We start from the raw sequence: 57,671 nt of genomic DNA on the forward strand, positions 1-57,671 counted from the left end.
ATTTGAACGCGGCAATAAATTTATCACGCTTGGCTAAAGCGTGAAAGCTTACTGAGGGATAACCGCTCCCATGCTCCTGATGAAGTAAGAAGTAAATGTCTAGACTTGTCTAGGATTTATATAGCAGAACCAGACACGACATCACGACCTACAGACAGTTTAGTGGCATCGCGTGAAGAATTGATCCAAAACTGGCTTGAGATTACTGGGGGAACAGCTCGCAAAGCTAATGCAGGTGATTGGCTTCCAGAATCGCGAGATTATGTTTTGTTAGCAGCTTGTCGCCCTTCGGAGTATGCTTATGAGTCTACATTCAATGGTAAGGAGAGTAACGGAGCGCTTACTTACTGGATGCTAGATACTTTAAATAATCCAAGTCCAGACTTGACATATAAGTCACTTTACGATCGCGTTTACGCCAAAGTCCAAAGTCAGTTTCAAAGTCAAACACCGATGCTGTTTGGTGAGGGTGAACGTCAAGTTTTTGGCAGAAGTTATGCAAACGTACATTATACAGTAAATGTTCTCAAGGTAGATACTGCGAGAAATCGGGTGCTATTAGATGCTGGTAGCGCTCAAGGACTGGGTGAAGGGGCAAGATTTGCCATTTATGCACCAGGTACAACAGATTTTAGCGAGAAAAACAAGCCATTAGCGATCGCACAAATTACATCAGATATTACTCCCGCAGACGCTTGGGCTGTGATTGACCCAGATTCCCTGCGTGGAGATATTCAGCAAGCATCTCCAGCAATCATGTTATCAGCCCCCATCGCACTTGTGCGGCGAGTTCGTTTGTTTGAGAAACAAGAGGAAAGCACGAATCAAGTACCGAAAAATCAGGTGCTACCCTCGGCAGCACTGACAGCAGTCAAAACTGCAATTCCGAGAACTGGCAAAGGTTGGGTAGAGTTAGCTTCTGTTGGTGAACACTATCAAGTAGCGATTAATACTTCGGGCGAGTATGAAATATGCGATCGCAACGGCACACCATTTCCCAATTTACGACCAGCGCTGTTAGTAGGCGATGCGGATGCAGCTGAAAGTGTAGTTAAGCGCTTAGTTCATCTTACTAAATACCAAGCTGCCCAAGAACTGGAAAATCTTTCAGTTTTAACTAACAAATTGGTAATTCAGTTAACTGACAAAGACAAAAAGCCATTAGCTGACCCTACTAAGCAAACATTGCAAACTGGAGAAAATACATTTTTATATATCAAGAATGAGTCTAAGCAAGACCTGAATGTTGTCGTCATGGATCTTCAATCAGATTGGGCTATTTCTCAACTTGATATATTAGAAGATGGAGCATCTTTTGTACCTTTTGCTCCCGGACAAGAAGAATTGATTCCCTTAAGTTTCAAACTACCAGAGGGGTATCAAGAAGGTAAAGACATCTTAAAGATATTTGCAACAGTTAAACCTGCTAAATTTCGCTGGCTAGAATTACCATCTCTCGACAAACCGATTCAAGCCAAAAAAGCAGCATCATTCGATGAATATGACGAGAATACACCAAGAAGTGGTGGCGATCCACTTGATAAACTTTTGGAAGCTATTAGTGCCGATCCTGATGAGATACCTCCTACCCGTGAAGCACAAGTTATGAGTTCAAATCGCGGCTGGACGACAAAAACAGTAACAATCACTGTGAAAGCGGTTTAATCGCAAATCACCTGCCCCCAGGCTGGAAGCCCTTGTCATTACCAACATATTTCAAAACCCTCGAAGAATGCCGCTATCTAGCCTGAGAATTTATTCTCAGGCTAATAGCACAAGTCCATTTTAATGGACTGAAATCTTTATTTAGTCCATTTTAATGGACTTTAGCTGTTAGACAACGGTTTATAACCGTTGGCGGGATAAGGGTTTTACCAGATAAATAAATGTTGGTAATGACAAGGGCACCGAAGCCTGGGGCGTTGCGCGTACAAAGCCCACCTTGTCCTAAGGGACATACGCGAACGCAGGCTACAACATATTATATTCAGTCCGCGAAGGCGGACTTCGTTCCTTTAGCCGCGACTTCAGTCGTTGGGTACTGTCAAAGCGATTTAATCCCAAATCACCAGCCGCGACCAACACTTAAGCCGCACAAAAAATAGGGGCAGGCTTGAAACCTACCCCTACTTGTGGTATAATTCGCCCAACTGCGGCGGCTACGGGTCTTAAGCTATCAACCAAATCCACCATGTCTTCTAAAGAGAGCGCTTGACGGGCGTCAGAAACGGATTTTTCTGGTTCTGGGTGACACTCGATAATTAACCCATCTGCACCACAAGCTACCGCAGCTTTCGCCATAGCTGCTACTAATTCACGTTTCCCGACTGCGTGGGAAGGATCGACAATTACGGGTAAGTGAGTAATTTGCTTGAGAGCAGCTACAGCCGCTAAATCCAACACGTTGCGGGTGTAATCATCAAAGCTGCGAATACCTCTTTCGCACATCACCACATTTGGGTTGCCATGACTTAAAATATATTCGGCTGCCATGACGAATTCTTCAATTGTTGCGGCTAAACCACGCTTGAGGAGTATCGGCTTACCGGCTTGTCCTAAAGCTTTGAGTAAGTCGAAATTTTGCATGTTGCGGCTACCAACTTGCAGCATATCAGCATTTTGGGCAACTACTTCAATTTGGGAGATTGACATAACTTCAGTGACAACTGGGATATTGTAATGCGATCGCACTCTTGCTAAGATTTCCAGTCCTTCTTCTCCCATTCCCTGAAAAGCGTAGGGTGACGTTCGCGGCTTGTAAACACCGCCACGTAGAGCTTGTACGGGCGCAGCAGATAGCTTTTCGGCGACTGTTTCCATTTGCTCTAAGCTTTCCACTGTACAAGGTCCACCAATAATCACCAGCTCTTTGCCGCCAAAAGCGACTTTTTCTGAGACTTTAACGATTGTTTGATGATGAGGATGAGATTGTGAGGCAAGTTTGGCATTAATCATCGGTTCGATTCTCCTTACAATAAAAAAAGCCCAGAACTTTTAAGTTCCGGGCGCGATCGATACATCAGCATGACGCTTCACCCGGTGCTTGCCCCGTGCCAAAAGTAAAAGCCATAAAACCAGCTACCAAAATGAGTCATCACGCTGAAAATCTCCTAAAAAAACAAAAACCGCAGAGTTCGCTCTGCGGTTCACCGGGCTGTTTCCATTGGGAAACTTGACTCACCCCCGGTGAACCACCCTATACCAAAAATAAAAGTAGGAATTACTGTTTAACATTTGCGCGGTGCAATGAATAGTGAAATTTAATGTACAACCTTCAACAAGGAACTTAACACAACACTTCTAGCCTTGTCAAGGCTCCCATCAGACCAAAAAAGAGTTAGAAGTTAGGTAGAGACGTTCCGGTGGAACGTCTGTACAAAAGTTAGGTAGAGACGTTCCGGTGGAACGTCTGTACAAAAGTTAGGTAGAGACGTTCCGGTGGAACGCCTGTAGTTAGGTAGAGACGTTCCGATGGAACGCCTGTAGTTAGGTAGAGACGTTCCGGTGGAACGTCTCTACAAAAGTTAGGAGTTATAAATTATGATTGCGACTCCCCACTCCCCCACTCCCCCACTCCCCCACTGTTACTTGAAATTTGATTATGCCTAGCTCCAAAATATTAGCCGTACCTTTAAATTATCAAGGAATTTACCCCTGCCCAGTCTGTCGTGTTGGTAAGATTCGCGACATGCCTTTAATGGAGGCTATGGGTTGTGACTTCTGTCATGAGATTTTTACTGTTAATCTAGAACAAGAGCAACTGAAGATGCTTTCTCGTCAACCACCGCTGATTTGGCGTTGGAATGGCTTTAATTGGACAGAAACTCAATTGGAAGGTGTGGAATTGGGTTGGGGTTATGCCCTAGGAGCCTCTGCTTTTGTGCTTTTTCCGACTATTATCATCGGCATAGTCGCTTACAATTTTCCTTTAGATCCACATGCTCCGATTACTTGGTTGCCTTCTATTTGGACTTGCTTAACGTTTTTGGTGCATTTCTCAATTATTGTTTGGCTGTTGATTGAGATTTATCAGGTTCCTATAAGTGCGTATTGGAGAGGTATCATTCGATGGAGAGAAGTCCGAACCACGGTTACGAGCGCTCGTAACTTTCAAGGAAATGGCGTTATCGGCAACGGGGAATAGGAAATGGGAAATAACCCTTTGTCTGTATCAGTCGCGAGTATTATTTCTTCTGCATTAAATAAAATTATGTCACTGCGTCAGGTAGCATACAAGTATAGGGTAGTTGACGAGTGATTACTGCCGAAGAGTGTGAGATATTAAGAAGCGTCAAGTTGCTAAAAATCTTACGGATGGCAGTAAAAAATTACAGAATACAGCGTCATCTGCCCAACAAAACACAAATTCGCGTTCAAATTAAGCAGATAAACCGTTGCATCACTTCACTATGAACTTGATTTTCCACCAAAACGTCTTATGAGCGAGCTGGAGCGGTACTATAGAGTCTTGGAATTAGAACCTGGAGCAACACTGGAGGAAGTGAACCAAGCTTACAAAGACTTGGTTTTTGTGTGGCATCCCGATCGCATTCCCTTAGATAATCTCCGCTTGCAACAAAAAGCACAAGATAAGCTCAAAGCAATTAATGAAGCTCGTGATAAATTGCGCTCTTTCAAGGCAAAGTATCAAGTTTCACAAACTTCATCACCGACTCAACAAAAAAAGCCTTCCCAAACCCAGCAACCACCAAAGAAAAGCTCAGACTTGAGTGGCAAAGACTACAGTCGGGCAAACTTGAGCAACAAAGATTTATCTGGCAGAAACCTGAGTTACTCTAACTTGAATGGTGCTAATCTCAGCGATACTTTTATGCACAAAGTTAATCTTAGAGGTGCCGATTTGTCGGAAGCAAATTTGTTTAGGGCAAATTTACTTTTAGCCGATCTTCGAGAAGCTAATTTGCGGAATGCGAACTTGATTGGAGCGGATCTCAGTGGAGCAGATTTGCGGGGAGCCGACTTTACAGGAGCAAGAATTCGCTCTGGCGATCGCCTGCTTGTAAAATTAATTGGTGCTAATTTGAGTGGTGCAATTATGCCTGATGGCACAATTCATGCCTAATCAACGTATTGGTTAAGTTAGTATGAAAATATACTAATATGCCTAATGGCAGAAACCCAAAGTTTTCCCTTATATTTTCTCTAGCTCCTAAGGGGTGTTTTCAGGGAAGTATTATCTTTTATGAGCTGCAATATGGGAAACTGGGCAATATTCCCTAAAAATCAGATTTAGCATGAGCAGCACAATTTATGATATTACAGTTAAAACCATCAACGGTGAGGATAAGCAATTAAACGAGTACGCTGGTCAGATACTCCTAATTGTGAATGTCGCTTCTCAGTGCGGTTATACCCCCCAATATGAGGGACTGGAAAAATTGAACCAGATGTATCGAGATGCAGGGTTACGTATTCTGGCGTTTCCGTGTAATGATTTTGGTGAGCAGGAACCAGGAAGCAATGAAGAAATTGTCCAATTCTGCACAAGCAATTATGGCGTTACTTTTGAGTTATTTGACAAAGTTCATGCTAAAGGTTCACAACAGCACCCACTTTATGCACGACTCACTAATGCTGTGGAGCCAACCGGACCGATTTCTTGGAACTTTGAAAAATTTTTAGTCAACAAGCAAGGTGAGGTAGTAGCTCGATTTAAAAGTAGTGTAAAGCCATATTCACCAGATTTAATTGCCACATTAGAAGCAGAATTAGCAAAAGAGTAATTTGTTAGTGGATAGTTGATAGTGGAAAAGAATAAATAAGTCACAACCAACACTCTCACAAAATTTCTACCTAAAGTCTCATGAATATTGCAATCATTGGTTGTGGTTATGTCGGTTATGCGATCGCTCGATATTGGCAACAAAATTCAGGAGTAGTTGTCACTGCCACTACAACTACTCCTGAACGTGTACCAGCGCTGAAATCAGTAGCCCAAAAGGTTGTAGTCGTCTCAGGAAATGACCCAGAAGCTCTACAATCGGTATTGCAAAATCAAAATGTTGTCCTGTTGAGTATTGGTGCTAAAGGTGCCAATCTTTACGAAGAAACTTATCTACACACCGCCAGAAATTTAGTTTCTGTCTTGCGGCAGATTCCTAGTGTACATCATCTGATATATACAGGAAGTTATTCTGTCTACGGTGACAGAAACGCTGCTTGGGTTTCGGAAGAAACACCCCTTGCACCTGCCAATTCCAATGGAGAAATTCTCAAGGTAACTGAGGATGTGCTGCTATCAGCAGAAAGTGAAAATCTCCGGGTTTGCATCTTCCGATTGGGGGGAATTTATGGACTTGGTAGGGAATTGCTAAAATTATTTAGTCACGCTCCTGGTACAACCCGTCCCGGTGATGGTAATGATGTAACTAATTGGATTCACCTTGATGATATCGTTGCTGCCATTGAGTTTGCCCGTCAACACAATTTAACCGGTATTTATAACTTGGTTGATGACGCACATCTGACAAGTCGAGAATTGCTGGAAAATTTGTTTGCAAAACACAATTTACCTCAAGTTAAATGGGATTCTTCCCTGAAAAGTAATCGTCCGTATAATACTACAGTGTCGAATCAAAAGATCAAAGATGCCGGATATCAATTGATTCATCCACAAATGATTTTTTAGTAGATATTAAATTAAGGTTGGGAACTATGCAACAATTATCTTCAACAACAGCATCTCCCACCCAGTTTCACACTTGGGATAATTATCGCTGCGCTTACGAAGTTCATCAGCCAATTAATGCGACCCCAGAAGGTATTGCCCTACTTTTAATTCATCCTATCGGTGTTGGGTTATCGCGCCAGTTTTGGCAGCGATTTTGCCGCGAATGGTATAATGCAGGTCATCGCAATCTAATTTACAATCCTGATTTACTCGGATGCGGTGAGAGCGATAAGCCTCATGTGGCTTACAATCCTACTGATTGGGCAAAGCAGTTGCAACACTTTTTGCAAACAGTGGTACAAAAACCTGTAATTTTAGTGGTGCAAGGTGCTTTATTTCCTGTTGCTATAGAATTAGTTCAAACAGAAGCACTCTTGATTGCTGGACTTGTGCTTTGTGGTCCTCCAGCTTGGGCAGTAATTACGAAACAATCACCAAAATGGCAGCAAAAATTAACTTGGAATTTGTTAGATTCGCCTTTTGGTAATCTATTCTATCGATATGCACGACGTAAAGAGTTTTTACGTTCTTTCTCAAGTCGGCAACTTTTTGCTAACAGCGATACTGTTGATGGAGAATGGTTGAATACTTTAATTGCAGGTGCGTCCAATAGTCAAACTCGTCATGCAGTATTTTCTTTTTTAGCTGGATTTTGGCGACAAAATTATAGTAAGGCAATTTCCTCCATCAAACAACCAACTTTGGTAGTAGTTGGTGAAATCGCTTCTAGCATAAGCCTTGCAGGTAAAAATGAATCACCTGATGAACGCTTGACTGACTATCTCGCTTGTTTACCTCAAGGTCGAGGAATCAAAATGACTGGGCGAAATGTCCTACCATATGAGTCTACTGCTGAATTTGCGTCTGCGATCGCCCCATTTATCGATGAAGTTGATCAAAGCTTAAAAATAGCTTAATTTCATTCAATTTTGCTTTTTAACCTAGTTTTTTGCAAAACCTAGTTTTAGTATGCAAGACATGTCATAATCATTATGAGTACGCTGATTTTGAACTGCTATTCAAGGAGCTAAATTCATGTTGTCTAATCGCGAAGGACAAAAAGTACCAGAAGTTACCTTCCGTACTCGTCAGAACAACGAGTGGGTGAATGTAACCACTACGGAGTTGTTTGCTAATAAGACAGTGGTTGTCTTCTCCTTACCAGGTGCTTTTACACCGACTTGTTCATCTACCCATTTACCTGGCTACAACCAAATGGCAAAAGCCTTTAAGGAAAATGGTGTAGATAGCATCGTTTGTATGTCGGTTAACGACACCTTTGTAATGAACGAATGGGCAAAAGACCAAGAGTCAGATAATGTAACATTAATTCCCGATGGCAACGGTGAATTCACTGAAGGCATGGGAATGCTAGTAGATAAGACACATTTAGGTTTTGGTAAGCGATCGTGGCGCTATTCTATGCTAGTGAAGAATGGCGTGGTTGAAAAGATGTTTATTGAGCCAGATGAGCCAGGAGATCCGTTTAAAGTGTCGGATGCAGACACAATGATTAATTATATCAACCCCCAAGCTGCAAAGCCCAAAGCTGTTTCTCTGTTTACAAAAGTGGGTTGTCCTTTCTGCGCTCGTGCCAAGGATATGCTGAAGCAGAATGGTATTGATTACGAAGAAATCGTTTTAGGTAAAGATGCTTCCACACGCTCTTTAAAGGCAGTTACAGGTGCGACAACAGTTCCCCAAGTATTTATCGATGGTAAATTAATTGGCGGTTCTGAGGCGTTAGAGGCTTATTTAACAGTAAAATAAGTCCCTTCTATGACGATTTTTCGTCATTCCACACGATTGTAGAGACGTTCAAACCGGAACGATTGTAGAGACGTTCGGTCCGAACGTCTCTAGGAGGGTTTTTTGGTAAAATGAGGGATCATATCTACCATTCTGCGGTCGTCAGATCCTCGACTTCGTAAAAGTTGTCGGGGATCTCCCAAATCGGTTGTTTAAAATTTATGCTAGTTGTCACTCCTCATGTAACAATTTATGAAGGAATATTAATTACATAAATGAGGATTGGTGGAAATGGATGTAAGTCTGATAGTGTCTAACATCTTGAATCCACCTGTATTAGCTTTCTTTTTGGGGATGTTGGCAGTTTTGCTCAAGTCGGATCTAGAAATTCCCCCACCTTTGCCGAAGCTGTTTTCACTGTATCTTTTGTTTGCGATCGGGTTTAAGGGAGGTGTGGAATTAGTCAGAAGTGGTATTAATCAACAAGTAATTCTGACGCTTTTAGCAGCAATCTTAATGGCGTCTATTGTCCCGATTTATACATTTTTTATATTAAGGATAAAACTTGACGCTTATAATGCGGGTGCGATCGCTGCTACTTATGGTTCCATCAGTGCTGTGACTTTTATTACTGCTGGTTCCTTCCTGACTCAACTGGGCATTATCTATGATGGCTATATGGTTGCAGCTCTAGCTTTGATGGAATCACCAGCAATTATTGTCGGTATAGTTTTAGTGAATTTATTCGCAGCAGAACCAGGTAAAAGTGAATTTAGTTGGTCTGAAGTGCTACGAGAAGCTTGTTTAAATAGTTCAGTATTTCTACTAGTTGGCAGCCTCGTCATGGGTATATTGACAGGTGAACATGGTTGGGAAAAGTTGAAACCTTTTACCCAAGATATGTTTTACGGTGTCCTCACCTTCTTTTTACTGGATATGGGATTGCTTGCTGCTAAAAGAATAAAAGATTTACAAAAAACAGGTATTTTTCTGATTTTATTTGCGATACTTATCCCAATTGTAAATGCTGGAATTGCTTTAGTAGTTGCCAAACTGATTGGTATGTCGCAAGGAGATGCACTGTTGTTTTCCGTGCTGTGTGCAAGCGCTTCTTACATTGCAGTTCCCGCAGCGATGCGGTTAACTGTTCCTGAGGCAAATCCTAGTTTGTATGTTTCAACTGCCCTGGCAGTAACGTTTCCATTCAATATCATTGTCGGCATTCCTCTATATTTATATGGCATTAATATGTTTTGGAGATGAAATTATGCAGTCAGTTAAACGGATAGAAATCGTTGTCAATTACGTTGAACTTGCAAAGATTTTAGAAGCTTTAGAAAAAGCAGGTGTACCCGGTCATACAGTTATTCGCAACGTTGCGGGTAAAAGTAGGAGAGGAAGCTTCAGTGATGATTTGGCAATGACTATGTTAGATAATGTTTATGTTATTGCTTTCTTTCCCCCCGAAAAAATGTCTTCAGTGGCAGATTATATTAGACCTATTCTTAATAAGTTAGGGGGGACGTGTTTTATTTCCGATGCGGTAGAATTGCTAACAACTAGATGCGTTGGTAGTGAATCTTAATTTTTGTAGTCAGTGCTTCAGCGCTGAAGCGCCGACTACGAAAATAAGTGCTTGATTTTCTGAAGATTTTTGTGGTAAGATGAAACAGACTGAACGGTCGGATAAGTTTTTATGTCTAAAGGTGAAGAAACCAAAGAAAAAATTCTCTCGTCAGCAGCGGAACTGTTTAATCAACAGGGGTATGCTGGGTCGTCGATTTCTGACATCATGCGAGTGACAGGATTGCAGAAAGGGGGAATTTACAATCACTTCAAAAGCAAAGATGAGCTTGCGTTGTTGGCTTTTGATTATGCGATCGCTCAAATCAGAGAGCATTATCGAGTTGCATTGCGAAACAAACGCCATGCGATCGAACGGTTGCAAGCAATTATTGATGTATTTCGCAGCTTTGTAGATAATCCTATCATCAAAGGAGGATGTCCGCTGTTGAATACGGCAATTGAGAGTGATGATACTCATCCTCAGTTGCGCGATCGCACTCAAATTGCGATGAATTCTTGGCAGGATATGATTTGCCTAATTATCCAAAAAGGCATAATCAAGGGTGAAATTCGCGCAGATGTTGATGCTGATGAAGTTGCAACTATCGTAATTGCAACTTTAGAAGGTGCTGTGATGATGAGTAAGCTATACGGAGATTCGATTCACATGGAAATAGTCATCAAGCATTTGAATAATTATATTGAAACCTACTTGCAGATATAAATAACCGACGATTTGATTGTACCTAAATTTTGTTCAATATTTGTAGAGACGTTCCACCGGAACGTCATTTGTAGAGACGTTCCGGTGGAACGTCTCCACGAAGAATTATAAATTTCACAAAATATATTTTTGAAGACTGATTGTCCTCAAAACCTAACCCGCAAAATTAAAATGCAACAAAAACCTTTCCGTCTGATTACAATTCCCGTCAGTCATTATTGCGAAAAAGCACGTTGGGCATTGACAAAACTAAAGCTTTCTTACGTGGAAGAAGCCCACATGCCGCCATTTTATCGACTTGCAACTAATCGTGTTGGTGGAAAATCTACTCCAGTTTTGGTAACGGAAGACGGCGTTTTTACCGATTCAACGGATATCTTACAATACCTAAATAAACTAGTCCCTGAAAACGCCAAACTTTATCCCAGTAACCCTGAATTGCGCCGACAAGTAGAAGAACTTGAAGATTTATTTGATGAGCAACTAGGACCAGCTATACGCTGTTGGGGTTACTTTTACACGATAAATGATTCCAAGTTGATCCAAAGTAAATGGACTCAGGGTGTTCCTTTTTTTGAAGAGGCATTATTTCCTGTAATTTATCCTTTGATGCGTCCGGTTGTTCGCAAAGCTTTTAATATCAATTCCGAGTCTGCTACACAAGCTTATGAACAAATTAACAGCATTTTTAATCAAGTAAATGAGTTGTTAGCAGATGGACGCACCTACTTAGTTGGAGATAGCTTTTCCGCCGCAGATATCACTTTTGCTGCCCTTGCTGCACCCGTTATATCGCCACCAGAACACCCGATAAAGCAGCGTCCATTGCAAGAGTTACCCGATTCGTTTGCATCAAAAATTAGTGCCTTTAGAGAAACTCCAGCGGGTGCTTATGTGTTGCGTTTGTATCGCGATAGAAACAGTTAATTTTCGTTCCTTGAAATTGGAGGAATTCATGATGTTGAAGTTTTACTACAATCCGCGATCGCCTAGAAATACAGCAGATTTCACTCCTTAGGAAGTACACAGATAAAACCCCTCTCCTTGTAGAGACTATTCTCAGAATAGTCTCTAGGTGTATTCTCTATTGGTGCAATCTGCTGTATATATAGGGCGTTGCTGAATATTAATATGAAATTCCTAATTATTGCTAGAGACGTTCCGCCGGAACGTCTCTACAAAGGCGGGTTTTAATGTTAGAATCATGCGTCAAAATTTCTTTCTTCATATTTCAAATCAGCAACGCCATATATAGAGTTATTAGCGATCGCTTGTACATTAAGCGGTTAATCTCCGATTATTTTCTCCTCAGTATCCCACTAAAGTTATCATCATGGCGACAAGTCACTACGCGCCTACGCCAACAATTTTTGGTAGAACTCTAATTTAGTACAAATGTTCTGATAAAAGCGTGTTTTAGGTGTATTTGTGAGAAATTTCCGTCATTTTTGCGGCAATAGTTCAAAATATTGTTAACCTTAAGGGTTAACAATATTTTTAGAAGCATGATAAAATGGATATTGTATTTAAAGATGACAAATTTGAAAAAGAGTGCAATAACCAAAGGCTTCTAGAGAAAAACCAGGGTGCAGTTAGAGCCAAACGCATTCGACGACGGCTCGATGATTTACGTGCTGCTGATGTGCTTGAGGATATGCGAAATCTTCCAGGACGTTGCCACGAATTACTTTATGACCGTGCAGGTCAGTTATCGCTGGATCTGGATCACCCATATCGGCTTATATTTGAGCCAGCAAATGAATCAATACCCACCAAACCAGATGGTGGACTTGACTGGAAAAACGTGACTGCCGTTAAAATACTCGGCGTGGAGGATACCCATGAGTCATGAGATCCAAAATCAGTACACCCCAGACTACGTTTCTCCTCCAGGGGAGACTCTTCAAGAAATCCTTGAAGAGCGCGAAATGTCGCAGACAGAACTGGCGGAACGGACGGGTAGACCAAAAAAAACGATTAACGAAATCATCAATGCTAAAGCAGCAATTACTCCAGAAACAGCATTACAACTAGAGAGAGTATTAGGTATCCCAGCTACTTTTTGGAACAACCGCGAACGACAATACCAGGAAGCTTTAGCAAGAAAAGAAGAAGAAGAACGGTTGCGTCTTGAAGTAACATGGCTCGATGATATTCCCGTCAAAGCCATGATTAAGTATGGATGGATTCAGTACTATCAAGACAAAGTTGAGCAACTGCGGGAAGTGCTGAATTTTTTCGCCGTCGCTTCCCCTGAACAATGGAACGGAATATGGCACAGCAGCCACGTATACTTTCGGAAATCTCAAGCATTTGAAAGTGACTTTGGTGATGTTGCCGCTTGGCTGCGTCGGGGAGAAATCGAAGCAGCTAAGATTCCTTGTGCAACCTATGATGCAAACAAATTTAGGGAGGTACTGCAACATATCCGTACTTTGAGTGTGGAATTACCAGAGATTTTCCAGCCGGAAGTGGTGCGGTTGTGTGCTGAAGTTGGTGTGGCTGTAGTTTTTGTACCGCAACTGCCTAAAACAAGAACTTGTGGAGCCACTCATTGGTTGAATCCTGACAAAGCGTTGATTCAAATCAGCTTGCGCTACAAAACTAACGACCATCTGTGGTTTGCCTTTTTCCACGAAGCTGGTCATATTTTGCTGCATGGTAAGCGTGATTTCTTTCTTGAGGGGAAAGACGTTGCATCTGTGGAGGATCGGGACAAGGAGCAAGAGGCAAACAAATTCGCTGAGGACATTCTTGTTCCTCCTGCTGAGTTCAAGCGATTTCTGGCATCAGGTAAACAACGGAGCAAAGCAGGTATTTTGGAGTTTGCAGCCCAAATCAGCATCGCTCCTGGAATTGTAGTTGGTAGACTTCAACACGATGGAGTTTTACAAAAGAGTCATTGTAATGACCTGAAGCAACGATTTGAGTGGGCATTTGATGAATAACTAATTTAATTATTCGGCGTTGCATATTGTCGCTTGGGATTTGACAATACACGTCGATAAATTTGACATATTGTAGAGACGTTCCAACGGAACGTCTTTACGATTCATCCTAAAATTATGCAACGCCAATTATTCAATAGCTAAAAAGTATAAACATTGATCTGATTGGGAACTGAAAACAAAAAAATCTTTAGTTTAAAGGTGAGTTATACTAAAGCTTAAGCGAACTTATCTCTACTATCCTTTTCAGCCAAAATGCTTGCCCTATAAAAAATAATTTATTATTCATATACATACACTTCTAGCAATTTATCTTTAACTATGGAACCGATACAAGTGATTGGAGGTGGATTAGCGGGAACAGAGGCAGCGTGGCAAATAGCGTCTGCGGGAGTACCAGTGATTTTTTGGGAAATGCGACCAAAACGCTTTAGTCCGGCACATCATACAGAACATTTAGCAGAGTTGGTGTGTAGTAATTCCTTTGGGGCAATGGCAAGCGATCGCGCTGCCGGTCTTTTGCATGAAGAATTGCGTCAACTGAATTCTATCGTCATTTCCAAAGCTGATGAACACGCCGTTCCCGCAGGTGGAGCGTTAGCTGTAGATAGAGGGCAATTTAGCCAAGATTTAACCGAAACTTTAGCTAAACATCCCTTAATTGATTTCCGTCGTGGTGAAGTACCGGCGATTCCTGAGGGAATTGTCGTCTTAGCAACAGGTCCATTAACCAGTCCCGACTTAGCGGAAGATTTGCGACGTTTTAGTGGGATGGAATATCTCAGCTTTTTTGATGCCGCTAGCCCCATTGTTGTGGGAGAATCGATTAATCGCGATATTGCTTTTATGGCATCCCGCTACGACAAAGGTGAAGCTGCTTATCTAAATTGCCCAATGAATAAAGAGCAGTATTTGCGGTTTTGGGAAGAACTCCGCAAAGCTGAACAAACCGAATTAAAAGACTTTGACCGGGAAACTGCGAAGTTTTTCGAGGCTTGTTTGCCCATTGAAGAACAGGCAAAGCGCGGAGAAGATACCATGCGTTACGGTCCGGTGAAGCCTGTAGGATTGTCAGATAGTCGCACTGGGGAACGTCCTTACGGTGTGGTGCAGTTGCGGCAAGAAGATAAAGCCGGTCAACTTTGGAATATGGTAGGATTTCAAACAAATCTGCGTTGGGGCGAACAAAAGCGAGTATTTCAGCTAATTCCGGGTTTGGAAAATGCCGAGTTTGTGCGTTTGGGTGTGATGCACCGCAACACCTTTATCAATGCACCCCAGTTGATGTTTGCTAACTTACAATTTAAGCAGCGTCCGACATTATTTGCCGCTGGGCAGTTGATTGGTACTGAAGGCTATACGGCAGCATCTGCGGGTGGTTGGCTAGCGGGAACGAATGCAGCGCGGTTAGCTTTGGGTAAGGAACCGTTGACGCTACCCAATACAACGATGATGGGTGCGTTGTTTGAGTTTATTAGTTCCGCTTCCCCGAAACATTTTCAACCAATGCCGCCTAATTTTGGTATTTTACCAGTATTGGGTGAAAAAATCAAGAGTAAGCCGGAGCGTTATGGACGTTATCGCGATCGCTCTTTAGCTGATTTGGCTGATTGGAAAGCTAATCAGTTATCGGGCATTGGGGATAGTCTTTAATGGCGTTGCTCCCTTTGCGGTTGGCGATCGCATGAACAACACTAGTTACATGTCTCTTGACCAAAAAACGAGACGCAAGCCCCTGACTTCAGGCATGGGGATAAGTCGGAGGCGACTTTAGTCGCTGTCCAAATTCTTCTATTAATTCACTAATGCTAATACCTCTACTGTTTGCTTCGCTTTTCATGTTTTCCCAAGTGGTAGGAGTTACCACTATTTGATGTCTTTGTTTTACCTCCATGTGTAAAACTGGGACATTTTTTAATCTTTTTTTAGTTGCCATAATTAGATATTGTGTATATACTAAAGATAGTATAGCAAAAGAAAAGGAGGTGGTGCAAGAGTGATGGTGCTGGAATACAAAGCTGTTGTTAAGAAAAGTCAAGCAACAGCGATAGATGAAGCTATTCGGACAAGTCAATTCGTTAGAAATAAGGTGTTGCGTTACTGGATGGATAATCGCGGTGTAGGCAAGAAAGAACTGTACCAGTACAACACTCAATTAAGGTCAGAATTCAAGTTTGTCAATGATTTAAACAGCCACGCTTGTCAAGCATCCGTTGAAAATGTAGAGCGAGCTATTAACCGTTTTTTTGATAACTGCAAGAAAAATAAGCCAGGTAAGAAAGGTTATCCACAGTTCAAAAAACATAGCCGTTCTGTCGAGTACAAGGTATCAGGCTGGAAGCTACACCCGTCAAAGCGCCGTATCACTTTCACGGACAAGAAAGGCATCGGCGAACTTAAGCTATTAGGCAAATGGGACATTCATCAATATCCAGTTGAGCTAATTAAGCGGGTTCGGATTGTGCGTAGAGCCGATGGCTGCTATATCCAATTTTGTGTCAAAGTTGATAATCAGCAAGACGCATCCAGCACTGCCTCTGAAGTTGGCATTGATATGGGATTGGAACACTTTTATTCCGACAGCAACGGCAACCATGAAGAAAACCCGCGATATCTACGCAAAGCCGAAAAAGATATCAAGCGGGTGCAACGTAAGATTTACAAGAAAAAGAAGGGATCATCTGGCAGAAGAAAAATGCGCATAGGTTATGCCCGTAAACATTTGAGAATAACAAGACAGAGGGATGAACATGCAAAGAGACTTGCACGTAACTTATGCCTAGCTAACGTAATGGTAGTCTTGGAAGATTTAAATGTAAAAGGCATGGTGAAAAACCATAAGCTAGCCAAGAGCATAACGGACGCTTCTTGGTATAACTTCCGTCGATGGCTCGAATACTTTGGGGAGAAGTTTGGACGGAAAATAATTGCGGTTCCCCCACACTTCACCAGTCAGGAATGCAGTAATTGCGGAGCTAAGGTACAGAAATCTCTAAGTACCCGCACTCACTCCTGTCCACACTGCGGACATGTTGAGCAACGAGACATTAACGCCGCCAAAGTAATTTTAAGTCGTGCAAACGCTAGGGATGGGCAATCCCAAAGTAACGCTAGTGGAGATGTTCTCCCTACTTCTGTTGGTCGAAAGACACAGCATAGCAAAGAACGTCAGTGATACTAGAATCCCCGCCATTTATGGCTGGGGAGTGTCAATCAATGCCTCATACCCAACTTCTGAACTTCAACTGAAGACTCAAGTTGCTCCATAGCACGGACGCGAGGGAGGACGTTTTGACAAAAGCCCTGCATCTCAGCAAGCGTTGGCCAACCCGACAAGATAAATTCGTTAACACCTGCAAATTTGTAACGCATGAGCTCGTTTGCTACCTCGTCGAAACTTCCTACCAGTGCCAATGCTGGTCCTCCACGGTAAGGCACTGCCCCACTCCAGAGATTGGGTCCGAGCCACTCTGAGTCTGCTTTTTGGGCTAATTCATAAGTGGACTTAATCGCAACCGAATCTGACTTCTCAACCACAGTTCTAATAAAGTCCTTCCACTTGAGATCCGGATTTTCTACAACCCGGAAAGCTGCTTCAATGGACTCCTCACGTGTTTTACGCGCGATGACCGACATCCGAAGTCCTGTACGAATCCTTCCTACGTGGTCAGTTTGAGCGATCGAACTGTGACTTGCTGCAATTTTTTCAGGCGTATCGCCGTACCTCAGCCAACACTGTGCATGCTCAGATGCCGTATGATTGGCGATCTTTGAATTACCGCTCAGATAAATCTTGGGCTGGCGAACCCCCAGACGAAGCGAAGTAAACTTGGTGTTTAACTGAGCGTCTTTGAGTTGATAATGCTTACCTGCATAATTCAATGGGCTTGTCCCATTCCAAAGAGCCGAGCAAATATCAAGATACTCCCCTGCTCGCTCGAACCGCTCATCATGCGAAAGGAAGTCCCCGTAATACGCTTGCTCAACTGGAGAAAATCCACAGATCATGTTGAGACTGATCCGACCATTCAAAAGATGCGAAAGCGTATTAACTTGCTGCACAAAAAGCGTTGGCGACATCAGACCTGATCGGTAAGCCAGCATGAATGCGACTCGCTCGGTATGCGCTGATAGCCTTCCTAAAAGCCCTATAGGATCAGGCATATGAAAACCAAACGGTGTTAACAAAGACTCAATCTGGAGTTTGTCAGCGCAACTGACAAACTCCAGAAGAGCCTCAAGGTTAATTCCACCGGAACTATCTGCCTGGGCTTCGTTTTTCTTTGCTGCTTCAAGGGGTAATGCCCAATGAAATTCCAATTGATTAAACATAATTATGACACCTTGGGTAATTGGTTTACGATTGTGGATTGTTGACATCTCCCCCGGCTAGAAAGACCTATGAGCACTCATTCCCACTCCCCCCCTCCCGGCAAGCGGAGAGGGGAGCGTTTGCTTTACTCAAATGCGGGGTGGGGTTCTTAATTTTTGATTTATGCTCACAGGTCTATTAGTTTTCGATTGAGCTTTCAAACGTTTGTAGATCCAGGCAATATACGCTGCGGCTACTAGGCTACTCAAAATAAACAAGGATTTGGTTCCCAGACGACCAGAACCTAAGGCTACCAAGATACCTGCTAATGGCAGGCTTAGTTGGTTTAACAGCACAATTAATCCTATGGTTTTGCCTAGATGATGGCTAGGAATCCATTGAACCCGCTCGGTGCGGATATATACATTAAATAAACCAGTAGAACCGGAGGCTAATGCGTAGCCCAGCACAAATAGATAGAAATTATTAGCAAGACCCATTAACATACCTCCACACAAGACGGCAAGGTAAGCAGTAATACCCAAGCTGAACACGCTAAAGTGCTTAGTTAATTTAGGCATGAGCAAAAAGGAGACTACCCCTAGCACACCCGCAGTGGTATTTAAAATGGCAAAGTAACTGTCAGGCTTATTAAAAGTACCAGTGATTAATGGCGCACCAGTTGCTAGCGCTATGCCAATAATCAGGTTAACTAGAATGCTGAGTGCCGTTAAGGTCAGCAGGTTGGGATAGTCTAGCAGTACCTTAGCCCCTTGGACAATATCACGCCAAATCTGCTTTTGACTTGGCTTAACAATCTGTACTTTTAAGGCTGAACCTAACAATAAGACTCCTAGAAAACCTAAAGCGAATACACCTGCGGCAACCAATAAAAATTCTTGGTTTTTTAGATACAGTGCCAACATCGCAGCTAGCGCAGGACCAAGAATGGCAGAAGTTTGATCAATCCCTTGAAGGATACTTTGTGCTTTGGGTAAATCTGCCTTACTTACCAGTTTTGGAACGGTGGATTCCATTGCAATAAAGGCTTGTGCATAAAAAAACGCACAAATACTCATCACCAGACTGACGATGACGAATATGTTGTCGGGAAATAGCTTTATCAACAAGAAACCCAACAAACAAATTGTCATCCGCACAAAATCGGCGAGTAAATAAACTTTTTTGCCACCCAAGCGATCGCTAAAAGCTCCAGCAATGGGGAGAGAAAGCACTCGCGGAGTCCATTCAATAAAAAAAGCCAACCCAACCAGAGAAACATTTTGAGTGCTTTTATAAATGATTAATGGAACCGCGAACAATAAAAACTGGTCACCCAAAGCGGAACAAAAACGTGACACTAGAAACTGGATAATTTTGAGATTAGTCACAATTTGCCTGTCTGTCGTAATTACTGATCAATAAAAGCTGTTAACAAGAGCGGTGAAGCCTTGCAAGCATTCACCTCCAAGGCTTACACTCAACTCTTGATTGGTTCAATATTGACTTGAGCAAACAGTTCTTCTAGAAAAGCCTGTAACGACTCGCTGCTGTTACTACCTACAACACCAGCCAGTGGAATTTCAATTGCTTGGTAGCTAATGTGCTTGGGCAACTTTTGCTCTGTAGACAGTTGTTGCCAGCGTATTACATAGGGATGATTGTGAAAGCTCTCATGTCCAAAGATGCGACAGTAATCTGCTTGATAATGATGCCCAGGAAAAACATACCAACCAAATTTTTTCCCTGTATTAGACGTTTCTGGCAACTGAAACTGCTCACCCAAACATATTTTTAGTTCTGCTGAAGGCAGATGAATGCCTGTAGCTAAATTAAAAGTATCAACTACATCAGCACCACCCACTCGGTTAGCAACCTCTAAAAACACCAAACCGCTGTCAGTAGCGATCGCTTCTAAGTGGAAGCTGCCGTGGGTGAGTTCAACTGCACTCAAAACTCGACTGACCCATGCTTTGTCTTCGGTGCTGATATCAATTTGGACAGACCCCAAAGGCTTACCATTAGCATATCCCAGACAGTCACCTACATATTGACTGGCAAGTACAACTTTAACTTTCCCATCCTGCACCAAACCATCGAAATGGATGATAGGTCCTTGGATAAATTCTTCCACTTCAAACTGTGCCAAATTGGGGTTTTCCCGATCCAACAAATCAATTCCGGTATTTCGCACATGTAAAGCTAAAAGCAATGAGTTAACAGAAGGAAATACTTTCACATTTTCGCTGGATGCACCATCAATTGGTTTGAGTACTACCTGGTCGTGCCACTTTGGAAGTTGTTCCAATTGTGATAGACACAAAAATTTCGGCACGCGAATTCCTTCTGCTGCTACCATCGCTTTCATGATGACTTTGTTGCGGACTTTTTCTACTTGCGCTAGGGTAGCTCCTGGGATACCAAAATGTTCTCGGATTTGAGCAGCATCGAGTAATTCGTATTCAGATAATGATATAACTCGCTCAAACTGCAACTGCTGTTGTTCCATCAACGCAATCACTTCATCTCCGGTTTTAGCAACCCCAGGACGTATCAACTTTCTACAGTTCAAAAAATCAGGAATATTAGTCAGCGCTGTTTCAGTACCAACATAAGTAACTTTGTGACGGTTATGATCTATGCCATGATGGTAATCAATTTTGTGATAGGGAATGCGGTGTAAAATCAAAATTTTCATTCTTTTTCCTCGGTTTTACTTACAACATAAGCAGGAAATAACGAAAGCATGAAAAGTACAAGTACTTATGCTTTTAGTGATAAGTCAGTACTCAGTAAATTATGCTAGATCATTAAGATCTCAGGATTTTCAAGATAGAATTACGCACAATTTGGTTTACCTGTCAATGCGTTAGTCCTACTTGCTTAAACAGCTAAAAACATCTTGTTTTTTTTCTTGATACAAGTAGGGAGCTATAACCTGCTTCCAACAATCACTAATGGCAGTCTTCAGGGCTAAAATATCTAGCTCGGCGTTAGGACTGTAAACACAAACCATTGCGATAAAATCACCATTATCCTTGGGAATGGCTCTCACCCAGTTTCCTAGACTCGGCAGAAGCGTGAAACCAAACCACTCCAGCTCGTGGTTAATTCCAGCTTTGTTGTATAAATCTAAAGCCTTTTTAAACAGACGTTCTGGTTCATATTCATCTGCTGCTAAGTCGAGATAACCGTCATGGGCAGAGCCAAGCATGATTGTAGCTGCAATTCCTTGGGGAGCAGGTAATTGCTTCGGCAAGGGTTGACCTAATGCTCTATCAACCCAAAGATGATAAAAATTCAAACCGTACACCCGTTCGGCAAGCGACCAAATTTTCATACCAGCAGGACGACGGTTGGGTTCCACAACAGCAGCTTGAGTAGCATCTGTGTCAATCTTGATTTCATTATGGAAAGGTCCATGACACTGCCCTACCAGCAGATTAGCTAGCTTCCCAACTCGAGTCAGTAAATGCTCTTGAGTTTGGCTCAGTCTAGCTGGTAAAATCTGACCAGTTTCTACCGGGTAACGACCACTAGCAGTGCATTTTTCTGTAGTAAAGCACAAGTGTCCCAGCCCATCAAAGGAATACTCCTGCTGCAATGGAATTACCTGTTCGCAGATAATGCCATCAGAGAAATAAGGCTCAACTTCTTGCAAAGCTTGCCGCAAGTCTGCGTTGGCATTTAGAAATACTACTCCCCGGTTATTTCCTTCACAGGCTGGTTTTAATACAACACCACCAGGGTAGCGACGCACAAATTCTATTAACTCGTCAGCGTTATGGATAGTGGTATGGGCAGGAATAAACATGTCTTGAGGTTCTAATATTGACCGATATTCAGCTTCGATCTGACGATAAAGAATTTTGGAAAAAGCCCCCCCTGCCAAAGTGGCATCATCTACAGGCAAGTTCAACTGTTCTAATAACTGGGCACCACTTTGAACTGCATTGTCGGAGAATACCAAACCACCCCGCAACTGTTTAAGAAAGGGAGCCAGTGCCTTAAGACCAGTAGTAACAAAGTCTGAGCTACGGGGATCTAGCGCTAATACAAGGTCAGCGATCGCATAATCATGCGGTTCTGGATTGGCACGCAGCAGAAGTGTTTTGATACCATAACGCTCATAAGCATACCGTCGCATAGCAACCACATCATCAATGCGGCTGAGGTTGTAATCAATAATCAGCAAAAAAGAATCGGAACTTTGTGTCATAGTCACTATATTGTTTTTGCGGTAATTTCATCCCGGCAATCTCAAATAGACAAACATCGTAGAAAAGACGTAGAGACGTAGCGGTTATTGCGTCTCTACAAGGGTTTCGGGCAATGCATAATAAGCGGTCGATGTCTAATGGTAAGTTGCCAATTGTGGTATTACTCGTAATCCACTTGAATGGCATTTCGAGATTCGATGATTAATTTTGGGAGCAGTTCATTTGTTTTGTTTTGGGGGATAGCCCATAAAACCTGTCCGAGAAACACTTCTCGTGCCATCTCTACCACCTCTGTACCTGTCTTTAAAGACACCTGGACTAAATCCGGTTCGAGGCAGCAGTTCACTTGTTTAATCGCACTAATCCGACCTGGTTTGGCAAAATAAACCCGAAAATAACTGCTCATTGCACTTGGTTGATAAGTTTCAGTACCCAGGTCAAAGTTTGCCAGTCGAGCTTTTTGCTGTAGCTTTTCCTCTGGTTTCTGATACAGCAGATTATCCAGCCATAATTGGGTCATGCTGACCCCCTGGGTCAATATACTGACACTGGGTGAGATTAACGCACCTCCAACTCGAGGATTGATTTCAATTACTTCCCAGCGATCGTTGTAACATCGTGCCTCCAGATGATAGCAACCCCATTGCAACTGCAACTCTTGGAAAATTTGGGCAGTCCAAGCTCTGGCTTTCTGTAGCTGCACCTCATCCAAGTGAATGGGTGGTGTAACACAGGCATTTTCCAAAACCGCACTCCCAGATTCGTCTATCTCCACTTTTTCATGAATGGCAACGACGAACATCTCCCCATCAACAGCAATAATCTCAAAGCTAAACTCCTGTCCAGCAATGTAATCTTCTGCCATAAAACCGCGATTGGCAGAAAATATGGAACGGTATGTCAAGTCGGTTGCTATCTCGCTTTGAATCTTTTCGATATCTTGCCAGCTTTTATCTGCGGTTAAGGGAAAAGTGCCGTAGGAAGCAATACCTGTCACTGGTTTAACAAAAGCAGGTTTAGATGAAGCTTGCAAGTTTGCCCATGTATGTTCGTCAAGTAATACACAATCAACTTGACTGAGACCTACTTGATGTAACTGCTGCCGTAATTCATATTTATTCAACAGCAGTTCGACTTGAGCTGGTTCCATATCAGCAATACCTAAAATTTGATTGGCTTTTGCCATGAGGGTGCGATACCCTTCCCAAACACTTAGGCAACAGACTATGTGGTAACCCTGTACTGCTAATTCTTGCATTACTTGCTCCACATCTTGCCATGTTAGTGCATGGGTTTGCGAAAGCGCAAACCACGCACTTTTTTCCTGCAATTCTTGAATCCGGTGGTTATTAGCCGACAGAGGAAGGGAAGAGAGTACAAAACTCTCTAACCCGCGTGTCGCAGCATTGCTAATCACCTCTTCGATAAAGGAGTAACCGCAGTGACTTAGCAATAAGACACCTGTTTTGCTCATAATTTCCTTATGCTACTAATTCTTTGGGAGCCGACTCAACGATATCTGCATAAATTTCACGGAAGTACATAGCCAGGATTTCCTGTTGTTCTTCCAGGTATTTCTTCAGGTTGGCAATGTCTTGCTCGTTCTTGATGATGTAACGAATGGCATTCCATACCTCACCTGGATGGTCATCATTAGTATCGGTATAAGAATGAGCAATTTGACCGCCAATTTGGTTCTCACCAATGGATTTTTTCATGGCATCAATTTTTTTCGGCTCCATTTTGACGTTGACATATTCCACGAGATAGGAATAAGCCAAAACACCAAGGGAACCTTCGTGATCCAATAGATAAGAGAAGAAACCAACTAATAATTTGGTAGATAGGTAGGGTTCAGTATTCAGCAAATCTTCACGGGATACACCAGCTTTCTCCAAGTCCTGGATAAACAGCTCATCATGCAACATTTCTTCCATTTCGTAGTTTGCCCAAATCTGCGCGGCTTCTGGACTTTGTTTGGCGATTTCCGCTATGGCTTTGGATTCAACTACCCGTAAAAGGCGAATACGCCAGACAGTTTCAATCAAGTGGCGTTGATAATACCGTTGATTTACTTGTTCGTCTTCAAAGTGGTTAGCAAAAGGAATTGTTTGTTGCCATTTCTCAATTTGCCGATCGAGGAAAGCATCAATTTCCTGACGCAGATTAATAGATCCGACTGGATTTAAGAAAGGTTTTTTACGAACTAAGCCAGTATTTTGACAACGATTCATGTTTAGTCTCCTGTTAGTGGTTGACGTTAGTGAGAATGGGAAAAAATTAGTCAAAAGTCTAAAATTTAGACACGAAATAGCATTCCCAGGGCTAATTGATACCAAATCCAGTTTTTAATCCCCTTTATTTTTTAGCCCCACTCAACGCAGACTTTGTTTGTCTAGCTCCAATCTTATAGACTGAGGAAAAAGAGGGTGTTAAAAGATTAGTTGGGATAAAATCTAGGTTTTGGTAATTGTTTATCTAGTTAGAGAGACACGATAAATCGCCGTCTAAATCAGAAAATTTATCCGTCAATTAGTCCTTGACGCACTACTAGTCCCTGATAAAAAATTTGCTTGACTGTCAAATCAGCGTGACTAGGCTCTTTCATTGTAAGTAGCTGTTCGAGCCAATATGGCAGAGCAGTAACCGTTCTAGGGTCACTAAATATCGGCACTTGCGTGTTTTTGTTCCAGATGATAACACCACTCATTGGCTTGTTCGCCTTCAAAGGGTATTGCATCAGAAACATTGTGGCTACTTCTATCAATGTTTGGTTCGATGAAGGCATCGATTTGCTCACGCAAATTTGCAGATTCTATTGTTTCTAAAAAAGGTCTGCTACTGTCTAATTCTGTGTTGGAACAAAGGTTCATGTTTGATTTAGTGTTAGTGATTGACGGTATTAGAGGTGAATCAAACAGTCTAGCTGCCAATTTGTCGAATCGTGACATCGCCTTGTAAACGACATTGACAGGCAAGTCGATAGCGCTCTTCGGGATAACCTAAGGTGGTCAAGAATCCCCGTTCTATATAATTGGCATCAGTAAGATTTGGTATGCCTTCCAGTACTTCAATAACGCATACGCCACAGGCTCCAGCGCGACAGCCAAAAGGAATAATAGTTTCATTGACTTCTTCCAAAATAGTCAGGACTGAGTTCCGAGGTAGCTCGATTAATTCACCAGAAGGCTTAATTAATACATTTGGCATACATCTTTTTGTTGCTTGTTGTTCAGATGAGGGCAAAACCGATTTGGTTGCACATTAGTTGGAGTTTGATAATACCAACTATGGTTTTCATAACCAATAAATATAGTTTGTCTTGCCCTGGTGCTCATTTCGCAGGTGTAAAAATATTCCGTTTTACCTCCACGTTTATATATAGTTTCATTGAAATCAACTTGTGCATTCTCTGTGTTTGAATTATTTGTAGCACTTGATTACATCTATATCCTGGAATACAGTTTCAGGTTTTGGCATCACCCCAGAGGGTACTCTGTGGTGAAATAAGTAAGTCGGCATATTTTCTTGGTGCAAGATGTGAGTTAAACTTTTAGCACCCAAGCATCGCGAGTTTCCATACTGACAAAAGATGCGGGCACGATTTCCAAATCTACGCCCAGTGCTTTGAAAGTCGCACGAATAGCCGCAGCGTGTGCAGACTCAGTTGCGCCAATACTTGCCCCAACAGTAATCAATTTTGGGGTTTTCAGCTTGGCGATTTCTTGAGTGTAGGCGATCGCTGCATCTGTTTCCAAAGCGAGTGCTAATTTGGCGATATTCACATCACTATCGACGTTTCCCTCACCCTTTTTGATGTAGGATGAAACATCATATTTCGATTCTGCTTTTACCGGAGTTCCGCCCATACTACTGATAGCGGCTGCTAAAGCATCCCGATGTTTTTTATGATCGGCTTGGTTGCGTAAAGCAAGAGCTAAAACGGCTTTGCCAACATCGGTATTAGTTAACTTACCAGCGGCAAAACTATAAGCCCAAATTGCCTGGTGTTCGTAGTAAAGAGCATTGTTAAGAATTTTTACATCATCCCGCATATTTTTTGCTGGTTGAGCATCTGCTTTCTCAGCAATCAGCGGTAAACCCAATGCACTCGCTACACCAATAACTCCCCCGCTGATTATAATATCACGGCGCGAGAATATGTTTCGGCGAGAAGATTTTTTAGTTAAAGCGCGATCGTCCATGAGTTAGTCTCTCCTACGTGATGTTATGGTTGTTTTTTGTACTCACACCTTGCACCACGCTTAACTTGCGATGCCCCGCAAGTTAAATATCAAAGAAATACACTATGATAAAATCCTTATACAGTAAGGATTATGAGATGTGTTTCTTATAATTCGTGTACATTCGGAGTAGCTTGTTCACAACCAATAGTCGTAGTTTGTCTCAACTAACTATTCACTTTCCAGGTCAATCACCGCTCACTTTGTGTTTATTTTTTGCTAGGTTGATAGTCTTTTTGAGGCGTTGCATAATTTTAGGATGAATCGTAAAGATGTTCCACATGCTTCGTCTCTACAATATGTCAAATTTATCGACGTGTATTGTCAAATCCCAAGCGACAATATGCAACGCCGTAATAGGCTATTTAAGAATCTCAGTCGCTTCAGCGCTGAGAATGTCAAATAGTTGTCATCCTTATGTTACAAGGCAGACAAAATTGATAAATACGGCTTTTGAGTGAGTGAATCCGATTTTGGGAATAATCTTCATGGTGTTTGTGATTATCAAAACAACATGACAGCGCGATCGCTTCCAAAAATTCTGGTATTTTGCGGCATTTTGTCTGTATTCTTGACATTAATGCCAGTATATGCAACGCGAACTGCAAACACAATTAACACTTTGCGTATTCAGCAGCAACAAGTTAAACAACAGCGTCAAAATGTTGTCAAAGAACGCGATCGCTTAACAAATCTTCAGCAAGAAGCCCAACATCGCTTAACTGGTTTAGAAAAAAATCTGCAAACTACTGACAGTCACATTACTGACAGCGAATTCCGGTTAAAAGTTGCAACTGAAGGTCTTCAACAATTACAAGCTGATTTAGGTATAGCTCAACAGAACTACCAAGATAGACAAATAGCGACAATTGGGAGATTGCGCTTTCTCCAACGTTCCCCAGCATCTGTTGGATGGGCAGTTTTACTACAAAGTCAAAATCTCAGCGATTTTCTTGACCGTCGTCGGCAATTAAGGTTAGTTTATCAAGCTGACCAGAAAATTTTAGCAAAACTCACTCAACAAGCAAACCAGATAAAGAAGCAGAAAACCGATGTAGAAGAGCAAAAAAATGAGATTGCTTTGATTCGTCAGCAGCTGTTAGCGCAAAAAGCCGATTATCAAGGACAAGCAGAGTTACAGTCAGATTTAATTCTACGCTTAAATAGCGATCGCCTAGCTTTAGAAGCAGCGCAAAACCAGCTTGACAAAGATTCTGAAGCAATAAGTGTTTTAATTCAACAAAAAGTCGCCGAAGCGCAAAATAAAACTAATAGCCGTAACAGCATCATTCTGCGCGGAACTGGTATAATGGCATATCCTAGCGATGCTTCTACTAGCAGTTCTTTTGGTTGGCGAATGCATCCTGTTTTAGGATATCGGCGCTTTCATGCAGGTTTAGACTTTGCCGCTAGCTATGGCAGTACAATTCGCGCCGCAGATTCGGGAACGGTGATTATGGCTGGGTGGTATGGTGGTTATGGCAACGCACTCATTATCGACCACGGCAAAGGCATTACTACATTGTACGGTCATACCAGCCAATTGTTCGTTTCCGAAGGGCAAACAGTGCAGCGAGGACAAGCGATCGCCGCAGTTGGTTCCACCGGTTTATCTACCGGTCCTCACCTCCACTTTGAAGTCCGTTCATCCGGTACACCCGTAGATCCCGCAAATTTTCTTTCTTAGTGCGAGTTTTTGTTGATGTAAATCGCGCCTGTGTGTTATTCTAGAGAAGAATATGGGCGCGTAGCTCAGTGGATAGAGCAACAGATTCCGGTTCTGTGGGTCGGGGGTTCAAATCCCTCCGCGCTCGTTTTTGGATTAATATATTGTAAATGATAGTCTTGACAAACGCTCATGAGACCAAATGGAGCGGGATAATTTCAAGATGACCAGGGTTTATCTAGACACAAGTATTTATAACCGCCCTTTTGATGACCAAACACAGCCAAAAATATTTTTGGAAACACAAGCAGTCATCTTAATTTTACAATTGGTCGAAGCAAAATTAATTGAATTAGTTAGTTCCTCGGTTTTAGAATATGAAAATAGCCGCAACTCTTTTTTTGTCAATCAGCAGACAATGGAAAGATACCTACAAATGGCTACAATGAAACAAGAGGTCAACGAAGGCATAAGGGAAAGAGGCGAACAACTAGAGCAACAAAAAGTAAAAGCAATTGATGCTCTCCACGTAGCCTGTGCAGAAGCATCTAACAGTGATTATTTCATAACTTGCGATCAAAGACTAATTAATCGCTGTCGTGGATTAGCACTTAAAGTTATCAATCCCACAGAATTTATTTTAGAGATGGAAGATGACAATTAAAGTTATTAACGAACAACAAGTTTTACAAGAAGCAATGCAAGTTTTGATGACGCACTTAGAGCCATCTAAAGTATTGAAATTTTGGGCAGCTTGTCAACTAGGTGACGGTGATTATCTCAAATTGAAAGAGCAAATGTTTGAGAAAGAGACCGTTGCTAGTCTTTATGGCAAAATAAAAGCTTTTCAAGATTATAAATAAAATTTTATCGCCAAATATAGATAATAAACCTTCTACTGTTTTTGGCTCTAGCTTACAGGTAAAACAATTTTTCAATAATTGGATAGTGTTTTATTCAAAAATTTTGTAAACCCTAACTTTCTCAGCTTAGAGTCTATCTCACCTTGAATTTGAGAAATTTCCTTCTTGATATCATCAAGGTTATTAATCTGCCGTTTTATAGAATCAACATTATAAAATTTAATTTGAATCTCTCCGGCAATAATTTTTTCTAGTTTTACCTTCCAATTATTATTTACTCTCATAAATTTAAATTTTGTTACTTATTAGCTATTTGAATCGGCATAACTATAGCATTTAAAATTAGGTAGTTTCTTGAGTAAAATAACTTAGTTAAACAATATATTTAGATTTTTATAATCCACAATAATGATTAAATTTTCTTCTTAGCAAAAATTGCTGGAACAAAAACTTTTGTTTTTTAGTTTATTTTTTACGTATTTTAAAGAATGGGTGTGGAACCTTCAATAAAACCCTTACGAAGTGTTAAAATTACAACTTCCGATCAATTTGTGCATGGACTAGAAAACAGGAGAATCTGATGACACAAAAACGGGTGGTAGTTGTAGGTGCAGGTTGGGCTGGTTTAGGTGCAACTTACCACTTAGCCAAACAAGGTTACGATGTGACGCTTCTTGAAGCAGGTGCTAATCCTGGGGGACTGGTGGCAGGTTGGAAAACAACAAAAGGACAATCTGTAGAAGCGGGTGTTCACGGCTTTTGGTATCCTTACAGAAATATATTTTCTCTTATTAATGAACTGGCAATAAATCCCTTTACAACTTGGACTCGTTCATCTCAATATTCGCCTTTTGGTTTAGAAGTTGAATCGCCGATTTTTCAGGATTTACCGCGACTTCCTACACCTCTAGGAACATTTTTATATACACAATTTAAACGTTTACCGTTAATAGACCGAATCAGCGCTTTACCTTTACTTTATGCTTTAATTGATTTTGATAATTCCGATGAAGCTTGGCGACGTTATGACTTTGTGACAGCGCGGGAATTATTTAAAGATTTTGGTGTTTCAGCGCGGCTTTATCGTGATTCTTTTGAACCGATGTTGTTGGTAGGTTTATTCGCTCCTGGGGAACAATGTTCTGCCGCTGCAACTTTGGGAATGTTGTACTTTTTTATTCTCGCCCATCAAGCAGATTTTGATGTAGTTTGGTGTCGCGGAACTGTGGGAGAAAAAATATTTCGTCCTTGGGTAGAAAAAATTGAAAAAGCTGGTGCCAAGGGGTTAGCAAATCGCCGAGTTACTGACATAAGAGTTGATAATAATCGGGCAACAGGTGTTGTCTGCGGTGATGAAGTGTTTGATGCTGATGCGGTAATTTTTGCCGTTGGGATCACGGGGATGAAGAAAATCGTATCAAATAGCCCTAGCTTACAAAGCCGTCAAGAATTTAGAAATTTGAGCAATTTAGGGGCAATTGATGTTTTAGCAACTCGGTTATGGTTTGACCGGAAAATTGAGATTCCGCGTCCTTCTAATGCTTGTTTTGGATTTGATGCAACTACTGGATGGACATTTTTTAATTTGAATGAATTACATGACGAATATAAAAATGAACCTGGGACAGTTATTGAAGCAGATTTTTATCATGCGAATCAATTTTTGAATTTAAGTGATGAAGAGATTGTGCAGAGAGTTAAGCGTGATTTAGCAACTTGCATTCCGGAATTTAGGCAAGCGAAAGTGATTGATAGTAGTGTGATTCGTTTAGCAAATGCTGTATCTCACTTTGCACCTGGTAGCTATCGCTATATGTTGCCAGCTTCGACAAGTTTTGATAATGTATTTATGAGCGGTGATTGGATTGTTAACCGTCACGGTTCATGGTCGCAAGAAAAGGCTTATGTGACTGGTTTAGAAGCGGCGAATTTGGTAGTTGATTATTTAAAACAGGGTAAACCTGCGGAAATTTTACCTGTAGAAGCGGATGAAGCACATATTCAAGTTGCTAGAGGTGTTAATAAGATTGTGCGTGATTTGGGTAAGTCTATTTTGCCTGATTTTTGGTTGCCGTGATGGGAATTAAAAGATTATCTCACGCACTCGTAGCAGAGGCGCACTCGCAGTAGGAATGAACGCAAAAACTCTCTTTTCCTCTTGCTCCTTGGCTTCCTTGGTGTACGAGTGCGGTTCGTTTCTCTAATTGTGCAACGAAAGAAAATTACATCGGATTATTTTTGTAACTTTCAGGTACACCGATCGCAGACAAACCAGCGATCGCTCGTAAGTTTTGGCAGCGAATTAACTCGCTAAAATTTAAACCGGAACGTCCTTCTATTTTGGCAACCGTCTCAATTGCAGTTAACAGATGTTCTGCGGCTTCAGTTTCTGAGTAACCCCGACTCAGTGCGATTCTAATTGCGGCTGTATCAGCATTTAATTCTAATTCTTGGGAAGTATTAGTGCGCCAAATGCGAATTAAGGCGATCGCACTTAATCCCCCAGCGACAACTACACCTACCGCATCTTGTTGGGCTGATTCGATAAATCCGCCGAAAATACCCGCTAATACCACACCTTGATAAATATCGGCTTTAAACCACTTTACCCCGGTCAACCAGCTTATTGTCCGCAACAACAGTAAATCGCGTTGCGGTGGCTTTAGGCGACGCCACAAATCAAAGTTAATATATGTTGGTCGCTCCTGACTCCAGGGTAAGGGAAAAGAAGCATCAATCACTTTTGACTGTTCTGGTTTGCTGACGAGTTTCACCGTCATTCGACCAGAAGCAGGCATCACATCTAACAAACGACGAATTTCAACATTAGGCTCCATGATTAATATTATTAGGCATAATGAGCAATGAAATTAGAATTTTTGCTACATGGAAGCTTTTATTCCTATCCCACCTGAATGGACAAATCAGGCAATTCATGCTCATAAGTTTTGCTGTCCTAACTGCAAGGCAAGTAGTAATGATGCCGAAAAAGTTTGGCTTAATCGGCGATCGCCTGTAATTACAGAAGAACGTCGTCGCAAATGGCAAGAATTTTATAATTGTAACTGCGGTTGTGTCTGGTGGGCTTGGAGTAGCGATCGCCCTCCAACTGATTTATCCAAACAAGATAATCATCCCACATAACCAATTTTTCAACAAACAAAAGCCCGCCTACAAGCGGGCTAATATAAATTTACCTTACTATGAAAGCCCGCCTACGCGGGCTTTGTTTGTATAGCCCCAGACTTACAGTCTGAGGGCGATTTACACATGTGCGATCGCTCTTTCGCTAATACCAAATTTAAAAACTGAAAGTGGTACGCATTGTACCTACATAAATGGTGTCATTCCTATCATTATGCTCAGGAGTGAAAATCACCAATAAACCGGGAGTAATCGAAATATTGTCATTAAGTTGCAACTTGTAAAGACCTTCTAAATGGTAAGAGGTATTTGTATCTCTTAGCCCTCTACCATTAGAAATCACATTGGCATCATTGCTGGCAGTTTTGGGTGGTTGACCAAAGATCAAACCAAGGACGCTACCCTTTGAACCAAAATCTTGCAAACCGAAGCTAGCACCCCAGTAGTTTAATGTTGCACTATCACCGCTTCTAACGTTTATAGGAACACCGCTGACGGTTGAGTTAGCACTGCTCTGCGCTTCAGCATCAGTGTAACCATACCAACCATTAAGTAGCAACTTCGGGGTCAGTTTAAAAGCTGCTTCTACACCGTAATGATTAGCTGTGGTGGCAACATTACCAAAGGGTTGGTTCGCAATGCTGCTGCCTGTAAATTCAAACAAGCTGATGCCACTACCACTAGTCACACCATTAACAGTAGTAGTAGCATTTTGATAAGTACGTGCGTAAGTTAAACCGATATTGAACCTTGGAGTCGGTTGGAAAGCTACCTGAGCTAGAGCCGCATAGTTACCATCAAAAAAACCATTTCTATCCAAAGGACTGCTAGCTGTATTAGTACGTCCACCAGCTAGATAACCAACAGAGGCACTTATAGCTCCCTTGGGGTTAAGAGTTATAGTTGCACCTGCACCACCCTGACCTTGACGGTAGATGGGGCTGAAGCGACCATAGCGGGAGATAGCACCCTTACTAGTGCTGGAAAAGTAGGGGCTGAAGTTATTGATGTTTTCCCAAAATTCACCATTGTTTGCATCAACCTTGACACGTACTGCGTCAGTTAGGTTGAAAGCATAGTTGATTTTCTCTGCCTGGAGATTGTTACCAGTGTCGTTCTCAAATATTAAACGGGACATAGCAGTACCCGTTGAAGCGTTACCAAGACTACCATTGTTGTTGGCAATGATATTTCCTGCTTGCAAACGAATTTGTAACTGGTCTTTTCCAGTGAAACTGGAAAGCAAGTTCAAACGAATCCGCTCAGAGAAAGTCGTGTTGGCATCTAAGTTCCGGCTTGGTGCGTTCGGATTCGCTCTGAGTGTAGCAGCGCTGATTGCTGGGTTATTACCGAAAGGCTCAGACAAAACGAAAATCGCTTCTCCAACTAATTTAGTGGTAGTTGAGAATTGATTTGCCTCTAACTCAGCGGTTCTCGCTTCTAGTCCATCTACACGACCACGCAGAGTTGCCAATTCAGCGGAAAACTCTTCTTGCAAGCGCTGTAAGGTCGCTAAGTCTTCTTTTGTCACCAAGTCAGCGGTAGCTGTGGCAATCAATTCGTTAACGCGGTCTAAACAAGCATTCAAACCAGCCGCAAATTCATAACGAGTTAATGCACGGTTGCCGCGATAAGTGCCGTTTGGGTATCCAGCGATACAGCCATAGCGCTCAACCAGAGATTGTAATGCTTGGAATGCCCAATCTGTAGGCTGCACATCAGAAAACTGAGATACTGATGTTACCTGACCGATGTTGTTAGACTCTTGGGACAATTGGGAAACAGAAGTTGTCTCTTCTTTAACTTCTGCTTTGACTTCTGCTGCTAGGACGCTGTTTGCCGCTAAAAATGAGGCAGCCGCAACTAATGGACTTAGTTTAAAAACGTTCCACAGAGGTTTTTTCATTTTTTTTACTTTCACTCACACCTATTTGATTTAATCGAATAAATTTCGATAATCATATTACAGTAATTATACCAGATAATATGATTAATATTCACTTTGATATAGGTAATTTCTGAGTAATATTGTTGACGGCTTCACTCAACAAGTTGAAAGTCTCCTTTTAACTAAGCTAATCGCCGATAATTGTTCTGAGGTTAAGTTTAGGTCAAATTAATATTTAACAACAATGCCAACAAGCGTCTCGATCTGAAAATTTTTGAATGATAGCGCAATTGCTCTACACCGATTTTGCTCATTCACTGAAATTGAAGCATTTTCAATAGTCTTTTTCTAGTTCCCGTCAATAGTTCCCGTCAGAGGATATTTATGGGAGCGATAACTTCCTATATTCAGGTTGTCTGTATTGTCAAGTATAGTAACTAGATTAATCAACAAAATATTTCACAACTTGCTCTCAAGTAAGCGATCGCTAATATGGTCTTCAGATTCGGTGACTTACCATAAGTTGTCAGCGAATCTAACTTTTCACGCTCCTATTTCAGACTTTTTTTCATAAATTAGGACTTACGTCAAATCATCATCAAACTAACTCCTCCAGACCACAGATAATTCCGAGATACTTTCGGCACTTCAAACTTCCGTGAAACACAGAGTAATTATTTCATCTAGTCTTGCGTAAGCCCTCACCTAGAAACTTTCATTATTTATTAAACCAGAGTGTCGATACCACACACAAGTCAGCTACGACACATAATTACACTATTTTTTTGCCCCTTGATTGGGAAAACATAGAACAATCCTGCGTTTGTAGCGTAACATTTTTCCTTGTTCCTCAAACTGCTGTAGCAGCCGTGTTACTGTCACCCGTGTTGTATTTAAAACTTCGGCAATTTCTTGGTGGGTAACATTCAAGTCAATTAGTTTGCCTTGTTCGACCTCACGACCAAATTTTTCACTCAACCATACCAAAAATTGCCACAAACGTAGATAAATTGGCTTACGATGTACTATACTTAGTAATTCCTCTGCTTGTTGAATGTGGGATAATAAAGCATTCAAATCTTGATGCCAAAGGTGAGGTGGAATAACGCTTACCTCTACACTTGTCAAACATTCAATTTGGTAAGGTTTGACTGTGGATAAAGGATAACCAACTAAATCCCCTGGTCCCCAATAACCCAGAGTGATAAATGTTCCATCTTCACTCCATGTTAAGGTACGAATTGTTCCCCGCTGAATGCGCCAAAGTACATCATTCCGTTGGGGAATTATTTCTCGACGGTTAAATAACCTCTGGGGCAGTTGCTCATTTGCAATATTTAAGGGATTGTTAGATATAGGATTTGGTGTATTAATTGACGAATATGTCATGGAAGTTATCTCGCTTAATAGAAGTTGTTTAGAAGATTAAAAAATTATCAGAGGATGAACAAAACCCAATCTATACAAGGCATTTGGTGGCTAGAACACTCATCACCCAAAATTTCAGTCAAAGGATAGATGTTTTCTGAGAAAAACCGCTTTAAGGTAGATTCAAATTATTTGAATCATAGGCTAGTCTAAAATTAGATTGCCAAATAGTGTGTGAAAATTATTCAACTAATAATTTGAGCTGGTAAAACCGCCTGAGGAAGCGTTATTAGGATCGCATGGTAGCTTTTAGAAGTTATTACATGGGATTAGCATATATTGTCATGGGAATTTTATATATAGATGCCGCTTAAAATTTGATAATGGTTTGGATAAGAATTCTTTGATGAAATTATGATTAGCCTACTGCTATTAAAAATTATTGTCAAGTAGGCGAAGATTTAGTAATAGCAACAACTGCTGGTTTCGGTGGAGAATTGGGAGTTTTGCTGGGCCAATTAGAACCAATGGGAACTTGGCGAGTTTGCATAAATTCCTCACCTGTGGTAGTGGTAATTAAAATTTCTCTGCTTAGTAAAGCTTGGTTTTTACGGGTGCCGTTGGTTTCACCTGGATGCTGGACTGAGAGGAACATTGTTTGCTCGTCTTGAGTGAAGCAGGGACCTGTGGTTTCGCATTCCATAGGTCCTATACCAAATAGAAAAGCTTTACCTGCTTCTTTACCACTGGTGGGAATAAACCAGATAGCGTTATTACCAAACAAACCGGATATGTTAGCAGGTTTACCTTGGTCATTAATGCGACTTGTGATGGCGCTATTCATACTACCACTCGATACATCTGTTACCATCCAGACATTTCCGCTACGATCTAAAAGCAAATTATCTGGATTGGCAAAACCCATACCACCTGCTGCGGGTTCCCCTCCTGTTGCTAACATTTCCCATTTAAATTTATCGGCTGCGGGTTCGTTGTTATCTTCAGTTAAACGCATCACCCAGCCATATTCATAGGGTGCTTCACCTTTAGGACTTTTGAAAATTCTGATATCTGAACCACCCTCTTTATCGGAAGAACCAGAGGTAAAGCTAATATATAAATCGCCGTTAGGAGCAATTTCCGTATCTTCTGGACGTGCTGTACAGGTCGCACCGGCTGCATTTGCGGCATAATGTGCGTCAATTAAAATTGCACCTTGCTGTTCTTCAGTATTACCTGTGTAAAGGTCGCCTAATTTTTTGTAGTTTTGTTTAAACTGGGTAATCTCTTCGTCTTTGGTGATTTTTAGATTAAATCCTTCAATTGGTTCTGGTAAAGGTTGAAAACCGGCTTTGCTTTTTGTCGCACCTTTTGGTAAGCGGATGAGGTTTCCACCGATTAGCTTAGGAACATCTGGATCTACGGGTGTGTCTGCTTTTAGGGGAATCCAGCGACCGGTACCATCAGGGTTAAATTTGGCAGCATAAAGCATTCCTTTTTGCAACAGTTGGGAATTAGCTTTATCTTTGGGGTTGGTGACGCGATCGCTACTCACAAATTTATATATATGTCCTCCCCTGCGATCGCATCCAGAATAAAATGCTAGTTGTTTGCCGATTTCAACCCGCACACCAACCGCTTCGTGATGATATCGTCCTAACCAAGTGTGTTTTGTCCCGTAATCATTCTCTTTTGCTGGATCGACTTCTACAATCCAACCATATTTATTTCCCGCTAATCCGAAAACGTTACCTTGTCCTTCAAGTCCTTCATCACTCAAAGCAAAAGGTCTTTTACTTGGGTCTAAGGACGTTCCATCAGCATATACTGGTTCTGGTACTTGTGATTGAAAGTTTTCTTCTGCACTCAATACTGTACCCCAAGGTGTTGTTCCACCAGCGCAGTTAGCGAAAGAACCGATGATGCGATCGCCTAATTTATCAATATATCCCTGTCCTTGCTTTTTGCGAAACACCGCTACCCCAGGACCGGTTGCTTTTAAATAACGCTTGTCTTCTAACCCAGAAATTCCACTAATTCGGCGATCGCTTGCAGAATTAGTTCTTTCCCATTTACCTTTCTCTGTTTTCCGAATTGAGATAATCCCCAATCCTTGATCTAAAAGCGCTTCTGAACAGATTTCCTTGATTTTCGCTTTGATTGGGTCATTATCTGCCAAAGCATAGGCATTAATTTCATTTTTACTATTCTTTTTCAGTGCTGTTTTTACCTCTGCAAATGGTAATGATTTCCCTATTACTTGCTGATATGTCTGCATCCACGGGATCGCACTGATATATTCAAAGTTAACTGAAAGATATCCTTCGTTTTCAGATGTCGGGACAAAAGATAAATAATCGTTGTTGTAACCAAACCGCGAATCACCTACTTTATCACCCCAAGCTGCAATAACTTGGTATTGAAAACCTTGTGGTAGTACTAAATCATCTACTACTTCATAGGTGCTGTAAATTTCTTTTTGCTGTTCTGGTTTTAACCCAGCCGTTTCTAAGGGTATAGCACCTTTTACCGGTTGAAATAAAAATGAACTTACCGTGGTAGCTGCTTGCTGTAATGTATTTTTTTCACATCCACCCACGGAGCCAAGTGCTACTGCACCTGCACTTCCTCCCAATAACAGCAAGAATTCCCGACGTTTGATACTCATCAGTTTTATCAATTACAGCATAAACTTCAGTGAGATATGAGATAACATTCAGCACTTTGGTCTTTGGTTACTTTAAACGTCAAAGATTAAGAACAGGTAAGCTTTTCGTGAAATGTATGTTATTTAACAAATATTTGATTTACTTCAGCCAAAATATCTGCGTAATATGTCCTTTTCTATACCTGTGCCTCCGGAATCTAAAAATCAATTTTCTTTCTTAGCTGATTATTACTTTAATTTTTACAGTTAAACGTCATGTATGTTTTTCTAACTAAACATTAATTTCTCGTCACACATTACCAAAAAAATTCTGGAAAACCGGTATCCAATACTACAAAATTTCTCAAAATTCTGAGTAGTGGGTAATAGACATCTCCACAAATTAATTATGCGTTGTCCTAAACCCTTGATTAGACGTAGCAGTGCTACGTCTAATCAACAGACGTAAAGCGTGGAACGTCTAATAGACATCTGTTGGAAATTAATTATGCGTTAACCAGAATCCTTGTAGAGACGCGAAATTTCGCGTCTCTACATTGTTTTCTGGAGATGTCTAATCAACAGACGTAAAGCGTGGAACGTCTAATCAACAGACGTAAAGAGTGCTACGTCTAATCAACAGACGTAAAGAGTGCTACGTCTCTACATCCTAATGTTTAATTCACCGTTACCCGTTCTGAATTAACCGCGTTGACCGGTAACGATGTATGCTACTCGTTGACCGATGTTAGTGGCATGATCTGCCATACGTTCGAGACAACGAATTGCTAAAGCTAGCAAAACAATTGGTTCAACGACACCGGGGACATCTCGTTGGTAAGCTAAAGTTTGATAAACGCGATCGTAGGCATTATCTACAGCATCATCTAAACGTTTGATGTTGCGTCCACTGACTTCATCCAAATCTGCCAAAGCCACCAAACTAGTAGCTAGCATTGCCTGGGCGTGGTGAAACATGAGGGCAATTTCTGGTAAAGTATGATGAGGCGGATAAGGAAAGATTTTGATCGCAATTTCAGCTAGATCCTCAGCATAATCGCCGATGCGTTCTAGGTCGCGCACCAGTTGCATAATAGCACTCAAAGAGCGCAAATCTTTAGCAGTAGGTGCTTGCAGCGTCATAATCGCCGTACAATCTGATTCTATTTGTTTATAAAAGCGGTCAATTTTTTTTTCTAATCGGGGGAGTTCCGCAGCTGCGGTTAAATTCCGGGCAATTAAAGCTTGGTGACTGAGCCGAAATGATTGTTCGACCAAAGCACCCATACATAATACATCCCGTTCTAAACGTCTCATAGCGCGTGCTAGCTGCGGTCTTTCAGGATTGGGACTATCAAGGACTGCTTTGGTCATTTTTGGTCTCAAACATGAAGATATTGTTTAACTATAGTTTTGGCAATGTGAGTTTGCCACTATTTCTGGAAATACGACTTGCAGCCATGCACCTTTTGTTTGGGGATGATTCATGGCTTTAATTGAACCTCCGTGTGCCTGGATGATTTGTTTCACGATCGCCAAACCTAAACCAGTTCCAACAATTCCCGTTTTTGAATTTGTAGATGATTGTGATTCACGACTTCTAGCTGTATCTCCCCGATAAAATCGCTCAAAAACATAAGGCAAATCGCTTGCCGAAAAACCAAATCCAGAATCTATTATATTGATTTCCAGACATTGGGGAGAAGAATTGTCACTATAGTTATTGTTTTTCGGGATGATTTTCGCCTCAATGTGAATTTTTGTCCCAGGGGGACTGTATTTGATGCTGTTATCGAGCAAATTGAGAAATACTTGGTAAATCCGCGATTTATCTGCTTTAATCCACAGCTTTTCGTGTCCGGAAGAGTCAATAGTAAGTTCCTGTTGCTGTGCTATGGGTTCTAGTGTTGCCCAGACAGAGGCAATTAGCGATCGCACTTCTACTACTTCTGGATGTAGTTGAATTGCAGGGTTCGTTTCCATTTGGGTCAGTTCTAACCAGCTATGCACTAAGTTGATTAGTCGATCAACTTCTTGCATTAAGCGGTCAACCCAACGATTTAAAGGTGATTCTAAGCGGTTTTGTAATGTTTCTACAACCAGACGAATGGAAGTCAGGGGAGTTCTCAGTTCGTGTGCCAGATCGGAAAATGCGCGATCGCGTGCTGCGTTCATATCTAGCAGTGGTTGGCGATTTTCCAGAAATACCCCCACTTGTCCATTGGGTAAGGGCAAGCTGGATGCTCGCAAAGCGAGTGATTTTAATTCTAATATGGCTGCGGCGCTCTCATAAGAGGGGTGAAACACCCATTCTTTGATTTGGCAAGAAGAGCGATCGCGCGTTTGCTCAATTAACTGATCCAGTTCATAGGATCTTACCAGCTCTAGCAATAAGCGCACCTGTCCTGGTTGCCACCTTTGCAAATACAATATCTCCCTTGCCTGATGATTGCACCACAGCAGTTGATTTTCTTCATCAACTTGCAAATATCCCACTGGTGCAAAATCCAGCACTTTTTCATAAGTTTGCAGCGACTGCTGTAAATTTTGCTGATGCTGCTCAACCAAGGCAATTTCAGCCCGTAAACGAGGAATCAGCGGTAGCATTACCTTGGTTGAGTGGGTGGCAAAAGGTCGCAGGACTCGTCCCAAATAGCGATTTAGTTGAATTTGTTGCCAAATCCAAAACCCAATGCCTATGGCTAAACCCAGAAAAAAAACCAATACCAGCATCGCGAGTTTTTAGTTACTTGATGACAACTAAAAACTAACAACTATCCGAATCAATTATCCAAATCGATAGCCAAAACCTCTCACAGTCACGATATATTCTGGACGACTAGGGTCTTGCTCTAATTTTTCGCGTAACCAGCGGATATGAACGTCTACAGTTTTACTATCCCCGACAAAATCTGGTCCCCAAACTTGATCTAGCAATTGTTCTCGTGACCATACCCGACGAGCATAACTCATGAACAATTCTAAAAGGCGGAACTCTTTAGGCGATAGATTCACTTCTTGACCCCGAACCATGACGCGACACTCTTGGGGATTTAATGTTACTTCTTTATAATGTAAAACCGGCACTACCGGCAAACTGCTTAAGCGTTGACGTCGAAGTAAAGCTCGACAACGAGCGACTAACTCCCGCATACTAAACGGTTTAGTCAGATAGTCATCTGCCCCGACTTCTAAACCTAAAACCCTGTCAGTTTCGCTACCTTTAGCACTCACCATCAAAATTGGTACTGGATTTCCTTGATGACGCAGCAAGCGGCAAATATCCAGTCCATTGATTTGAGGTAGCATCAAATCAAGAATAACTAAGTCAAAAACAATATCTGTTGAGTTGGGTTCAAAATTTTTGAGATATTCTAAAGCCGTTCGTCCATCAGAGGCAGTTACCACCCCGTAACCCTCCTCCTCCAAAGCGACAACCAACATTTCCCGAATTAATTCTTCATCTTCTACCACGAGAATGCGGCTGGTGTTTGCAATCTCTGCTCTAGGAGAATACTTAGTCAACTCACTTGTATACATCGGGATCACAAAGTTTGGGGCTTGTGGCTGTATCAATACAATTATCTTATATCAGTGTCAGCACTAAAGTTAAAGAATTTTTGGAAAAAATTGTGACCGAAATCACATGCTTATTTAAGATTTTGACGCACTCCCCCGCATGAATGACGGGGGATTCTGGGTTGAAGCAGCAATTGCAGGTATACCCGTCTTACATTGCCTCGCCCACTGGGCAACGCCCTGCCCAGAATATATATCTTACCATTAACGGCTGAATAAATGAGCCATTGCGAAGAACGCGGTTAGAAGCGACAGTCACGCAAGTGGCGTTCAGCCATCCGCTTATATCCCCCGCATAAATGACGGGGGCTTTACGCATCAAGATTCGTAAGATTTTCTTCTTGCATCAAAATTTTTAATAAAGCAGCGGCACCGATTTGCTCAGAAACTGCATTCGCATCCCATTTTTTGTCAGAGATGAACTTACCTTTGGTATAGAGGTTGGTACCCGACCACAGATAAGGGGTGAGAACATCTGGATGGTTTAGCCTATAACCAAAACCGTTGTATTGCTCAATTTGCCAAAGCTGTGCTGGTAAACTCCAATCTTTTACTTTGTCTAAATCTTTGCCTCCTTTTGTTAAAGCATCTATAGCACTTTCTTCCCATGTGTAGCCTACATCCCAACCGTGAATGGGGTCGGGGACTGGTCTACCTTCTGGGACATTTACGGTACGTTTTTTTAGTGAATCACCGTTGTGCAGATGTTTGCTAAAGCTAAGAGAGGATTCCATATTGTGGATGACCGCAATAAAGTACCAAGGTACATTAATTTTTTGGGCGATCGCAAGGTAGCGATCGCGATTGAGAGCGATTTTCGCAACTATCTGCTTAGTAGTATCTAATTGGTCAGATTTGATTTGACACATGAGCCAAAGCTTCTGATATTCCGGTTTGAGATCGCGAAGACGAATTGATACTTCTGTCATTTTTCTTCCCTCAAATGAGAACACAGACTTTCCTCCGTGTTTTGAAGTTAGCTCATTTCTAAACAAATTGATTTTTTTATCCAAAAAATTAACCTTTTCTGATTTTTTGGCTGATTGCGTAGACGCTAGTACAAAAAAAATAAAGTATAAAATAAATCAATTTATCTAGTCATATTTTCAAACATTTGTCAATTTTTTAATCAGTAGCTGGCTTGAATTTAAATGTTTGTAGTCAAAAAAATTACTTTGTTTGACTCGAAATTGGCGCTTAATAAAAATTAATAATTTCGCTCAAATTATCTACCCAAGGGTATATTTTCAAAGAGAACCTATTTACAGACAATAGAAAATCTGGTTTTTGGATCACAACCAGTCATCGTCACTTAAAAATTTTCACGCATACAAACTAATAGATATCTCCAGAGTCATACGTAGAGACGTTGCATGTGCTACGTCTAATCAAGGGTTTCGGGCAACGCATAATAAGCATAGCCGTCGATGTCTAATAGACATCTCCAGAAAACAATTATTGTGACGTAGCACAGAATAGTCTCTTGGGGTTTGGACAACGCATAGTTCATTTATGGAGATGTCTATTAGACATCTCCGAAAAAGAATGTAGAGACGCGAAATTTCGCGTCTCTACAAGGGTTTTGGTTAACGCATAGTTCATTTATGGAGATGTCTATTGTTTTCTAACAGATGTCTAATAGGTGCATAACTTATTGAGCTTTGCACCTATTAGTTAGCAGATGTGATCAATAAGAGTTGAAGGGACAATATGAAATTACAAGAGTTTTTGGGAACAGATGAGAAGTATGGCAATGATGCGATCGCTCAAGATTCAGACTTGGCTCATCAAGTTCAGATACAATTAATTGGCTTAGGTCTGTTGGAACCTCCTGCTGACGGGAAGTTTGGACCGATTTCCGCAGCAGCACTGAAAAAATTTCAAAATTTAACCAAGACAGGAGAAACTGAATTTTTAGGAAAAGTCACAGCTAAAGCACTGATTGAAATCAAACCCGGATCGCTTCCTAAAACTCCTTTAAAATTAGGTAATGATCTTCCAAGCCGGATTGTTAAATATATGCAATCTAAAGATTATACCATATTCACCGAACCGAAAGAATATAATATTGTTTACGTTGAGGGCATGAATGAAGACGGCAGCCTCAATGATGATGCACCGAATGAATTTAACGATCGACGGATAGTCATTGAAGTCGTCGATGGTGTTCCTCAAATCGTCAACCACTGGCAAGCTACCACCGAACCAGGCAATAAGTTTACCTTGACGCCAATTAATGATTTAGGAGCAGCGAGAATTCAGTTTGGGCAATATAAAGCTTGGCGTGTTGGAACCCACAACATCGGCAGATTCGATCCTCACGAAGCATTAGTGCAAGCTGGCACGATCACTGTTTGCCGAGACTTAAATAAAGATTTTAAACGAACTGGCGACAAATTAGACAAAGGTGATGATTTTGCGATTAATCAACACTGGGGTTTTGATGCTGATAAGAATAATGTTGGCAATACCAGTGCAGGTTGTTTGGTGGGACGCAGACGCGAGGGACACCGCGAGTTTATGGAGATAATAAAAGGCGATCGCCGTTATGTGAGTAATTCTAACTATGTATTCTACACCACAGTTATTCCTGGGGATGAATTAGTCAAGGCATTCCCAGCATAAGTCATTCATGAGGGGGAAAGGGGCAAGAAATATTTCTCCCCTTGCTCCCCCTGTTCAAATCCCCATTAGACATCTCCAGAATTTAATTATGCGTTGCCCGAACCCAAGAGACTATTCTGTGCTACGTCTCTACATTCTTTGTCTATTGGACATCTCCATAAATTAATTATGCGTTGCCCGAACCCAAGAGACTATTCTGTGCTACGTCTCTACATTTTTTGTCTATTGCCCAATTGCCGCTTTCATCCTTAAGAATTCTCCTTTTGAAGTAAGTGTCCTGGCGGCAGGAATGCTATTTTAAGGATGAATTCACTCACATGCAAAGTATCCATGACCGCTGCTGTCTACCTAGAAAACGTTTACAAGCTATATAACAATGTGCCTGTGGTGAATGACCTTTCATTCTCAATTGAAGTCGGCGAGATATTTGGTCTACTCGGTCCTAATGGTGCAGGTAAATCTACGACAATTCGGATGCTAACCACCTTAACGAAACCATCCCAAGGGCGGATTTCAGTATCTGGATATGACGTGGTAAAACAACCCATATTGGCAAAGCAAAGCATTGGTGTAGTTTTGCAACAAGTTAGTGTAGATGCAGATTTAACAGTATGGGAAAATATGGAGTTGCACGGAAGGCTACATCACATTGCCAATCCACAGCGACAGCGAGTAATTAATCAATGGCTAGATTATCTAGAGCTAGCAGATAGACGCGATAGTTTAGTAAAAACTTTGTCTGGGGGGATGAAGCGACGCTTACAGATAGCGAGAGCTTTGTTACATCAACCGCAAATTCTCTTTTTAGATGAACCGACGGTAGGACTAGACCCGCAAACAAGACGACGCCTTTGGGAAATTATTCGAGATTTGAATAAGCAAGGAATGACGATGCTACTAACGACTCATTATATGGATGAGGTCGAATATTTGTGCGATGCTTTTGGTGGTGATAAGCCAGGACGCATTGGTATTATGGATGGGGGAAAGCTGATATATGTGGGAACTTTACAACAGTTGCGCTCCGCTCATGGTCAAGGTTTGGTGATGAAGCAAGTAGGCGATCGCACCAATAGTCTGTTTTTCCCCACTCTGGAAGAAGCTAATGTTTATCTAGATCAACAAAAAGATAAAACCGGGATGATGGTGCGTGCTTCTAATTTAGAAGATATTTTCGTCGAACTCACAGGACATCAGTTAGATTAAAAGAAAATTTCTGTAAATGGAAAAAGCAGAATTACGCCGATCGCTTCTCAAAACACGTCAATCAATGTCGGTGGCACAATGGAAACAAAGTAGCGATCGCATCTGCACTTACATAACGAATTCACCGCTGTTTACCCAAGCAAAAACAATCCTGGCTTATTTCAGTTTCAAGAAAGAACCTGATCTGGGTTCACTGTTTGCAAATATTTCTTTTGACGGTGGTCAAGATACCCAAACTAGAAAAACATGGGGATTTCCACGCTGCGTCGGTGACTCGCTTTGCTGGCACCTCTACACCAAAGATTCTCTACAAAAAAGCGCTTATGGTATTATCGAACCTCATGCCGACGCACCAACTATAAAGCCTGAGGAAGTGGATTTGATTATCATTCCCAGTGTGGGTTGCGATCGTCAAGGATATCGCTTGGGTTATGGGGGTGGATATTACGATCGCCTGCTGAGTTCTCCTGAGTGGGCAACTAAGCCGACTATCGGAATTGTATTTGATTTTGCCTACCTACCACAGCTACCAATTGAGCCTTGGGATCAGCCGTTACAAAATGTTTGTACTGAAATGGGATTGACAAAAGTTAGGAGTTAGGTAGAGACGTTCCGATGGAACGTCTTTACGCGGAACGTCTTTACGCGGAACGTCTTTACGCGGAACGTCTTTACGCGGAACGTCTCTACGCGGAACGTCTTTACGGGAATTACAAGGAATTTTCTCAAATAAATTCTATATGCCCTCAGGCTGGAAGCCTGGGGCTACAGGAACAAAGCCCACCTGCGTGGGCACTCTTAGGCGCATCTTGATATACAGCAGATTGCGTTATTATTAAATACACGTAGAGACGTAGGGCGCGGAACGTCTTTACAGGGTTTTGGGTTTTACGCATGTACCTCAACCAGGAGTGAAATCTGCTGTAAAAACGGTATTAGGTATAAATAAATTATCATTTTATAACTTTCTAAATTCCGCGCCAAGGACTATTGTCCTTGACGCACCAACAACAACGCTATGTAGTTAGTAAAATACACTTACTATATTACTATGTTCGTTTAACAAACACAAGCAATTAAAAAGATTTTTGGATAGATATTTGCCGGATAAAACGTTATAAAAGCAGCAAATCATTTATGGTAGTTAAAATGACAGTGGATAAAGAGAAATGACTTTAATTAAAAGTAAAAATTGGTTATGGATGTATGTGTTGCTGGGAGCGATCGCCTTAATCACGCTGTTTCCTTTGCTGTGGCTTTTGAGTACTGCGTTGAAATCGCCAACAGAAAATATCTTTGCGACGCCGCTACAATTATTGCCTAATCAACCTACTTTGAATAACTTTGTCTCTGTTTGGCAATCTCTACCTTTTGGGCAGTACTTATTCAACAGTACATTGGTTGCGGTGTTGACTGTGGGCTTAAATCTACTATTTTGCGCGGCTTCAGCTTACCCGATAGCTCGATTGTCTTTTCCCGGACGAGACTGGATTTTTGTGGCGATCGTCTCGACGATTATGATTCCCTTCCAAATCGTGATGATTCCCCTGTACATTTTGACAGTGCAGATGGGTTTAAGAAACACTTATTTGGGAATGATTTTTCCTAACTTGGCTTCTGCATTTGGGATTTTTCTGTTGCGGCAAGCTTTTATTAGTGTTCCTAAAGAAATGGAAGAAGCTGGGAGAATGGATGGCTGCTCAGAGTTAGGTTTGTGGTGGCATATTATGTTGCCAGCGATTCGTCCTGCTCTGGTAACTTTGGCTATTTTCGTATTTATTGGTTCTTGGAGTGACTTTATTTGGCCCCTAATTGTCATCCAAGATGAACAGTTATACACTCTACCTTTGGGAGTCGCAAAACTAGCGGGTACATTTTCCCTAGATTGGCGGTTGGTAGCTGCTGGTTCGGTAATTTCGATCGCGCCGGTGCTGATATTATTTCTGTTTTTACAACGCTATATTGTCCCGACGGAAACTGATGCGGGTGTGAAGGGTTGAATAATTCTTAATGCGTGAATTGGAAGATAGCATAATGAAAAACGAACCGCAGAGGACACAGAGGACGCAGAGAAATAAGAGTTTGAGAGAGTTTTTCTGTAAGTGCTATTAATAAGCACCGCTTTTTTTTAATACGACCCAAACAGTTTTGACTAGAAGACTTAAATCGTAGATAACAGACCACTTCCGCTGATAGTCAATATCCATGTTGACGATAGTTTCAAAGTCGTTAATGAAGGAACGACCATTTGCTTGCCATTCGCCTGTAATGCCTGGTTTAACTCGCAATCTTTGCCAGTGGTGTGGTTCGTATTCTGTTACTTCGTCAGGAGTGGGTGGACGAGTACCAACTAAACTCATGTCTCCGATTAAGACGTTCCAAAATTGAGGAAATTCGTCTAAGCTGGTGTGCCGCAAAAATTTACCGACGCGAGTAATGCGAGGATCGTGAATAGATTTAAAAATGTGACCTTTTGCCTCGTTTGTTACTAGATGCTTGAGTTTATCGGCACCAACGATCATTGAGCGAAATTTCCACATGCGGAAGGGTTTTCCGTTAAGACCGCAGCGAATTTGAGAATAAAATATTGAACCTGGGCTGTCAATAATGTTTGCGATCGCTACTGGAATTGCCAGCACTGCTGTAACCATCAACCCGATAATGGCTCCAAAAATGTCAATTAATCGTTTGACAATACTTACTGTTGATGGGTGTATAGAATAATTTGTAGCTACGAAATTATCCCCAGCATTTATATCTGACTCAGAAGTACAAGTGGACACGGGTATAATTCGGTTTTTACTGATTTAGATGTTGATAAATACCAATATAACCAAGAAGTTTTCTTGAGTAAGTGTCGAAACGCCAAATTTTATCTAATCTTTCAATTACGCAGGGTTTTGTTAAATTTCAGTATTTTCTCGTAAGCAAATACATCCAAACACGCAGACTATATAAGTAAAATAAGTATTTGGATTTATGTAATCTGCGTGTTGTGTACAACTATTGGTAGTGAGAAGAGTACTCAATTACAACAGCTGAAGCCGTGATTACGAACTTTCAAAATCAATCTAGTTGCTGACAAGTACGAAATTAACTGTGTAAGGTTCCTCAAAGGATTGCTGAGTACTGGCTTTGATGGCATCAAGATAGCGACGCAGAGCCTTTATTGATTGGGAATTGGGACGATAGGTAAGGCTACCTTGTTTGTCAAAAAGCGGTTCGGCAGCGATCGCTTTATAGTCAGGATTTTCTTTTGAAGTCTGAGTCAGCCAGTTGGAGTCTTGCCCAGAGGGAATCAAACCAGGGGGTAACTCACCTTCCAAAAAAGCCAGCAAGCGTTGCTGACAAATACGGGTATTAATGCCTTGATTCTCGAATAACTGAATAACTTCGTTAAAAGATAGCGATCGCACGGGCATTAGTCGCAGCAATTCAGTAAACAAGAAATAATCTGTATACTGAAGCTTTGCTACCTCTACAACTTGGGGATGCAAAGGCAACATAGCCAAACCATAAGCAACCCGGCTACAAGCGGCAGCACCGTCAGTGGGAGATAAATCTTGAATAATCTTAGCGTTGGGGAGTTTTTGCCGTAGCCAACTCCTCACCGCACCGCAAGCTGCCACTCCACCTGTGAGGATAGCTTGATTAATTGCTTCTGTAGGAATTCCCTTTGCGACTAACAATCTGTTAAGTTCTCGGTTGAGGCGCCGCACAAAGGGAACAAATACCTGAGCCTCTAAATCTCGTCGCTGCAACACCCATCGCTGATCTGCCAATTCCAAAGTAAAAGATTCTTGGTGCTGTAAAATCAACTTTAAAGCAAGTGCTGCATCTAACACCGCCTGTCCCAAAAGAGAACTTTCGAGCCGTTGCTGAAGACGAATGCGAGTTGTGATATCGGGTTCCCCAGGTCGAGGAAGTTCTAATTCTTCTAAATTCAAACTTGACAGGTGCATCTGGTCTAAACCAGGAATCGCTGGTTGCCAATGCCAAGAATTACTGCTAGTAGTTTTGCTATCGTCTTCTGTTTGTTTATGTGGTTGTCGCCATTTTTGGGGAAACAGTAACTGACAGATAATATCTTGCTCAATTCCTTTGCCAGCATAAGCAAAACCGTGGAGCATAAAATTACTGTGTGTCAATTCTTGCAGATTTTCTGGCAAATCGACTAGCGCCATTTCTGTGGAAGTTGCGCCAATATTAATTGTGAGAGTGCTACCAATGGGACGGCGATCGCTTTGAATTGGGGGAGGAGAACCTTCTCTAACGCTAAATTGTACTGTTTCACCGTTAGCACCGTCAAGTTCACTGAGCAAACTAGCGATCGCTTCTTCCACAAAAAATACTTGCTGTGGATGCTGGACTATTTTGCTGATGAGTAAAGCTTCGCGTACATTAAAGCGATATTGTTCTGACCAGTTAGATGGACAAGTACAAATTACACCAGCAATATTATTGATAATTGTCTGAAAACTTTGTTCATCTATACCAACAGCTGCCGCTGTTAAACCTGGTGTAGTGCTTGTGCGATCGCATTTGAGAGTTAAGAACAATTTTGAGAGCGATCGCACAACCCAAATCAAAGGACCTGCGGAAAATTCATTTAATTGCAACACAGGTTCCCATTTATCTAGCTCGTTTTTGTAGGGGATTGCTACTTGTAAATAAGGCTTCAACTGCGCTGAATAAACACTGTTTGTTTGCGCTTCTGGAGAATTGCTAGTCAGATCCGATGCCTTCTCAGAAGCCACAGCTACTGGCACCAAGGAGTGGAGTGCTTCTGTGGACATCTCGCTACCAGATACAGAAGCCGCAGGTAAATAAACTTCTGCTGGTAAACGAAACGATGGTTTTAATGAAGTTGTTGCTGGTTGGTTTTGTGCTGACCAATAAAGAGGATAAACTACATTTGTGGAGCGATTCAACAGTGCCGCAGAAATTCCAGTTGTACCCAAATCGATTCCCAGATACCAAACTGAAGCATCAAGATTGAATGATTCTGGTTGATTTATCGAGCCGGAACTTGCTTCATCTGTCGGTTCAGTCTTTTGAGTTGACGCGGGGAAAATCTCTAACACCTCGACAACAGACTCAGCCGCAGTTAAAGTATTTTCTGCTATAAATTGATTTTCTAAGTTGATTTCTGGTTGCAATTCCGAATTTAACTGCCGATCAAAATCAGCTAAATCTTGATTTAATTGCTCTAATTGGTCTTCGTCTAAGGAAATATCAAAAACAGAGTCAGCGATCGCTGACTCTTGAGAGAGTAAATTTTCCTGGGGAGAAGCGCTAATATAGTTTGGTCGCTGTGCTTCTTCATTTTTCTGCACTAGTTGCGAACTTGCAACTTCTGAAGTCTCTGGCGCTACATCAATTAACAGCTCGCCCAAGACAGCAATTGTATCAGCAATTGCAGGTTCTTCAACAGGTACAACTGTTAAATCTTCTGCTTGGGGCAAACTAACATCAGTATTATAGGGATAAACCCCGTCTTTAAAGACGGGGTATTCTTTGTTGTTGTCAAATATTAATCTTTCCGAAGTATCTGATATTGCTGATGTTGGGTTGTTTGCACCCACAAGATCCGCGTTTAATTCTTGCAGCCAAGGTACTTGTACAACAACGGGAGAATCGAGTTGTTCGACTTCGTTTGTGGTGCTTTCTGCCGGGGATGTGGTGAAAGCAGATGCATCATCGATAACATTAGTTTCCTGATTAATAGGGATAAACCCCGTCTTTAAAGACGGGGTATTCTTTGTTATTATTTCCGGGGTGACATCATTCTGAACAACCGATTGTTGCAATTTTGTAGCGCTTTCTGGTGGCTGGACGATATTCGACATTGATAAAGCAGTTGAAGCACTAACAGATAAATTATCTGTAATATCCGATTCTGTGGTTGTGTTAATTTGTTGGCTTTGTTCGGTGACATTCTCAGTACCAAACAAACTAGCGTAAAGCTGATCTACTTCATCAACTAACTGAGTATTCGGCTGAGATGCTGGTGGAGTAATATTAGCAGTAGCGAGTGCGTTTGGCTCATTCACACCAAGTTGCAAAAATACTGTATCTAGATTTGTTGTCGCGGCGGTATCTTGTTGAATAATTGTTGGTGATGAAGAGGTTTCGTTTTCTCTCCTTAAAGAAGATTGCTGCAAAGAAGTTGGTGGTTGCTGCAACTGAGAAGTCAAATTGTTAATAAAGCTACTCATCAAGTGTTCTGTTTGCACTCCTTGGCTGTGCATTCTAGCTAATGCTTGAGATAACGACTCCTGATAAGTGTGAATGTTACGCTGTAGTGCTTCAAAGACGACATTTACAGTTCCATCTAGCGATAAAAGACGGCGATCCAACTCCGCAGCAAAGCGTGTTAACTGCTCTACGTGTGTTGATTCTAAAAATGGTGGAGTCGAGGCAGATTCTAGTTCTGTTGAGTAATTAGTATTGAGATGCTGGCTGGTGCCTGATGCTAAATTATCTGTTATTTGTGGCGTTATTGGCACTATGCGATTCATCAACACCTGCAAAAATTCCGAAATCATCTGCTCCTGATTAGCCATCTGCTGGGTTAAGGAGTAGTTGTGCAATCGTCGTTGTTCTAATTGTCTGATTTCCTGCACTAAAGTGGCTCGCTCTTGCAACAAAGCTTGTAATTCTCCTTGCAATGGCTGAAGCAATGCGGAAAAATCAATTTTTTGCTCTTGGGGGAGCTGGACACTCTGTTGTTGGTTTTGATCTGGTTGTGGTGAAGACTCACTATTACCTCGATCGGCAAATTTCGCGAATATTGGCGATAATTGTGGCTGTTCGGCAAGCTTGTTTTCTGATTCGCTTTCCCTTAATTTGATGAGAAAGTCGCGAATTCGTTCTAAAACCTCTCTAGGCTCTTGTGCTGCCTGACCGGATAGAACTCTGGGTAAGCGTTTGCCGCTTTTAGCGAATAAGTCCTCAATATCTGCGATTAGTCTTTGTATTTCTTCTCTTCGGGAAGTCACTGTGATTTACCTATAGTGTGAATTGTACGTTATCTTTTATGGAAGTTACTTTACCTGAAATAGTATTCGTGGCTCCCACTCTTGCGCTGTACACAGAAGTGGTGGTGAGACGCACTTAACTTTTTAAGTGCGATCCACACCGCATTTTCGCTCATGAATAATGATGTCACTTTGAGGGTAACGCAGTCGAGTAAGGTTGACAGCATGAAGAAAACACGCTTTGCTGCTTATCATATACAAAGATAAAAGAGCCAAAAATAATTATCTTTACTTTCAGAAGTTAAAATTTATAGGTAAAGATTTTTGAGATAAAGCGCAATTTCGCGCTTTATTGTGTAAAATAGTTAAGTTTTATGTTTGTGTGGCGCTGTGCCGCGATCGCGCTACTGCTGAAAATACCACTCTTGAAAGTTGTGTAATATGCAGCTTTAATAAATCTGTTGTCATCGAGGACTGATATACTTTGCACGCACCTCCCAATCCCTGGATTACAAGTGCGCCCTTTTTTCAAGGGTTGCCAGAAGACGTTGTGGAACCAGCCTTAACTCATCTTGTCACCCGCACTCACCCGGCAAATCAAGTCATTCTGCTGGAAAATGACTGGGGAGGTTCTGTATATTTTATTATCGATGGATGGGTAAAAATTCGTACCTACAATCTAGAAGGCAAAGAAGTAACGCTGAATATTATCGGCAAGGGGGAATTGTTTGGGGAAATGGCAGCGCTAGATGAAGTACCTCGTTCAACTGATGTGATTACTCTGACTCTGACGATGATAGGCAGTATGCCGGCACAGGATTTTGTGAAGTTACTACACACAGAACCTTTGGCAGGAGTTAGATTATCGCAACTAATGGCACGACGCTTGCGACAAGTAAATCGAAGATTGCGATTGCGTGAATCTGATAGTCAGTCACGGGTGGCTGACACTTTATTGTTTTTGGCAGAGGGACAGGGAAAAAAAGGGCAGACAGGAACGGAAATTCCCAATTTACCTCACCGGGAATTAAGTAGTTTGAGTGGACTTGCGCGGGAAACAGTTACACGAGTATTGACAAGGCTGGAAAAAAAAGGCTTGATTAAACGAGATCAAGACATTCTTTGTGTTCCCGATTTATTAGCCCTAGAAAAAATGATAGTTTAAAAATTTATTTAAGTAATCGGTCAGAAACTGCACTCCCCTAAAACAGATAAAAATCCAAGCGTCCCCTATGACTATTTCAGATTCTCTGCCAGATGAGCCAGAGGAACCCCACTCCCTTAAATCCCAAATCGAGGCTGATGAATTGTTAGACAAACAAGAGAATTTTAGCCGACAACAGTTAAAAGCTGATGCGCCTTTGCGAATGGTGGAAACGGCATTTTTAGCAAGTGCCTCTAGTTTGATTTGGTTTATTAACAACTACTTTCCCTTGGGACCAGTTTTGCGGATATTTTTTCCAGTGCCGATCGCTTTAGTTTATCTTCGTTGGGGCAACCGGGCAGCATGGATGGCAGCGGTAGTTTCCGGGTTACTGCTTTCGGTGTTGATGGGACCGGTTCGCAGTCTGCTGTTTGTCATGCCTTTTGCCTTTATGGGGGTGCTTTTAGGGGCAACTTGGCATCGCCGCGTTCCCTGGATTGTTTCTATCACCTTGGGTACGCTGTTAGGTACTTTGGGGGTGTTTTTTCGGGTGTGGTTGTTGTCTGTGTTGTCGGGTGAAGACTTGTGGATTTATTTGATTAATCAGACGGCAGATTTTCTGGAGTGGTTATTTTTGAATCTGGGAATCTTGGCGACTCCTAGTGTATTTTTCATTCAAGTGGGAGCGATCGCCTTAATTATAATTAACAATTTTATTTATCTGTTCGTCGTTCACCTAGCAGCATGGCTGTTATTAGATCGCCTCGGCAATCCAATCCCCCGTCCCCCACGCTGGGTGCAAGTTCTGATAGATTATGAAGGATAGTCACGAGTTATGAGTGATCAGGAGCTTTCGTTATGAGTTGAAAATTCCTAACTCCTAATTCCTAACTCCTAATTCCTAACTCCTAATTCCTAACTCCTAATTCCTAACTCCTAATTCCTAACTCCTAATTCCTAACTCCTAACTTTCCAAGTGATTCGCATTTATACCCAAATAGAACAAGGTGAAGCATGGATCGCACGTTATCGCGGTACTTCAGCGATTTTTGCCTGTGTATTAGGATTTACGGAAACTTGTTTAATTCCGGGAATTTCCGCAGCCGGTCTGACTCCAGAGGATCGGAAATACACAGCAGTCGCTGATGCTGAGTTTTTATACTACGGTGCAGGACGAAAGCCCCAATATCCCCTACCACCTTTGGAGGCTGGGGCGTCACCTGTGCTGATTTCTCGCGCTGTAGTTGAAGCACTCCAGATTCCAGTTTATTTGTTTAATGCAGGCTTACCCCAGCCGCCTGCTGTACCAGTAATTGATTTGGGTGGTTCTCCGGCTAAGTGTTTAAGTCAAGGTGCAGCGATGGATTTAGCAACGGTAAATCATTTGTTAAAGCAAGGGCTGCTTTGGGGTGAACGGCTAAGTCAGAAAATTAAAGATGGCTATTTAATTGTCGGTGAGTGCGTAGTCGGCGGAACCACAACCGCTCTAGCGATTTTAACTGGCTTGGGTATTGAAGCACTGGGCAAAGTCAACAGCAGCCATCCTGTTTGTAACCACACGCAAAAGTGGGCAGTGGTGCAGCAGGGGTTGGAGAGCACCAGGAGAGGGGAGGAGGGGAGGAGTGGGGGAAGCGTGGTGTGGGGGAAGATAGATCCGCTACAACTTGTCGCAGGGGTGGGAGATCCGATGCAGGTGGTGGTAGCGGGTATGGCTATTGCAGCGAGTCGGCATTGTGGTGTAATGCTAGCTGGGGGGACGCAAATGCTGGCGGTTTATGCTTTGATGAGTGCGATCGCTCAAGCTTATACTTTACCTTGGCGAAGTTCTTCAGTTGTCGTCGGTACAACTCGCTGGGTAGCAGAAGACCCCTCTGGCGCTACAGTTGAATTAGCTCAACTAATTAATAGAGGTGGGAAAACTCAAAATGATGTTTCCCCACCTCTACTTGCAACTCAATTAAGTTTTGCTGATTCTCGTTATTTCCAACTCCAAGCTTATGAGCAAGGTTTTGTCAAAGAAGGTATGGGTGCTGGTGGTGCTTGCATTGCTGCCCATATAAGCCAAGATTGGCGACAAAACCAATTTTTGGCAGCTATTGAAGCCCAACTCGAACGCTTGATCGTTAGTCGTTAGTTAAGAGTTATTGAACCAATAGGCATTTTCTTAAGGGGAAAAGCCCCATACTCAATGTCCCATGCCCAAACCATAGGAGTGATGTTTAATTTAACGACCTACTTAATGAATTCTTTTGAGCAATAATTGTTCTTCCAAGGCAGCTATGCGATTATATGCGGCTGTTAATTGTGCCGTCAGGCGTTGGATTTGAATTTCTGGTGTTAAAAGCTTATCTCCGGCTTGCAGATTCATTTCTGGATAAATGCAGTCTGTCAATACATCCTTGTGTTCAAAATCTGAATTTAAACGAATTTGTCCTTTTAACTGGTAGCTCCCAGCCTTGTTATTTTCTAAATAATTATCTTTTGCCTCTATTCTTGCTAAAGAACACTCTGATACAGCTTGACAGACTTTACTATCAAGCTGCTCAATCACCTCATAGAGAGCATCGACTTTATTACCCAAACTTAGGATCTGCTTTTGTAATTGCTCCATTTGATACCCTTGTCCATATATTTTCTCTATATATACTATTCAATTTATTAAAAATTTTAACTATACTTATGAATTATTTAAGTATTCATATTTTCTGTTGAAAGGTGACATTTCAAACATTAAACAGAAATAAGATTGAAATATTTATGCCGCCATCGCTAAACAGCTTTTGAGCTAATTGAAAACTCCACTCTCACTTCAAGGAAAAGATGAGTGGAAAAACCTACAGTTATTACATCGACATTGCCATGATGAAAAAACTGCCAGTGATGGAAGTTTGAAGTCCGTTAATGACAAAAGGTAAACACATAGGACTTACGCACGCTCTCAAATAGGACATCATGTGTATGAACCGAATTTAGTCGTTCCAGGATGGATGACAATCACCAAAATATGGGTAGCGATCGCCAAAATCTCGTCAATAAATCAGGTTTTAATGCCGGAAATTCATACTTCATATTTGGTATTTTCTGTCAATGCGTAAGTCCTATGAGCTTCAACACCCACGGTACAAAATCAAAAAAACCGTTTCTTCTTAAGCCGCATTGGAAACAGAGAAGGCTACGAAAATCAAGCTCACAACCAAAACTGTCGCGGCAATTCCCAGAAAAATATAGTTGCGCTTTTGTCCGTTGTTGGGAGGTTCCGCTTGATATACCTTTGGTTCACGGGCAAAATTATTGAGACGACCGCCTTCTTCTGTTGTATATGGCATGAATCGATTCCTTACTTCTGTTTATTTATCTAATTTTTGCATAAATTTCAGATTTTATTTTACATTTCAATACAAGTTTTTACATTTGTTAATAATTATTGAGATTGGACTTATGAGTTTTGCATTTTTGTGGGGCAAGGGAAATTAATTTATCTCTCCCCAACCCAAGCGTCCCTAGCTAGTAATCGTCCCTTCAAGGGGTGAACTTGCACTGGCATAATTTTTAATCGGCATTCTGCCGGCAAGGTATGCCAGACGACCAGCGTATGTAGCCATATTCATCGCCTGAGCCATTGCTGCGGGGTTTTGAGACAGGGCGATCGCGCTATTAATCAACAAAGCATCTGCGCCCATTTCCATCGCTTGCGCTGCCTCTGAAGGCGAGCCAATTCCCGCATCTACCACCACCGGTACACCAGCATTTTCAATAATGATCTGAATATTCGCCGTTGTTTTTAGCCCTTGTCCAGATCCAATCGGCGATGCTAAAGGCATTACAGTTGCACAGCCGACTTCTTCCAAACGTTTGGCTAACATGGGGTCAGCATTAATATAAGGCAACACAGCAAAACCTTCTTTCACCAGTTGTTCTGCTGCTTCTAGCGTCCCAATCGGATCTGGAAGTAAATATTTCGCATCGGGTATCACTTCCAACTTGACAAAATTATTATCTTCTTGTCCTAAGAGCTTTGCCATTTCTCGTCCCAAACGGGCAACACGAATGGCTTCTTCTGCCGTTTGACAACCTGCGGTATTCGGTAACATCCAGATTTTTGTCCAA

The 57,671-nt window shown here is 41.7% G+C and carries 51 protein-coding genes, 1 tRNA gene and 2 pseudogenes (1 of these 54 running past the window's edge); 31 read left to right on the plus strand and 23 right to left on the minus strand.

From position 1 onward, the window contains the following. The first annotated feature begins 105 nt into the window (after positions 1-105). Complete coding sequence (locus OGM63_RS00005) at positions 106-1,665, plus strand: caspase family protein (protein ID WP_263743440.1); 1,560 nt, start codon at positions 106-108, stop codon at positions 1,663-1,665. A gap of 420 nt (positions 1,666-2,085) precedes the next feature. Here OGM63_RS00005 and aroF read toward each other — a convergent pair whose 3' ends face one another. Beyond that, entirely contained in the window at positions 2,086-2,955 is an 870-nt protein-coding gene (gene aroF, locus OGM63_RS00010; protein ID WP_263743441.1) for a 3-deoxy-7-phosphoheptulonate synthase, read from the minus strand. 646 nt (positions 2,956-3,601) lie between these two features. Here aroF and OGM63_RS00015 point away from each other — a divergent pair. The 14 genes from OGM63_RS00015 to OGM63_RS00080 all read left to right on the plus strand — a co-directional run bounded on the left by OGM63_RS00015 (position 3,602) and on the right by OGM63_RS00080 (position 16,853). Then, the gene (locus tag OGM63_RS00015) at positions 3,602-4,144 is read left to right on the plus strand and encodes a hypothetical protein (protein WP_263743442.1); all 543 of its coding nucleotides are present in this window, start codon (positions 3,602-3,604) and stop codon (positions 4,142-4,144) included. A 294-nt stretch (positions 4,145-4,438) separates the two neighbouring features. Beyond that, entirely contained in the window at positions 4,439-5,083 is a 645-nt protein-coding gene (locus OGM63_RS00020; protein ID WP_263743443.1) for a pentapeptide repeat-containing protein, read from the plus strand. Between the two features lie 172 nt (positions 5,084-5,255). Then, positions 5,256-5,744, plus strand: coding sequence for a glutathione peroxidase (locus OGM63_RS00025; RefSeq protein ID WP_263743444.1), 489 nt, complete (start codon positions 5,256-5,258; stop codon positions 5,742-5,744). A gap of 80 nt (positions 5,745-5,824) precedes the next feature. Then, positions 5,825-6,649 (plus strand): NAD-dependent epimerase/dehydratase family protein, encoded by an 825-nt coding sequence (locus OGM63_RS00030; protein ID WP_263743445.1) that lies wholly within the window; start codon positions 5,825-5,827, stop codon positions 6,647-6,649. 26 nt (positions 6,650-6,675) lie between these two features. After that, positions 6,676-7,608 carry an alpha/beta fold hydrolase gene (locus OGM63_RS00035; RefSeq protein ID WP_263743447.1) on the plus strand — a complete coding sequence of 311 codons (933 nt, stop codon included), beginning with the start codon at positions 6,676-6,678 and terminating at the stop codon, positions 7,606-7,608. 118 nt (positions 7,609-7,726) lie between these two features. After that, positions 7,727-8,461, plus strand: a complete 735-nt coding sequence (locus OGM63_RS00040) for a glutathione peroxidase (protein ID WP_263743448.1) — start codon at positions 7,727-7,729, stop codon at positions 8,459-8,461. A gap of 288 nt (positions 8,462-8,749) precedes the next feature. Then, positions 8,750-9,703 carry a sodium-dependent bicarbonate transport family permease gene (locus OGM63_RS00045; RefSeq protein ID WP_263743449.1) on the plus strand — a complete coding sequence of 318 codons (954 nt, stop codon included), beginning with the start codon at positions 8,750-8,752 and terminating at the stop codon, positions 9,701-9,703. Between the two features lie 4 nt (positions 9,704-9,707). Next, positions 9,708-10,025, plus strand: coding sequence for a P-II family nitrogen regulator (locus OGM63_RS00050; protein ID WP_263743451.1), 318 nt, complete (start codon positions 9,708-9,710; stop codon positions 10,023-10,025). Positions 10,026-10,136: 111 nt separating this feature from the next. Next, the gene (locus tag OGM63_RS00055; protein ID WP_263743452.1) at positions 10,137-10,730 is read left to right on the plus strand and encodes a TetR family transcriptional regulator C-terminal domain-containing protein; all 594 of its coding nucleotides are present in this window, start codon (positions 10,137-10,139) and stop codon (positions 10,728-10,730) included. Between the two features lie 171 nt (positions 10,731-10,901). Then, complete coding sequence (locus tag OGM63_RS00060; RefSeq protein ID WP_263743453.1) at positions 10,902-11,657, plus strand: glutathione S-transferase family protein; 756 nt, start codon at positions 10,902-10,904, stop codon at positions 11,655-11,657. A 586-nt stretch (positions 11,658-12,243) separates the two neighbouring features. After that, positions 12,244-12,582: a hypothetical protein gene (locus OGM63_RS00065; protein ID WP_263743454.1), complete on the plus strand. Its 339-nt coding sequence runs from the start codon at positions 12,244-12,246 to the stop codon at positions 12,580-12,582. Further along, the gene (locus OGM63_RS00070) at positions 12,572-13,678 is read left to right on the plus strand and encodes a HigA family addiction module antitoxin (protein ID WP_263743455.1); all 1,107 of its coding nucleotides are present in this window, start codon (positions 12,572-12,574) and stop codon (positions 13,676-13,678) included. Before OGM63_RS00065 ends, OGM63_RS00070 begins: the two co-directional genes overlap by 11 nt. 321 nt (positions 13,679-13,999) lie before the next feature. Continuing rightward, entirely contained in the window at positions 14,000-15,331 is a 1,332-nt protein-coding gene (gene trmFO / locus OGM63_RS00075) for an FADH(2)-oxidizing methylenetetrahydrofolate--tRNA-(uracil(54)-C(5))-methyltransferase TrmFO (RefSeq protein ID WP_263743456.1), read from the plus strand. Between the two features lie 343 nt (positions 15,332-15,674). Continuing rightward, on the plus strand, positions 15,675-16,853 hold the full coding sequence (locus tag OGM63_RS00080; RefSeq protein WP_263743457.1) for an RNA-guided endonuclease InsQ/TnpB family protein: 1,179 nt from the start codon (positions 15,675-15,677) through the stop codon (positions 16,851-16,853). A 38-nt stretch (positions 16,854-16,891) separates the two neighbouring features. On the opposite strand, the gene OGM63_RS00085 is transcribed toward OGM63_RS00080, so the two are convergent. The 9 genes from OGM63_RS00085 to OGM63_RS00125 form a co-directional block, all read right to left on the minus strand. Beyond that, complete coding sequence (locus OGM63_RS00085) at positions 16,892-18,058, minus strand: LLM class flavin-dependent oxidoreductase (protein WP_263743458.1); 1,167 nt, start codon at positions 18,056-18,058, stop codon at positions 16,892-16,894. An 81-nt stretch (positions 18,059-18,139) separates the two neighbouring features. Continuing rightward, entirely contained in the window at positions 18,140-19,381 is a 1,242-nt protein-coding gene (locus OGM63_RS00090; RefSeq protein ID WP_263743459.1) for an MFS transporter, read from the minus strand. 89 nt (positions 19,382-19,470) lie between these two features. After that, positions 19,471-20,688, minus strand: a complete 1,218-nt coding sequence (locus OGM63_RS00095) for an ATP-grasp domain-containing protein (RefSeq protein ID WP_263743460.1) — start codon at positions 20,686-20,688, stop codon at positions 19,471-19,473. Positions 20,689-20,865: 177 nt separating this feature from the next. Continuing rightward, on the minus strand, positions 20,866-22,209 hold the full coding sequence (locus OGM63_RS00100; RefSeq protein WP_263743461.1) for an ATP-grasp domain-containing protein: 1,344 nt from the start codon (positions 22,207-22,209) through the stop codon (positions 20,866-20,868). A 161-nt stretch (positions 22,210-22,370) separates the two neighbouring features. Continuing rightward, entirely contained in the window at positions 22,371-23,684 is a 1,314-nt protein-coding gene (locus OGM63_RS00105; RefSeq protein ID WP_263743462.1) for an ATP-grasp domain-containing protein, read from the minus strand. Positions 23,685-23,691: 7 nt separating this feature from the next. Then, the gene (locus OGM63_RS00110) at positions 23,692-24,444 is read right to left on the minus strand and encodes a heme oxygenase-like domain-containing protein (protein ID WP_263743463.1); all 753 of its coding nucleotides are present in this window, start codon (positions 24,442-24,444) and stop codon (positions 23,692-23,694) included. A gap of 426 nt (positions 24,445-24,870) precedes the next feature. Next, positions 24,871-25,083, minus strand: a complete 213-nt coding sequence (locus OGM63_RS00115) for a hypothetical protein (RefSeq protein WP_263743464.1) — start codon at positions 25,081-25,083, stop codon at positions 24,871-24,873. A 49-nt stretch (positions 25,084-25,132) separates the two neighbouring features. Continuing rightward, complete coding sequence (locus tag OGM63_RS00120) at positions 25,133-25,420, minus strand: 2Fe-2S iron-sulfur cluster-binding protein (RefSeq protein WP_263743465.1); 288 nt, start codon at positions 25,418-25,420, stop codon at positions 25,133-25,135. 335 nt (positions 25,421-25,755) lie between these two features. Continuing rightward, a complete protein-coding gene (locus tag OGM63_RS00125) occupies positions 25,756-26,415 on the minus strand; it encodes a ferritin-like domain-containing protein (RefSeq protein ID WP_263743466.1) in 660 nt (219 codons plus the stop codon). Between the two features lie 496 nt (positions 26,416-26,911). On the opposite strand from OGM63_RS00125, the gene OGM63_RS00130 reads away from it, so the two are divergent. From OGM63_RS00130 to OGM63_RS00150, 5 genes are all read left to right on the plus strand, one after another. After that, a complete protein-coding gene (locus tag OGM63_RS00130; protein ID WP_263743467.1) occupies positions 26,912-28,141 on the plus strand; it encodes a M23 family metallopeptidase in 1,230 nt (409 codons plus the stop codon). Positions 28,142-28,195: 54 nt separating this feature from the next. Further along, positions 28,196-28,268: transfer RNA gene (locus OGM63_RS00135), tRNA-Arg, on the plus strand. 75 nt (positions 28,269-28,343) lie between these two features. Beyond that, on the plus strand, positions 28,344-28,784 hold the full coding sequence (locus OGM63_RS00140) for a PIN domain-containing protein (RefSeq protein WP_263743468.1): 441 nt from the start codon (positions 28,344-28,346) through the stop codon (positions 28,782-28,784). Next, complete coding sequence (locus OGM63_RS00145) at positions 28,774-28,983, plus strand: hypothetical protein (protein ID WP_263743469.1); 210 nt, start codon at positions 28,774-28,776, stop codon at positions 28,981-28,983. The genes OGM63_RS00140 and OGM63_RS00145 overlap by 11 nt, the downstream gene beginning before the upstream one ends. A 580-nt stretch (positions 28,984-29,563) precedes the next feature. After that, entirely contained in the window at positions 29,564-31,060 is a 1,497-nt protein-coding gene (locus OGM63_RS00150) for a hydroxysqualene dehydroxylase (RefSeq protein WP_263743470.1), read from the plus strand. 145 nt (positions 31,061-31,205) lie between these two features. On the opposite strand, the gene OGM63_RS00155 is transcribed toward OGM63_RS00150, so the two are convergent. After that, positions 31,206-31,820 carry a DUF3318 domain-containing protein gene (locus OGM63_RS00155; RefSeq protein WP_263743471.1) on the minus strand — a complete coding sequence of 205 codons (615 nt, stop codon included), beginning with the start codon at positions 31,818-31,820 and terminating at the stop codon, positions 31,206-31,208. A 49-nt stretch (positions 31,821-31,869) separates the two neighbouring features. Here OGM63_RS00155 and OGM63_RS00160 point away from each other — a divergent pair, with 49 nt between their 5' ends. Next, entirely contained in the window at positions 31,870-32,127 is a 258-nt protein-coding gene (locus OGM63_RS00160) for a hypothetical protein (protein ID WP_263743472.1), read from the plus strand. A 157-nt stretch (positions 32,128-32,284) separates the two neighbouring features. Here OGM63_RS00160 and OGM63_RS00165 read toward each other — a convergent pair whose 3' ends face one another. The 7 genes from OGM63_RS00165 to OGM63_RS00195 form a co-directional block, all read right to left on the minus strand. Further along, positions 32,285-34,033, minus strand: coding sequence for an iron uptake porin (locus tag OGM63_RS00165; protein WP_263743473.1), 1,749 nt, complete (start codon positions 34,031-34,033; stop codon positions 32,285-32,287). A 759-nt stretch (positions 34,034-34,792) separates the two neighbouring features. Next, positions 34,793-35,404, minus strand: a complete 612-nt coding sequence (locus OGM63_RS00170; RefSeq protein WP_263743474.1) for a Crp/Fnr family transcriptional regulator — start codon at positions 35,402-35,404, stop codon at positions 34,793-34,795. A 424-nt stretch (positions 35,405-35,828) separates the two neighbouring features. Further along, the gene (locus OGM63_RS00175; RefSeq protein ID WP_263743475.1) at positions 35,829-38,051 is read right to left on the minus strand and encodes a PhoX family protein; all 2,223 of its coding nucleotides are present in this window, start codon (positions 38,049-38,051) and stop codon (positions 35,829-35,831) included. 681 nt (positions 38,052-38,732) lie between these two features. Further along, a complete protein-coding gene (gene phoU, locus OGM63_RS00180; RefSeq protein WP_263743476.1) occupies positions 38,733-39,404 on the minus strand; it encodes a phosphate signaling complex protein PhoU in 672 nt (223 codons plus the stop codon). Positions 39,405-39,431: 27 nt separating this feature from the next. Then, a complete protein-coding gene (locus OGM63_RS00185) occupies positions 39,432-40,763 on the minus strand; it encodes a sensor histidine kinase (RefSeq protein ID WP_263743477.1) in 1,332 nt (443 codons plus the stop codon). A gap of 54 nt (positions 40,764-40,817) precedes the next feature. After that, positions 40,818-41,570, minus strand: a complete 753-nt coding sequence (locus OGM63_RS00190; RefSeq protein ID WP_263743478.1) for a response regulator transcription factor — start codon at positions 41,568-41,570, stop codon at positions 40,818-40,820. A gap of 350 nt (positions 41,571-41,920) precedes the next feature. Continuing rightward, positions 41,921-42,538 carry a hypothetical protein gene (locus OGM63_RS00195; RefSeq protein WP_263743479.1) on the minus strand — a complete coding sequence of 206 codons (618 nt, stop codon included), beginning with the start codon at positions 42,536-42,538 and terminating at the stop codon, positions 41,921-41,923. Positions 42,539-43,319: 781 nt separating this feature from the next. On the opposite strand from OGM63_RS00195, the gene OGM63_RS00200 reads away from it, so the two are divergent. The 5 genes and pseudogenes from OGM63_RS00200 to OGM63_RS00215 all read left to right on the plus strand — a co-directional run bounded on the left by OGM63_RS00200 (position 43,320) and on the right by OGM63_RS00215 (position 47,440). Continuing rightward, on the plus strand, positions 43,320-44,234 hold the full coding sequence (locus tag OGM63_RS00200; protein ID WP_263743480.1) for a peptidoglycan-binding domain-containing protein: 915 nt from the start codon (positions 43,320-43,322) through the stop codon (positions 44,232-44,234). A 330-nt stretch (positions 44,235-44,564) separates the two neighbouring features. After that, complete coding sequence (locus OGM63_RS00205; protein ID WP_263743481.1) at positions 44,565-45,440, plus strand: ABC transporter ATP-binding protein; 876 nt, start codon at positions 44,565-44,567, stop codon at positions 45,438-45,440. A 16-nt stretch (positions 45,441-45,456) separates the two neighbouring features. Beyond that, positions 45,457-46,041, plus strand: coding sequence for a 5-formyltetrahydrofolate cyclo-ligase (locus OGM63_RS00210; RefSeq protein WP_263743482.1), 585 nt, complete (start codon positions 45,457-45,459; stop codon positions 46,039-46,041). Positions 46,042-46,069: 28 nt separating this feature from the next. Next, positions 46,070-46,279 (plus strand): annotated as a pseudogene (locus OGM63_RS29680) (pentapeptide repeat-containing protein); the annotation flags it as partial. Positions 46,280-46,609: 330 nt separating this feature from the next. Then, the gene (locus OGM63_RS00215; protein WP_263743483.1) at positions 46,610-47,440 is read left to right on the plus strand and encodes a carbohydrate ABC transporter permease; all 831 of its coding nucleotides are present in this window, start codon (positions 46,610-46,612) and stop codon (positions 47,438-47,440) included. Between the two features lie 108 nt (positions 47,441-47,548). On the opposite strand, the gene OGM63_RS00220 is transcribed toward OGM63_RS00215, so the two are convergent. Continuing rightward, a complete protein-coding gene (locus tag OGM63_RS00220; protein WP_375340438.1) occupies positions 47,549-48,223 on the minus strand; it encodes a sugar transferase in 675 nt (224 codons plus the stop codon). Between the two features lie 288 nt (positions 48,224-48,511). Then, positions 48,512-52,441, minus strand: a complete 3,930-nt coding sequence (locus OGM63_RS00225) for a hypothetical protein (RefSeq protein WP_263743484.1) — start codon at positions 52,439-52,441, stop codon at positions 48,512-48,514. Between the two features lie 463 nt (positions 52,442-52,904). Here OGM63_RS00225 and OGM63_RS00230 point away from each other — a divergent pair, with 463 nt between their 5' ends. The 3 genes from OGM63_RS00230 (at position 52,905) to cobT (ending at position 55,698) form a co-directional block, all read left to right on the plus strand. Further along, the gene (locus tag OGM63_RS00230; RefSeq protein WP_263743485.1) at positions 52,905-53,585 is read left to right on the plus strand and encodes a Crp/Fnr family transcriptional regulator; all 681 of its coding nucleotides are present in this window, start codon (positions 52,905-52,907) and stop codon (positions 53,583-53,585) included. A 67-nt stretch (positions 53,586-53,652) separates the two neighbouring features. Beyond that, positions 53,653-54,390, plus strand: coding sequence for a DUF2232 domain-containing protein (locus OGM63_RS00235; protein ID WP_263743486.1), 738 nt, complete (start codon positions 53,653-53,655; stop codon positions 54,388-54,390). Positions 54,391-54,540: 150 nt separating this feature from the next. After that, the gene (gene cobT / locus OGM63_RS00240) at positions 54,541-55,698 is read left to right on the plus strand and encodes a nicotinate mononucleotide-dependent phosphoribosyltransferase CobT (RefSeq protein WP_263743487.1); all 1,158 of its coding nucleotides are present in this window, start codon (positions 54,541-54,543) and stop codon (positions 55,696-55,698) included. 102 nt (positions 55,699-55,800) lie between these two features. On the opposite strand, the gene OGM63_RS00245 is transcribed toward cobT, so the two are convergent. Continuing rightward, a complete protein-coding gene (locus tag OGM63_RS00245; RefSeq protein WP_263743488.1) occupies positions 55,801-56,175 on the minus strand; it encodes a hypothetical protein in 375 nt (124 codons plus the stop codon). Positions 56,176-56,362: 187 nt separating this feature from the next. Between OGM63_RS00245 and OGM63_RS00250 the strand changes: the two are divergent. Both OGM63_RS00250 and OGM63_RS00255 read left to right on the plus strand, forming a co-directional pair. After that, a pseudogene (locus OGM63_RS00250) lies at positions 56,363-56,479 on the plus strand (HNH endonuclease); the annotation flags it as partial. Positions 56,480-56,518: 39 nt separating this feature from the next. Continuing rightward, entirely contained in the window at positions 56,519-56,659 is a 141-nt protein-coding gene (locus OGM63_RS00255; protein WP_263743489.1) for a hypothetical protein, read from the plus strand. A 51-nt stretch (positions 56,660-56,710) separates the two neighbouring features. Here OGM63_RS00255 and psb34 read toward each other — a convergent pair whose 3' ends face one another. Beyond that, complete coding sequence (psb34, locus tag OGM63_RS00260) at positions 56,711-56,890, minus strand: photosystem II assembly protein Psb34 (protein ID WP_263743490.1); 180 nt, start codon at positions 56,888-56,890, stop codon at positions 56,711-56,713. A gap of 174 nt (positions 56,891-57,064) precedes the next feature. After that, on the minus strand, positions 57,065-57,671 hold the 3' portion of the coding sequence (locus tag OGM63_RS00265; RefSeq protein WP_318528374.1) for a thiazole synthase. The gene runs 248 nt beyond the window's last position; 607 of the gene's 855 nt are visible here — the last part of the coding sequence; its start codon lies beyond the right edge, outside the window — the gene reads right to left on this strand; its stop codon occupies positions 57,065-57,067.

Origin of the sequence: Plectonema radiosum NIES-515 (assembly GCF_025753815.1) — a bacterium.
GTDB classification, from domain to species: domain Bacteria; phylum Cyanobacteriota; class Cyanobacteriia; order Cyanobacteriales; family Nostocaceae; genus Hassallia; species Hassallia radiosum_A.

Bases quoted from the DNA above. Each gene is read 5' to 3' on its own strand.
- aroF (WP_263743441.1), bottom strand. From the start codon at position 2,955: ATGATTAATGCCAAACTTGCCTCACAATCTCATCCTCATCATCAAACA.
- OGM63_RS00015 (WP_263743442.1), top strand. From the start codon at position 3,602: ATGCCTAGCTCCAAAATATTAGCCGTACCTTTAAATTATCAAGGAATT.
- OGM63_RS00020 (WP_263743443.1), top strand. From the start codon at position 4,439: ATGAGCGAGCTGGAGCGGTACTATAGAGTCTTGGAATTAGAACCTGGA.
- OGM63_RS00025 (WP_263743444.1), top strand. From the start codon at position 5,256: ATGAGCAGCACAATTTATGATATTACAGTTAAAACCATCAACGGTGAG.
- OGM63_RS00030 (WP_263743445.1), top strand. From the start codon at position 5,825: ATGAATATTGCAATCATTGGTTGTGGTTATGTCGGTTATGCGATCGCT.
- OGM63_RS00035 (WP_263743447.1), top strand. From the start codon at position 6,676: ATGCAACAATTATCTTCAACAACAGCATCTCCCACCCAGTTTCACACT.
- OGM63_RS00040 (WP_263743448.1), top strand. From the start codon at position 7,727: ATGTTGTCTAATCGCGAAGGACAAAAAGTACCAGAAGTTACCTTCCGT.
- OGM63_RS00050 (WP_263743451.1), top strand. From the start codon at position 9,708: ATGCAGTCAGTTAAACGGATAGAAATCGTTGTCAATTACGTTGAACTT.
- OGM63_RS00055 (WP_263743452.1), top strand. From the start codon at position 10,137: ATGTCTAAAGGTGAAGAAACCAAAGAAAAAATTCTCTCGTCAGCAGCG.
- OGM63_RS00060 (WP_263743453.1), top strand. From the start codon at position 10,902: ATGCAACAAAAACCTTTCCGTCTGATTACAATTCCCGTCAGTCATTAT.
- OGM63_RS00065 (WP_263743454.1), top strand. From the start codon at position 12,244: ATGGATATTGTATTTAAAGATGACAAATTTGAAAAAGAGTGCAATAAC.
- OGM63_RS00070 (WP_263743455.1), top strand. From the start codon at position 12,572: ATGAGTCATGAGATCCAAAATCAGTACACCCCAGACTACGTTTCTCCT.
- trmFO (WP_263743456.1), top strand. From the start codon at position 14,000: ATGGAACCGATACAAGTGATTGGAGGTGGATTAGCGGGAACAGAGGCA.
- OGM63_RS00085 (WP_263743458.1), bottom strand. From the start codon at position 18,058: ATGTCAACAATCCACAATCGTAAACCAATTACCCAAGGTGTCATAATT.
- OGM63_RS00095 (WP_263743460.1), bottom strand. From the start codon at position 20,688: ATGAAAATTTTGATTTTACACCGCATTCCCTATCACAAAATTGATTAC.
- OGM63_RS00100 (WP_263743461.1), bottom strand. From the start codon at position 22,209: ATGACACAAAGTTCCGATTCTTTTTTGCTGATTATTGATTACAACCTC.
- OGM63_RS00105 (WP_263743462.1), bottom strand. From the start codon at position 23,684: ATGAGCAAAACAGGTGTCTTATTGCTAAGTCACTGCGGTTACTCCTTT.
- OGM63_RS00110 (WP_263743463.1), bottom strand. From the start codon at position 24,444: ATGAATCGTTGTCAAAATACTGGCTTAGTTCGTAAAAAACCTTTCTTA.
- OGM63_RS00115 (WP_263743464.1), bottom strand. From the start codon at position 25,083: ATGAACCTTTGTTCCAACACAGAATTAGACAGTAGCAGACCTTTTTTA.
- OGM63_RS00120 (WP_263743465.1), bottom strand. From the start codon at position 25,420: ATGCCAAATGTATTAATTAAGCCTTCTGGTGAATTAATCGAGCTACCT.
- OGM63_RS00125 (WP_263743466.1), bottom strand. From the start codon at position 26,415: ATGGACGATCGCGCTTTAACTAAAAAATCTTCTCGCCGAAACATATTC.
- OGM63_RS00140 (WP_263743468.1), top strand. From the start codon at position 28,344: ATGACCAGGGTTTATCTAGACACAAGTATTTATAACCGCCCTTTTGAT.
- OGM63_RS00145 (WP_263743469.1), top strand. From the start codon at position 28,774: ATGACAATTAAAGTTATTAACGAACAACAAGTTTTACAAGAAGCAATG.
- OGM63_RS00150 (WP_263743470.1), top strand. From the start codon at position 29,564: ATGACACAAAAACGGGTGGTAGTTGTAGGTGCAGGTTGGGCTGGTTTA.
- OGM63_RS00155 (WP_263743471.1), bottom strand. From the start codon at position 31,820: ATGGAGCCTAATGTTGAAATTCGTCGTTTGTTAGATGTGATGCCTGCT.
- OGM63_RS00160 (WP_263743472.1), top strand. From the start codon at position 31,870: ATGGAAGCTTTTATTCCTATCCCACCTGAATGGACAAATCAGGCAATT.
- OGM63_RS00165 (WP_263743473.1), bottom strand. From the start codon at position 34,033: ATGAAAAAACCTCTGTGGAACGTTTTTAAACTAAGTCCATTAGTTGCG.
- OGM63_RS00170 (WP_263743474.1), bottom strand. From the start codon at position 35,404: ATGACATATTCGTCAATTAATACACCAAATCCTATATCTAACAATCCC.
- OGM63_RS00175 (WP_263743475.1), bottom strand. From the start codon at position 38,051: ATGAGTATCAAACGTCGGGAATTCTTGCTGTTATTGGGAGGAAGTGCA.
- phoU (WP_263743476.1), bottom strand. From the start codon at position 39,404: ATGACCAAAGCAGTCCTTGATAGTCCCAATCCTGAAAGACCGCAGCTA.
- OGM63_RS00185 (WP_263743477.1), bottom strand. From the start codon at position 40,763: ATGCTGGTATTGGTTTTTTTTCTGGGTTTAGCCATAGGCATTGGGTTT.
- OGM63_RS00190 (WP_263743478.1), bottom strand. From the start codon at position 41,570: ATGTATACAAGTGAGTTGACTAAGTATTCTCCTAGAGCAGAGATTGCA.
- OGM63_RS00195 (WP_263743479.1), bottom strand. From the start codon at position 42,538: ATGACAGAAGTATCAATTCGTCTTCGCGATCTCAAACCGGAATATCAG.
- OGM63_RS00200 (WP_263743480.1), top strand. From the start codon at position 43,320: ATGAAATTACAAGAGTTTTTGGGAACAGATGAGAAGTATGGCAATGAT.
- OGM63_RS00205 (WP_263743481.1), top strand. From the start codon at position 44,565: ATGACCGCTGCTGTCTACCTAGAAAACGTTTACAAGCTATATAACAAT.
- OGM63_RS00210 (WP_263743482.1), top strand. From the start codon at position 45,457: ATGGAAAAAGCAGAATTACGCCGATCGCTTCTCAAAACACGTCAATCA.
- OGM63_RS00215 (WP_263743483.1), top strand. From the start codon at position 46,610: ATGACTTTAATTAAAAGTAAAAATTGGTTATGGATGTATGTGTTGCTG.
- OGM63_RS00235 (WP_263743486.1), top strand. From the start codon at position 53,653: ATGACTATTTCAGATTCTCTGCCAGATGAGCCAGAGGAACCCCACTCC.
- OGM63_RS00245 (WP_263743488.1), bottom strand. From the start codon at position 56,175: ATGGAGCAATTACAAAAGCAGATCCTAAGTTTGGGTAATAAAGTCGAT.
- psb34 (WP_263743490.1), bottom strand. From the start codon at position 56,890: ATGCCATATACAACAGAAGAAGGCGGTCGTCTCAATAATTTTGCCCGT.